Origin of the sequence: Lysinibacillus sp. NPDC093210 (assembly GCF_044753985.1) — a bacterium.
In the GTDB taxonomy this organism is placed as follows: domain Bacteria; phylum Bacillota; class Bacilli; order Bacillales_A; family Planococcaceae; genus Lysinibacillus.
Map to the genome: position 1 here is coordinate 147,608 of NZ_JBIVOE010000001.1, position 57,671 is coordinate 205,278.

General features: G+C 35.4%; 62 protein-coding genes (2 of these 62 running past the window's edge). 27 read left to right on the top strand and 35 right to left on the bottom strand.

Going from position 1 to position 57,671, the window contains the following annotated elements:
- The 3 genes in view from ACIP9C_RS00710 to ACIP9C_RS00720 are tightly spaced (at most 1 nt apart) and all read left to right on the top strand, a layout consistent with a single transcriptional unit that may run on beyond the window.
- Positions 1-838, top strand: the 3' portion of a protein-coding gene (locus ACIP9C_RS00710) for an aminotransferase A (protein ID WP_401007685.1). The gene continues 344 nt to the left of window position 1, outside the view; the window shows 838 of its 1,182 coding nt (coding positions 345-1,182); its start codon lies beyond the left edge, outside the window; it ends in the stop codon at positions 836-838.
- 1 nt (position 839) lies between these two features.
- Complete coding sequence (locus ACIP9C_RS00715; protein ID WP_401007688.1) at positions 840-1,037, top strand: DUF3311 domain-containing protein; 198 nt, start codon at positions 840-842, stop codon at positions 1,035-1,037.
- Positions 1,034-2,512, top strand: a complete 1,479-nt coding sequence (locus tag ACIP9C_RS00720; RefSeq protein ID WP_401007691.1) for a sodium:solute symporter family protein — start codon at positions 1,034-1,036, stop codon at positions 2,510-2,512. Before ACIP9C_RS00715 ends, ACIP9C_RS00720 begins: the two co-directional genes overlap by 4 nt.
- A 226-nt stretch (positions 2,513-2,738) precedes the next feature.
- On the opposite strand, the gene ACIP9C_RS00725 is transcribed toward ACIP9C_RS00720, so the two are convergent.
- On the bottom strand, positions 2,739-3,437 hold the full coding sequence (locus ACIP9C_RS00725; RefSeq protein WP_401007693.1) for a Type 1 glutamine amidotransferase-like domain-containing protein: 699 nt from the start codon (positions 3,435-3,437) through the stop codon (positions 2,739-2,741).
- 944 nt (positions 3,438-4,381) lie between these two features.
- On the opposite strand from ACIP9C_RS00725, the gene ACIP9C_RS00730 reads away from it, so the two are divergent.
- The 4 genes from ACIP9C_RS00730 to ACIP9C_RS00745 all read left to right on the top strand — a co-directional run bounded on the left by ACIP9C_RS00730 (position 4,382) and on the right by ACIP9C_RS00745 (position 8,094).
- On the top strand, positions 4,382-5,041 hold the full coding sequence (locus ACIP9C_RS00730; RefSeq protein ID WP_401007695.1) for an ArsR/SmtB family transcription factor: 660 nt from the start codon (positions 4,382-4,384) through the stop codon (positions 5,039-5,041).
- A 15-nt stretch (positions 5,042-5,056) separates the two neighbouring features.
- Complete coding sequence (locus ACIP9C_RS00735) at positions 5,057-5,377, top strand: DsrE/DsrF/TusD sulfur relay family protein (RefSeq protein ID WP_401007697.1); 321 nt, start codon at positions 5,057-5,059, stop codon at positions 5,375-5,377.
- A 41-nt stretch (positions 5,378-5,418) separates the two neighbouring features.
- Positions 5,419-6,681, top strand: coding sequence for an MFS transporter (locus ACIP9C_RS00740; protein ID WP_401007700.1), 1,263 nt, complete (start codon positions 5,419-5,421; stop codon positions 6,679-6,681).
- Between the two features lie 510 nt (positions 6,682-7,191).
- Complete coding sequence (locus ACIP9C_RS00745) at positions 7,192-8,094, top strand: cation diffusion facilitator family transporter (RefSeq protein WP_401007702.1); 903 nt, start codon at positions 7,192-7,194, stop codon at positions 8,092-8,094.
- 75 nt (positions 8,095-8,169) lie between these two features.
- On the opposite strand, the gene ACIP9C_RS00750 is transcribed toward ACIP9C_RS00745, so the two are convergent.
- Together ACIP9C_RS00750 and ACIP9C_RS00755 are read right to left on the bottom strand one after the other, a co-directional pair.
- Positions 8,170-8,619 carry a DUF1569 domain-containing protein gene (locus ACIP9C_RS00750; RefSeq protein ID WP_401007705.1) on the bottom strand — a complete coding sequence of 150 codons (450 nt, stop codon included), beginning with the start codon at positions 8,617-8,619 and terminating at the stop codon, positions 8,170-8,172.
- Positions 8,620-8,668: 49 nt separating this feature from the next.
- Positions 8,669-9,373 carry a CPBP family intramembrane glutamic endopeptidase gene (locus tag ACIP9C_RS00755; RefSeq protein WP_401007707.1) on the bottom strand — a complete coding sequence of 235 codons (705 nt, stop codon included), beginning with the start codon at positions 9,371-9,373 and terminating at the stop codon, positions 8,669-8,671.
- 88 nt (positions 9,374-9,461) lie between these two features.
- Here ACIP9C_RS00755 and ACIP9C_RS00760 point away from each other — a divergent pair, with 88 nt between their 5' ends.
- Complete coding sequence (locus ACIP9C_RS00760; protein ID WP_401007709.1) at positions 9,462-10,187, top strand: MerR family transcriptional regulator; 726 nt, start codon at positions 9,462-9,464, stop codon at positions 10,185-10,187.
- A 117-nt stretch (positions 10,188-10,304) separates the two neighbouring features.
- Here ACIP9C_RS00760 and ACIP9C_RS00765 read toward each other — a convergent pair whose 3' ends face one another.
- The 4 genes from ACIP9C_RS00765 to ACIP9C_RS00780 form a co-directional block, all read right to left on the bottom strand.
- On the bottom strand, positions 10,305-10,622 hold the full coding sequence (locus ACIP9C_RS00765; RefSeq protein ID WP_401007712.1) for a thioredoxin family protein: 318 nt from the start codon (positions 10,620-10,622) through the stop codon (positions 10,305-10,307).
- Positions 10,623-10,736: 114 nt separating this feature from the next.
- Entirely contained in the window at positions 10,737-11,360 is a 624-nt protein-coding gene (locus ACIP9C_RS00770; RefSeq protein WP_401007714.1) for an FMN-binding negative transcriptional regulator, read from the bottom strand.
- Positions 11,361-11,379: 19 nt separating this feature from the next.
- Positions 11,380-11,898, bottom strand: coding sequence for a spermidine/spermine N(1)-acetyltransferase (gene paiA / locus ACIP9C_RS00775; protein ID WP_401007717.1), 519 nt, complete (start codon positions 11,896-11,898; stop codon positions 11,380-11,382).
- Between the two features lie 25 nt (positions 11,899-11,923).
- Positions 11,924-12,376, bottom strand: a complete 453-nt coding sequence (locus tag ACIP9C_RS00780; protein ID WP_401007720.1) for a MarR family winged helix-turn-helix transcriptional regulator — start codon at positions 12,374-12,376, stop codon at positions 11,924-11,926.
- Between the two features lie 113 nt (positions 12,377-12,489).
- On the opposite strand from ACIP9C_RS00780, the gene ACIP9C_RS00785 reads away from it, so the two are divergent.
- From ACIP9C_RS00785 to ACIP9C_RS00795, 3 genes are all read left to right on the top strand, one after another.
- Positions 12,490-13,110, top strand: coding sequence for a YczE/YyaS/YitT family protein (locus ACIP9C_RS00785; RefSeq protein WP_401007722.1), 621 nt, complete (start codon positions 12,490-12,492; stop codon positions 13,108-13,110).
- Positions 13,111-13,260: 150 nt separating this feature from the next.
- Positions 13,261-14,403 carry a winged helix-turn-helix domain-containing protein gene (locus tag ACIP9C_RS00790; RefSeq protein ID WP_401007723.1) on the top strand — a complete coding sequence of 381 codons (1,143 nt, stop codon included), beginning with the start codon at positions 13,261-13,263 and terminating at the stop codon, positions 14,401-14,403.
- Between the two features lie 87 nt (positions 14,404-14,490).
- Complete coding sequence (locus ACIP9C_RS00795) at positions 14,491-15,756, top strand: MFS transporter (protein ID WP_401007725.1); 1,266 nt, start codon at positions 14,491-14,493, stop codon at positions 15,754-15,756.
- Between the two features lie 33 nt (positions 15,757-15,789).
- Here the strand turns inward: ACIP9C_RS00795 and ACIP9C_RS00800 are convergent, their stop codons facing one another.
- Entirely contained in the window at positions 15,790-16,002 is a 213-nt protein-coding gene (locus tag ACIP9C_RS00800) for a hypothetical protein (protein WP_401007728.1), read from the bottom strand.
- A 112-nt stretch (positions 16,003-16,114) separates the two neighbouring features.
- Positions 16,115-16,405: a hypothetical protein gene (locus ACIP9C_RS00805; protein ID WP_401007729.1), complete on the bottom strand. Its 291-nt coding sequence runs from the start codon at positions 16,403-16,405 to the stop codon at positions 16,115-16,117.
- 385 nt (positions 16,406-16,790) lie between these two features.
- Between ACIP9C_RS00805 and ACIP9C_RS00810 the strand changes: the two genes are divergently transcribed.
- Complete coding sequence (locus ACIP9C_RS00810; protein WP_172771918.1) at positions 16,791-17,219, top strand: DUF2621 domain-containing protein; 429 nt, start codon at positions 16,791-16,793, stop codon at positions 17,217-17,219.
- Between the two features lie 214 nt (positions 17,220-17,433).
- On the opposite strand, the gene ACIP9C_RS00815 is transcribed toward ACIP9C_RS00810, so the two are convergent.
- The 5 genes from ACIP9C_RS00815 to ACIP9C_RS00835 all read right to left on the bottom strand — a co-directional run bounded on the left by ACIP9C_RS00815 (position 17,434) and on the right by ACIP9C_RS00835 (position 21,432).
- Entirely contained in the window at positions 17,434-17,625 is a 192-nt protein-coding gene (locus ACIP9C_RS00815; protein ID WP_340824768.1) for a hypothetical protein, read from the bottom strand.
- Between the two features lie 142 nt (positions 17,626-17,767).
- Entirely contained in the window at positions 17,768-18,265 is a 498-nt protein-coding gene (locus ACIP9C_RS00820; protein ID WP_401007731.1) for a CcdC family protein, read from the bottom strand.
- A 24-nt stretch (positions 18,266-18,289) separates the two neighbouring features.
- Positions 18,290-18,676: a response regulator gene (locus tag ACIP9C_RS00825; RefSeq protein ID WP_401007733.1), complete on the bottom strand. Its 387-nt coding sequence runs from the start codon at positions 18,674-18,676 to the stop codon at positions 18,290-18,292.
- A gap of 33 nt (positions 18,677-18,709) precedes the next feature.
- Positions 18,710-19,420, bottom strand: a complete 711-nt coding sequence (locus tag ACIP9C_RS00830) for a cytochrome c biogenesis CcdA family protein (protein WP_340824771.1) — start codon at positions 19,418-19,420, stop codon at positions 18,710-18,712.
- Between the two features lie 332 nt (positions 19,421-19,752).
- The gene (locus ACIP9C_RS00835; RefSeq protein ID WP_401007736.1) at positions 19,753-21,432 is read right to left on the bottom strand and encodes an L-lactate permease; all 1,680 of its coding nucleotides are present in this window, start codon (positions 21,430-21,432) and stop codon (positions 19,753-19,755) included.
- A 451-nt stretch (positions 21,433-21,883) separates the two neighbouring features.
- Here ACIP9C_RS00835 and ACIP9C_RS00840 point away from each other — a divergent pair, with 451 nt between their 5' ends.
- From ACIP9C_RS00840 to ACIP9C_RS00855, 4 genes are all read left to right on the top strand, one after another.
- A complete protein-coding gene (locus tag ACIP9C_RS00840) occupies positions 21,884-22,603 on the top strand; it encodes a FadR/GntR family transcriptional regulator (RefSeq protein ID WP_401007738.1) in 720 nt (239 codons plus the stop codon).
- 180 nt (positions 22,604-22,783) lie between these two features.
- The gene (locus ACIP9C_RS00845) at positions 22,784-23,500 is read left to right on the top strand and encodes a (Fe-S)-binding protein (protein WP_401007739.1); all 717 of its coding nucleotides are present in this window, start codon (positions 22,784-22,786) and stop codon (positions 23,498-23,500) included.
- Positions 23,501-23,525: 25 nt separating this feature from the next.
- A complete protein-coding gene (locus ACIP9C_RS00850; protein ID WP_401007740.1) occupies positions 23,526-24,953 on the top strand; it encodes a LutB/LldF family L-lactate oxidation iron-sulfur protein in 1,428 nt (475 codons plus the stop codon).
- Entirely contained in the window at positions 24,953-25,669 is a 717-nt protein-coding gene (locus ACIP9C_RS00855) for a LutC/YkgG family protein (RefSeq protein WP_401007742.1), read from the top strand. The genes ACIP9C_RS00850 and ACIP9C_RS00855 overlap by 1 nt, the downstream gene beginning before the upstream one ends.
- A 215-nt stretch (positions 25,670-25,884) precedes the next feature.
- On the opposite strand, the gene ACIP9C_RS00860 is transcribed toward ACIP9C_RS00855, so the two are convergent.
- The gene (locus ACIP9C_RS00860; RefSeq protein ID WP_401007745.1) at positions 25,885-27,171 is read right to left on the bottom strand and encodes an MFS transporter; all 1,287 of its coding nucleotides are present in this window, start codon (positions 27,169-27,171) and stop codon (positions 25,885-25,887) included.
- Between the two features lie 218 nt (positions 27,172-27,389).
- On the opposite strand from ACIP9C_RS00860, the gene ACIP9C_RS00865 reads away from it, so the two are divergent.
- Positions 27,390-28,628 (top strand): helix-turn-helix domain-containing protein, encoded by a 1,239-nt coding sequence (locus ACIP9C_RS00865; protein ID WP_401007747.1) that lies wholly within the window; start codon positions 27,390-27,392, stop codon positions 28,626-28,628.
- Positions 28,629-28,876: 248 nt separating this feature from the next.
- Here ACIP9C_RS00865 and rarD read toward each other — a convergent pair whose 3' ends face one another.
- Complete coding sequence (gene rarD, locus ACIP9C_RS00870; protein ID WP_401007749.1) at positions 28,877-29,782, bottom strand: EamA family transporter RarD; 906 nt, start codon at positions 29,780-29,782, stop codon at positions 28,877-28,879.
- Positions 29,783-29,952: 170 nt separating this feature from the next.
- A complete protein-coding gene (locus ACIP9C_RS00875; protein WP_401007750.1) occupies positions 29,953-30,489 on the bottom strand; it encodes a hypothetical protein in 537 nt (178 codons plus the stop codon).
- 1,035 nt (positions 30,490-31,524) lie between these two features.
- On the opposite strand from ACIP9C_RS00875, the gene ACIP9C_RS00880 reads away from it, so the two are divergent.
- The 5 genes from ACIP9C_RS00880 (at position 31,525) to ACIP9C_RS00900 (ending at position 37,219) form a co-directional block, all read left to right on the top strand.
- Positions 31,525-32,172 (top strand): response regulator, encoded by a 648-nt coding sequence (locus tag ACIP9C_RS00880; protein WP_401007752.1) that lies wholly within the window; start codon positions 31,525-31,527, stop codon positions 32,170-32,172.
- Between the two features lie 237 nt (positions 32,173-32,409).
- A complete protein-coding gene (locus ACIP9C_RS00885) occupies positions 32,410-32,535 on the top strand; it encodes a lariocidin family lasso peptide (protein ID WP_255639718.1) in 126 nt (41 codons plus the stop codon).
- Between the two features lie 45 nt (positions 32,536-32,580).
- Positions 32,581-33,345: an asparagine synthase-related protein gene (locus tag ACIP9C_RS00890; RefSeq protein WP_401007755.1), complete on the top strand. Its 765-nt coding sequence runs from the start codon at positions 32,581-32,583 to the stop codon at positions 33,343-33,345.
- Positions 33,346-33,404: 59 nt separating this feature from the next.
- Complete coding sequence (locus ACIP9C_RS00895) at positions 33,405-35,420, top strand: ABC transporter ATP-binding protein (protein ID WP_401007757.1); 2,016 nt, start codon at positions 33,405-33,407, stop codon at positions 35,418-35,420.
- Positions 35,414-37,219: an ABC transporter ATP-binding protein gene (locus ACIP9C_RS00900; RefSeq protein ID WP_401007759.1), complete on the top strand. Its 1,806-nt coding sequence runs from the start codon at positions 35,414-35,416 to the stop codon at positions 37,217-37,219. Before ACIP9C_RS00895 ends, ACIP9C_RS00900 begins: the two co-directional genes overlap by 7 nt.
- Before the next feature lie 508 nt (positions 37,220-37,727).
- Here ACIP9C_RS00900 and ACIP9C_RS00905 read toward each other — a convergent pair.
- Complete coding sequence (locus ACIP9C_RS00905; protein ID WP_401007761.1) at positions 37,728-38,387, bottom strand: MBL fold metallo-hydrolase; 660 nt, start codon at positions 38,385-38,387, stop codon at positions 37,728-37,730.
- Positions 38,388-38,451: 64 nt separating this feature from the next.
- Positions 38,452-39,375, bottom strand: coding sequence for a DMT family transporter (locus ACIP9C_RS00910; RefSeq protein ID WP_401007763.1), 924 nt, complete (start codon positions 39,373-39,375; stop codon positions 38,452-38,454).
- Positions 39,376-39,488: 113 nt separating this feature from the next.
- On the opposite strand from ACIP9C_RS00910, the gene ACIP9C_RS00915 reads away from it, so the two are divergent.
- Complete coding sequence (locus ACIP9C_RS00915) at positions 39,489-40,907, top strand: aminotransferase-like domain-containing protein (RefSeq protein WP_401007764.1); 1,419 nt, start codon at positions 39,489-39,491, stop codon at positions 40,905-40,907.
- A 128-nt stretch (positions 40,908-41,035) separates the two neighbouring features.
- Here the strand turns inward: ACIP9C_RS00915 and ACIP9C_RS00920 are convergent, their stop codons facing one another.
- The 8 genes from ACIP9C_RS00920 to ACIP9C_RS00955 all read right to left on the bottom strand — a co-directional run bounded on the left by ACIP9C_RS00920 (position 41,036) and on the right by ACIP9C_RS00955 (position 47,392).
- The gene (locus tag ACIP9C_RS00920) at positions 41,036-41,173 is read right to left on the bottom strand and encodes a hypothetical protein (protein ID WP_401007765.1); all 138 of its coding nucleotides are present in this window, start codon (positions 41,171-41,173) and stop codon (positions 41,036-41,038) included.
- Between the two features lie 21 nt (positions 41,174-41,194).
- Positions 41,195-41,338 (bottom strand): hypothetical protein, encoded by a 144-nt coding sequence (locus ACIP9C_RS00925; protein ID WP_401007767.1) that lies wholly within the window; start codon positions 41,336-41,338, stop codon positions 41,195-41,197.
- 498 nt (positions 41,339-41,836) lie between these two features.
- A complete protein-coding gene (locus ACIP9C_RS00930; protein WP_401007768.1) occupies positions 41,837-43,018 on the bottom strand; it encodes a thiolase family protein in 1,182 nt (393 codons plus the stop codon).
- 17 nt (positions 43,019-43,035) lie between these two features.
- A complete protein-coding gene (locus ACIP9C_RS00935) occupies positions 43,036-43,782 on the bottom strand; it encodes a 3-hydroxybutyrate dehydrogenase (RefSeq protein ID WP_401007769.1) in 747 nt (248 codons plus the stop codon).
- Positions 43,775-44,731 (bottom strand): 3-hydroxyacyl-CoA dehydrogenase family protein, encoded by a 957-nt coding sequence (locus tag ACIP9C_RS00940; protein WP_401007771.1) that lies wholly within the window; start codon positions 44,729-44,731, stop codon positions 43,775-43,777. Before ACIP9C_RS00940 ends, ACIP9C_RS00935 begins: the two co-directional genes overlap by 8 nt.
- Positions 44,732-44,750: 19 nt before the next feature.
- Positions 44,751-46,061, bottom strand: coding sequence for a GntP family permease (locus tag ACIP9C_RS00945; protein ID WP_401007773.1), 1,311 nt, complete (start codon positions 46,059-46,061; stop codon positions 44,751-44,753).
- Between the two features lie 16 nt (positions 46,062-46,077).
- The gene (locus tag ACIP9C_RS00950; RefSeq protein WP_401007775.1) at positions 46,078-46,722 is read right to left on the bottom strand and encodes a 3-oxoacid CoA-transferase subunit B; all 645 of its coding nucleotides are present in this window, start codon (positions 46,720-46,722) and stop codon (positions 46,078-46,080) included.
- Positions 46,706-47,392 (bottom strand): CoA transferase subunit A, encoded by a 687-nt coding sequence (locus ACIP9C_RS00955; RefSeq protein WP_401007777.1) that lies wholly within the window; start codon positions 47,390-47,392, stop codon positions 46,706-46,708. Before ACIP9C_RS00955 ends, ACIP9C_RS00950 begins: the two co-directional genes overlap by 17 nt.
- A gap of 105 nt (positions 47,393-47,497) precedes the next feature.
- Here ACIP9C_RS00955 and ACIP9C_RS00960 point away from each other — a divergent pair, with 105 nt between their 5' ends.
- Positions 47,498-48,097: a TetR/AcrR family transcriptional regulator gene (locus tag ACIP9C_RS00960; RefSeq protein ID WP_401007779.1), complete on the top strand. Its 600-nt coding sequence runs from the start codon at positions 47,498-47,500 to the stop codon at positions 48,095-48,097.
- A 198-nt stretch (positions 48,098-48,295) separates the two neighbouring features.
- On the opposite strand, the gene ACIP9C_RS00965 is transcribed toward ACIP9C_RS00960, so the two are convergent.
- From ACIP9C_RS00965 to ACIP9C_RS00985, 5 genes are all read right to left on the bottom strand, one after another.
- Complete coding sequence (locus ACIP9C_RS00965) at positions 48,296-49,465, bottom strand: toxic anion resistance protein (RefSeq protein WP_401007781.1); 1,170 nt, start codon at positions 49,463-49,465, stop codon at positions 48,296-48,298.
- Positions 49,466-49,756: 291 nt separating this feature from the next.
- A complete protein-coding gene (locus tag ACIP9C_RS00970; RefSeq protein WP_401007783.1) occupies positions 49,757-50,998 on the bottom strand; it encodes an ABC transporter permease in 1,242 nt (413 codons plus the stop codon).
- On the bottom strand, positions 50,985-51,890 hold the full coding sequence (locus ACIP9C_RS00975; protein WP_401007785.1) for an ABC transporter ATP-binding protein: 906 nt from the start codon (positions 51,888-51,890) through the stop codon (positions 50,985-50,987). The genes ACIP9C_RS00970 and ACIP9C_RS00975 overlap by 14 nt, the downstream gene beginning before the upstream one ends.
- An 11-nt stretch (positions 51,891-51,901) precedes the next feature.
- Positions 51,902-52,432, bottom strand: coding sequence for a DUF2812 domain-containing protein (locus ACIP9C_RS00980; RefSeq protein ID WP_401007787.1), 531 nt, complete (start codon positions 52,430-52,432; stop codon positions 51,902-51,904).
- 28 nt (positions 52,433-52,460) lie between these two features.
- The gene (locus ACIP9C_RS00985; protein WP_401007789.1) at positions 52,461-52,781 is read right to left on the bottom strand and encodes a PadR family transcriptional regulator; all 321 of its coding nucleotides are present in this window, start codon (positions 52,779-52,781) and stop codon (positions 52,461-52,463) included.
- 180 nt (positions 52,782-52,961) lie between these two features.
- Here ACIP9C_RS00985 and ACIP9C_RS00990 point away from each other — a divergent pair, with 180 nt between their 5' ends.
- Together ACIP9C_RS00990 and ACIP9C_RS00995 are read left to right on the top strand one after the other, a co-directional pair.
- A complete protein-coding gene (locus ACIP9C_RS00990; protein ID WP_401007791.1) occupies positions 52,962-53,543 on the top strand; it encodes a TetR/AcrR family transcriptional regulator in 582 nt (193 codons plus the stop codon).
- A gap of 51 nt (positions 53,544-53,594) precedes the next feature.
- Positions 53,595-54,791 (top strand): YhgE/Pip domain-containing protein, encoded by a 1,197-nt coding sequence (locus tag ACIP9C_RS00995; protein ID WP_401007793.1) that lies wholly within the window; start codon positions 53,595-53,597, stop codon positions 54,789-54,791.
- 127 nt (positions 54,792-54,918) lie between these two features.
- Here ACIP9C_RS00995 and ACIP9C_RS01000 read toward each other — a convergent pair whose 3' ends face one another.
- Positions 54,919-55,524, bottom strand: a complete 606-nt coding sequence (locus ACIP9C_RS01000) for a TetR/AcrR family transcriptional regulator (RefSeq protein ID WP_401007794.1) — start codon at positions 55,522-55,524, stop codon at positions 54,919-54,921.
- Positions 55,525-55,753: 229 nt separating this feature from the next.
- On the opposite strand from ACIP9C_RS01000, the gene ACIP9C_RS01005 reads away from it, so the two are divergent.
- Positions 55,754-56,512, top strand: a complete 759-nt coding sequence (locus tag ACIP9C_RS01005) for an SDR family oxidoreductase (protein ID WP_401007796.1) — start codon at positions 55,754-55,756, stop codon at positions 56,510-56,512.
- 54 nt (positions 56,513-56,566) lie between these two features.
- Here ACIP9C_RS01005 and ACIP9C_RS01010 read toward each other — a convergent pair whose 3' ends face one another.
- Together ACIP9C_RS01010 and brnQ are read right to left on the bottom strand one after the other, a co-directional pair.
- A complete protein-coding gene (locus ACIP9C_RS01010; protein WP_401007798.1) occupies positions 56,567-57,199 on the bottom strand; it encodes a LysE family translocator in 633 nt (210 codons plus the stop codon).
- A 125-nt stretch (positions 57,200-57,324) separates the two neighbouring features.
- Positions 57,325-57,671 carry the 3' portion of a branched-chain amino acid transport system II carrier protein gene (brnQ, locus tag ACIP9C_RS01015; RefSeq protein WP_401007800.1) on the bottom strand. Its footprint extends 1,003 nt past the window's final position, so only the last 347 of its 1,350 coding nucleotides appear in the window; its start codon lies beyond the right edge, outside the window; the stop codon is at positions 57,325-57,327.

Consider the following 57,671-nt stretch of genomic DNA (forward strand, 5'->3'; position numbering starts at 1 on the left):
AGTCATTTTACCAGCACCTATTTACCCTGGTTATGAACCTCTTATTCGTTTGTGCTACGCAACACCTGTATTTGTGGATACACGTAAAAATAATTGTAAAATCTCTGCAAAATTAATCAAAGAAAGCTTAACAGAAAAAACAAAATGTGTCGTTTTACCATATCCATCAAACCCTACAGGTACTATGTTAGAGGCTCATGAGTTAGAAGAAATAGCAAACCTATTAAGAGGTAAAGATATTTTTATCATTTCAGATGAAATATACAGTGAACTAACATATGGATTGAAACATAAGTCAATCGCTTCTTTTCCAGCAATGAAAGAGCAATGCATCGTCATCAATGGTTTATCAAAGTCCCATGCGATGACAGGTTGGAGAATCGGTTACACATTAGCCCCTGCTTATATAACAGAAGAAATGTTTAAAGTTCATGCATTCAACTGTGTATGTGCAAATTCAATTAGTCAATACGCTGCCATTAACGCATTAGATCACGATTTACCAGAAGTCGAAGAAATGCGCCAACAATATGAAAAACGACGTAACTTTATTTTCCAACGTATTACGGACATTGGCTTAGAAGCAATTGAACCAGATGGTGCGTTTTATTTATTTGTTTCCATTGAAAAAACAGGCTTAAGTTCAAATGAATTTGTCCATCAGCTTGTGGAAAAAGAGAAAGTGGCAGTCATACCAGGCTATGGATTTTCTGAATATGGCGAAGGGTATATCCGTATTTCGTATGCATGTTCAATGCATGATTTAGAAGAAGGTTTGAAGCGGATACAACAGTTTGTGCATCCCCTATTAGAAAAAGCACTTGAGGAGGTTGATTAATTTGAAGCCATTGTATTATTTAGCGTTTATTCCAGTTCTAGGTTTTCTTGTTGGTGTACCTTTAACGAATCGTGTTGACCCTTATGTATTAGGGCTCCCTTTTTCAATGTTTTGGATTGTTCTTTGTGTCGTTCTAACTTCTTTCACTACTTGGATTATGTATAGGTTCGACCAGCATGATGAGGAGGGGGTAGAATGAATATTTCTATTACAATTATGATTTCCTTTGTCATTGTCTGTATGTATTGGGCAATTAAAGCTGGTAGAGGTAAAAATGAGAATATGGAAGAATGGGCGTTAGGTGGTCGAGGCATGGGTGCTATCGTTACTTTCTTCTTATTAGCAGGAGAATTTTTTACCGCATTCTCACTTACTGGATTAGTGGGACTAGCATATAATAGTGGCATTGCAACGCTTTACATTATGACTTATATTTCAATTGGTTGCGTACTAGGCTATTTCCTATTACCAAAAATCAGACGTTACAGTAAAGAACATAATTTAATCTCACAAGGTGGCTTTTTTGAAAAGAAATATACGAGTCCATTTTTAGGAAAACTCATTACGATTGTTGGTGTAGTTGCAATTATTCCTATGATTGTCATGGCATTAAAAGGGTTAGGGCTGATTGTGTCTGTTGCATCTTACGGGGTAATATCTTCTACAACAGCTATATGGGTTGGAAGCATAATCGTCGTCATCTATACATTAATTTCAGGGCTCCACGGTTCTTCTCGCGTTGCTTTGATAAAGGACATATTAACATTTGGCGTACTTTTATTTTTAGGTTTGTACTTACCATTCCATTATCATGATGGTGTTGGATCCATGATAAAAAATATTTCTGAAGTGAAGCCTCAAGTATTGTTCTTTCCAGATGCGGGACTAAGTCTAGTGTGGTTTATTTCTACGATCATATTAATGGGGTTAGGAGTATATATTTGGCCTCATACGTTTCTATCAGCATATGCAGCAAAAAGTGACAAGGCACTTCGGAAAAATACGATTTTGATGCCACTGTATTCATTAATGCAGCTATTTTCATGCTTTATCGGATTAGCTGCGATATTAACAATCCCTAACTTATCTGGCGCGGAAAGTGATTTGGCCTTAATTCAATTAGTATTTCAAACATTTGATCCATGGTTTGTAGGATTAATCGGAGCCGCTGGATTACTGGCATCGTTAGTACCATGTTCCGTTATGCTTATTACAATTGGTTCAATGATAACTTCTAATATTTATGTTCAAGTGAAACCAAATACTTCCGCTCGTAAGCAAATGAACATTGCACGATCTTTCGCAATTATTGCTGCGATTATTAGTCTATACTTATCATTAAACTCAAGTGGAGCACTCGTATTGCTACAATTAATTAGCTATAACTTTATCATACAGCTTTTCCCTGCTCTAATTTTTAGTTTATTGAAGAAAAACTTTGTGACAAAACAAGGTGCAATTGCTGGTATTGTCGTTGGTATTTCAATCGCTTTATTTTCAGCAGGGACAGGCACAACGATGGCAACTTTATTCCCGAATTTACCTTCATTTATTTTAGACATTAACAATGGTTTATATATGTTAATCATCAATGCAATCGTAACAATAGTTGTCAGTCTTCTCCCTCAAAAATCAACATTAGAAAGAAACAGTTTAGAACGAGGGATTATCTGATTTAAAGTGCCATTTAAAGTGCCTGGCACTCAAACAATTTCCCCACTAAGATTCCTGCTCAAAACGTAAGCCGCAACTAACCGTGCATTAGCGATGGTTGTAGCTTACGTTGTACTTGGTGCCTGGCACTCAAACAATTTTAAAATCAAACTAAAATTAACAGGACGTACTATAAAAATAACCTTTCACAATCATGCAATTATTTTCACTAAAGTATCTAGTTAGCTTAAATAGGACCTAAATAATTTGTTTCAAGTTCAATCTCAATAATTTCCGTATCGTTATAAACTTTATATGCCTTAGCGTTTGGTCTTGAGCTCACAATATGACTGATTTCTTGGTCAATGAAATGAATAGCAACACCGTCATCAGCTGCATAACCAGGTTTAATGCTATTAGCAGCAATAAGCTTTTGATACGAAGGCCTTCTATCAGCTTCTCCATCGTAGTGAGGACAATTACTACCTTTTAGGAACCCTAAACACTTTAATGGCTCTAGTCCATCTCCATAAGAATCCGTAATCCCTTCCTCGAACCAACAAATGGAACCCGCACTAATACCAGCTAGTACTATGCCTCTTTCCCAGGCTTTCTTTAGAATGCTATCCAGACCCCACTCTTTCCATAGAACTAATAAATTCTTTGTATTACCACCACCAACATAAATGATGTCTTTCTCCAGTAAGAAACTTTCTAAATCTCTTGTAGGTGGGTTAAATAATGATAAATGTGATGGTTGACAGTTCTGCTTTTCAAAGAAATGATAAAATCGAGAAATATAATTATCTGAATCCCCACTTGCTGTTGCAATAAAACAAATTTTCGGATTTGAATTGTCAGATTGATGAAGGATATATTTATCCAACAAAGGATTTTCAGGCTCCATCGAAAACCCACCGCCACCAAGTGCAATGATTTGCTTCATTTTTCTACTTCCTTTCAACTTAAGTTTGAGTTTAATAGCTCTTTATATTTAATAATACCTCAAACCATATTTATTTAGATAGTTTTACCATTTACCATCTCTATAGATAATAGAAATGCTTAAAGAAATTTGCAAAAGCAAGCGGAGTAACCTTTGAAGCAACTTCATTTTTATCAGATTACCCCAATATATTAATTATCAAGTAAAACGTTTTCAATAAAATTTCTCCGTTTATTTTGTATACTTTTTCAATACAATTTTCTAAATTAGAAATAATGTTGGTCGTTACATAAGCACTTTGACGCGCAAGTTTTGCATATATTAAAGAATCAGTAAGGAGCGGCGAATTTTAAACAATTTGTAATTGTAATAACGATTATTAATTGTTTAGTTATCTTTTTCCTTATAGGAAATATTGGATATGTAAAATATAAACTTTACGCTATTAAAAAAGGTACTTATGAATATTTAAGAAATGAAAAGAACTATGATAAGAATCAAATATTATTAATCGAATCAAAACTAGGAATAGGAATAATTTTTCAGGCATCGGTTGTTTTTGAAGATGAAAAAGACATTGTTTACGACTATGGAATGGTACTTGGGAAAATAAAGCAAATAAACCCTAGCGAAGCTGAAACAGATTACAATTATAAACACAAGGAATAAAAATAATGAAACCAGGTAGCTCCTTTAAAATGCGCTCCTGGTTAGTTGTAATGGCTATAGAGCTATTCCCATTTATTACAAAAAATAGCCTAGACTCAATATTAAACGTGTACCTGGGCATTTTTTGTTTCATTTTCCCAGGTCTTCCCTACCATAATGATACAAACTAATAGTGAAGTGTAAAGATTTTCACTTTAAAGACTTGACTCTAAATTAGAATAAATTTATAATTCAACTATTCAATAAATCACTTGAATAGATTGGAGGACGACTGAATGTTTGATGAACGGCAATTAAAAAATCAATTGTATCAAGAATTTTCAAGAATCGGTAAGTGTGTTTCAAGCCCGAAAAGATTAGAAATACTTGATCTTTTACAGCAAGGTCCTAAGTCTGTTGAAGTTTTATCAAAAACAACTGGGATGTCCATTGCAAATGTTTCTCAGCATTTGCAAGTACTTTACGGAGCTAGATTAGTAAAATTCCATAAGGATGGTAATTATGTTATCTATCAGTTAGCAAGCTTAGAAATATCGTTCTTCTTAAATTCTTTACTGCAATTATCTGAAAAACAATATGTTGAAGTTCAACAAATTAAAGAAGAATTCCTCAATAATAAAATTGGATTGGAAGGTATTTCTTTACTTGAACTAAAGGAAAAAATGGACTCTGGTCAAGTTGTTCTTTTAGATGTTCGTCCAAAGGAAGAATATGAAGCTGCACATATTCCTGGAGCAATATCAATTCCTATTGAAGAATTAGAAGAACATCTTTCATCCCTACCAGTAAATTGTGATGTAGTTGCTTATTGTAGAGGTCCTTATTGTTTAATGTCTGTGAAAGCCGTTGAACTATTAAATTCTAAAGGCATTCATGCAATGCGATTAGAAGAAAGCGTTCAAGATTGGAGAAATATAGAAGGTCAATTAAATTAGCTTGGAGGATGATTCATGAATCTAGGTATTATTTTAGAAACAAAAGAACCCGAAAAAGCTTGGAATGCTTTTCGCTTTGCCAATCAAGCTTTGGTAAGAGAACATAAGGTAAAAATGTTCCTCATGGGTGAGGCCGTTGAATGTGAGAATATCAATAATCCACAATTTAACATAGTAGAGGAAATGAGAAAATTTATTACTACATCGGGTATTCTCCTCGCATGTGGCACATGTCTTACATCAAGAATAATGGATAACTATACAAGTTGTAATATTTCTACAATGAATGATTGTGTAGAGCTTGTTGAATGGGCTGATAAAGTTGTGACTTTTTAATTAAGTCAATCAAATAGCTAGAAAGATGGTGTTACATATAATTGGCTAGTGCGAATAATTCAATCGGGCGTTATGTAAATTCTCCCGAAAAACTGAAAAAAATGTATAAAAGAGTTTTAATTGTTGTGAGCATATCACAAATTTTTGGGGGAGCAGGTCTTGCAGCCGGTATTACTGTAGGAGCACTGTTAGCGCAACAGATGCTTGGGACGGACGCATTTGCTGGATTACCCTCTGCCCTATTCACATTAGGTTCTGCGATAGCCGCATTTATAGTTGGTAAACTTTCTCAACGTTACGGACGTCGCATTGGTTTAACTACAGGTTTTATTACTGGTGGGCTTGGAGCGATTGGCGTTGTTATTGCAGCTTTACTCAATAGTGTTTTCTTATTGTTCGCTTCTCTACTTATATACGGTGCCGGAACAGCCACAAATTTACAGGCTCGATATGCAGGGACCGACTTAGCAAATAAAAAACAACGAGCAAAGGCTATTAGTACTACGATGGTTATGACGACATTCGGTGCAGTAGCAGGACCAAATTTAGTTAATGTTATGGGGAAATTTGCGCTTTCTATCGGTATCCCTTCATTAGCTGGCCCATTTATCTTATCTGCAGTAGCATTTATAATGGCAGGATCGGTTCTTTTCATCATGCTTCGTCCGGATCCTTTACTGCTAGCAAAGTCAATAGAAGCTCATACACAACAAGACGCCGAAGGAGTTATCAATCATTCTAGTCCTTTAATGAATAAAAATGGTATTATTGTAGGCGCAGTTGTCATGGTCCTCACACAAATAGTTATGGTAGCTATTATGACAATGACGCCAATTCATATGCAACATCATGGACATAGTTTAAGTGCTGTAGGGATTGTGATTGGTTTTCATGTTGGTTCAATGTATCTCCCTTCCCTTGTAACTGGAATTCTTGTAGACAAAATTGGTAGAACAGCTATGAGTATTGCTGCAGGTGTTACTTTACTGTTTGCAGGTTTAGTCGCTGCATATGCACCAAGTGATTCAATGTTTATGCTCATATTGGCCCTTTCTTTATTAGGGTTAGGATGGAATTTTGGCTTAATCAGTGGAACCGCCCAAATTGTTGATTCTACAGAACCATCAACACGTGCTAAAATTCAAGGAACGATTGACGTTTTTATTGCGTTAGCTGGTGCTACAGGCGGAGCTCTTTCAGGGGTAATTGTAGCTAATTCAAGTTACGCAGTATTATCTTTAACTGGTGGACTTTTATCATTATTACTAATACCTGTTATAATATGGTATCGGAAAGCGAAATAATAATTCATTTATTTTAAGTATCGACCAGGTTCTCAAGTATAATGAGGCCTGGCTTTTTTGATCTTACTACCGTCACAAAGAGTATTACAAAATGAAAATACTGCTAATCGCCAAGTCTTTTTAGCAATTAGCATTTGTTTTACTTAAGAAAATAAGGAATGACCTTTTATTTCCTTATATAATTCTAGTTCAATGGTTTACTTTGTAGAAACTTTCACATTATCCGCTTCCCCCATTGAATATGTATCACACCCGAAAAAGCAATCTGTATTTATTAAAATTAATTTAGCCTGTTTAAAGACAGGATTATTGAAAAAGAAATGAGACAAACCATTATTGAACCAACGAATAGAATGTGTTACACTCAGTGGACGCCTATATAGGAGTGAAAAAAATGATTCAAATTTCAAGTTCACGAAAACTATATTTTTTTAAACAAAACCTTTGACTTAAAACTAGTCAAAGGTTTTTGTTGCTTGTAGGAAAGAATTTTATTGGAGGTATACTTTTATGAATCAAAGCACAAATTCCAATGCTTCAATTGTTGCTGGATGGATTAGTTTAATAAGTAACATCGTATTAACAATTATAAAAATTGTAGTTGGTACTCTCTTCCATAGTCCAGTTCTTCTAGCAGATGGTTATCATAATGCCGGAGATGTTATTGCAAGTGGTGCCGCTTTAACATCGATGCGTATTTCTAAACGCCCTGCCGACGAAGATCATCCGTACGGACATGGGAAGGCTGAAGTAATCAGTTCCGCTATTGTAGGGATCATTTTAATAATAGCAGCATTGTATATTGCTTATGAATCAATCAAAGCATTCTTTCATGAACCAGAAAAAGCAAGTCTAATTGCGTTTATTACTGCAATCATTTCACTCGTTTGGAAGCTCATTTTATACGTATATACGATTAAAATTGGTAAAAGAACAAATAGTAAAGGCTTAATTGCCACTGCATATGATCATCTTGCTGATGTGTATGCTTCAATAGCTGCTGTATTGGGAATTGGGCTTGCGCTCGTCGGGGAATTTACTAATATTCATATCCTTACATATGGGGATCCAATTGCTGGTATCATTGTGACAATATTAGTTTTCAAACTTGCTTATGGGATGTTAATAGAAGCTATAGACACACTTATGGAGAAAAGTGTAAGTCGCGATACACTGGATCATTTCGAAACATTAATTCTAACGATTCCCGAAGTAAAACGTATAGATCGTCTACGAGCTAGAGAGCACGGCCATTATGTATTGGTGGATCTTCGTGTAAGTGTACCTGGTGGTTTAACAGTTCAAGAAGGACATGATATTATCCGTAAAATAAAGAAAACGATAATGGAAAAGCATCCTAATGTAGAAGAAGTTCTAATTCACTTAAATCCTTGGTACGAGGATGATAAATAGGTCAAAATAGCAAAAACCTCCTAACTCATTTATTAGTTAGGAGGCTTTTTATTGAGCTGCAAAACTTTACATTAATTACACTTCAAACTGTTTTAAATGATGGTCAAGGTGCTTGTATATTCCTTTCCCCCATTGTTCTGAAGTGAGTTTTCCAAAAAAGGGATGAGGAAGTGTTGTACACTTCTCTGGTCCGTTCTGTTGGAAGGTCATCATTTTTTGTTTAAGCTTTTCTTTTTCTGTAGCAAATTCTCTAGCATCTGCAATTAAAATGGTTGGAATAGTAGACATATTGCGAGGTAGTGTCTTTTCATTGTAAATCATTGGTTTTGCAAATCTCCCTACGATTACTCCTAACCAACTCCTTGTTGGAAATGCATTTCCCATTGCAATGTCTTGGAAAGCTGAGCAATGCGCAAGCATTTGAGCAACATCCATTTTTCCCCATTTAGGTTGTGAATTAGGACTTAATTTATCTATCCGCTGTAAAATTTCTGCTGTATATGTAGGATTAAAAATATTTTTCATGATTGCAGATCCCCTACCTTTTTCATTTCGTCTTATCGTTGAATAATTTTCAACCCAAACTTGTCAGCAAAACCATAATTCCATTCGTAATTCCGTGAATACATATTGGTGCCCAAATCGAATTAGTGCGTTCATATGCTAATGCAAAAACGATACCACTAAAGAAATTTACTGGCATTACATTATATGTCGGTATATGAACAATTGTAAAGATGAGCGAGCTAATTAAGATGGCACCAGTAAATCCTACGCGTGTACGAAACCAACGATATAAAAAACCGCGATAAAAAATTTCCTCGTATATTGGTGAGATAACAGCCGCAGAGATAAAGGCTATGAAAACCGTAAAAAAAGTTACGCTTTGCTGCATTGCTTCTGTTTTGCTGTTCTCTACGGAGATTCCTATGAAACTAGTAAGCACGACAATTATCACGGCACCAACTAACAACATAATAGAATAGATCATAATGAGTTTCCAATCCTTCAGAGCGAATGATTTTAACCCTACTTCACGCCAAGAAAGTTTTTTAGGACGTAGGGCTATAAAATAAACACCGAAAAGAAGCGTAATCGCAATTGTTAACCCTGTTAACGTTCCAGCATATAGTTCATTATTAAACAAGTGAAAATAAATCGGTTTTACAACAAATTTAATACATCCTATGACAAACACAAATTCAAGTAATATTAAAAAGATGAATTCTTTCCATCCCCAACAGTCTTGTTCTTTCCAGTTCATTTGCTTTATTTCCATTCATTATCCCTCTTCCTCTTTATGGTATAATTCAAGTGTATTAGATGACGTTACGTCACCTGCAACCTTTTTTTCCGGAGGAAATGAAATGAAACAATGGACTACTGGCGAGGTTTCGAAACAAAGGAATATTTCTAATCGTACACTTCGTTATTATGATCAGGTTAATCTCCTTACACCTAGTTTTAAAGATGATAATGGCCGACGGTACTATTCAGAAAAGGATTTGTTTAGATTAGAGAAAATCATCATTCTAAAATCACTGTCACTTCCACTCGATACTATACGTGATTTATTAGATAAACTCTCCTATAAACAAATTTTAATTTCGCATCATAATTACTTACAAGAACAACTGTCCAAACTACAAACAAGCATTTCTAATACGACTTCATTAATTAATATGATTGATTTGGACGAGTCTTTATCGTGGGAGCATGTAACTGAACTTGTTGAAAATTCACAAAACATACCCAAAAAGTGGATCGATTATTTCCAAGATGATGAACAATCATTTTTACAAGAAATAATCCCCAACCTCGGTAACAATGATAAAACAACACAGCAATATATTGCATTACTACGACGAATTGAATGGTGCATAGAGCACAATATTAAAGCCGAATCAGACGAAGGTTTTCAAATAGGTTCTAAATTAATAGAACTATCAAATGACACTTTTCAAGGAGATACAGAATTGATAGAGAAGTTTTGGGAAGTCAGAAAATTACCCGTTGAGGAAACTGGGCTATATCCGATTTCCGAAGAGGTGCTGGACTATGTGGAACGTTGTATTACATATGTAACAACTTGAAATAGTATAAAAATACGAATAAAGCTATAGGAGAAAGTTTCGCCTCCTATAGCTTTTGCAAATAAATATAAATAATATACTTACAGAAATTCACATATCGAGAATTCCCTTCTTACATTATAATGCTAATCCATCAATAAAACGTTCAATCTCTTCCTGTGTTTTACGATCCTTGCTAACAAATCGCCCAACTTCATTGCCTTTATCGAAAGCTAAAAAACTTGGAATTCCAAATACATCTAATTCAACACATAGATCGATGAAATCATCACGGTCAATCTTTACAAAACTATATTGACTATAGTTTTCTTCAATTGTAGGCATGATAGGATCGATGAATCGACAATCTCCACACCAATCTGCTGAAAAAACAAATATTGTACGTTCTCCTTTTTTTAGTTCTTCAAATTGCTCAATCGATTGTAAATTTTCCACTTATAAATCTCCTTTATAACTACTATTTTTTCTAATAATAACATATTTCCATTAACGGGTATTTTTAAAACAATTAATGCGGACAATTTATGAACACTACTTCTAGATATACGTCTATATTTGCTTTTTACATCTCTTTTCCATTAATTGTGCCATTTGTTTCGAATTTGGAGTTTCTTCATTTTTTAATTGATGAATGATGTTTTCATAATCAACTTCATTACGGTTCTGACTTAATTTATAGGCAGCCTGAACTTCGCCAATCTTTATTTTAAATCCAACAATACCTTTCATTTCCTTTTCTAAGAGCTCAGGTGAAAGGTTATCCCACAAAATAGGTTTCTCTCTATCCTTCTCATATTTTTCTAACAGCATTGTTAAATCTCCGATTAATTCTTCTTCTTCTAAAATATTTGCCTTCCCATAGATGTGAACAGCTTGATAATTCCACGTTGGAACATTTTCATGTGAATACCAGGATGAAGAAATATACGCATTCGGGCCCTGAAACATAACGAGCACATCTTCACTAGATTCTAATGTTCTCCACTGTGGGTTTCCATATGCCATATGCCCAGTAAGATAATAATCACCGTCCTTTTTATTGAACATTAAAGGTAAGTGAGTCGCAATTGGTTTTCCTTGTTTTGTTGTTACGAGTGTAGCAAAAGCGTTCATTTGAATAAATTCTTCAATTTCATTAACATCCGAGACTTTATAGTATTTAGGAATATACATATATGTCCTCCTTAATCACTTAGATTAGTGTTTTAGTCATGATAATATCAATTTGTTCTTCATCACCCATATAAAATGAGTGTGCTCCTGTTTGAACAAAGCCTAAATTTTTATAAAAACTTATCGCATTTTCATTCTTTTCCCAAACACCTAGCCAGATGTTGTTTTTGCGTTGTTCTTTAGCAATTTCTATCGCTTTATCTATTAAGTATTTACCGAGCCCTTTTCTTTGAAACTTGTTTCTTATATAAATTCTCTCAATTTCTAGGTACTCATCCCCCATTTTTTCTGATTGGGCATCATTTACATTGACCTTTAAATATCCCGCAACTTCTTCATCGAACCAAATGAAATAAAATTGTGAAGAGCTATTGGCTAGTTCCTTCTCTAGTTGTTTAGAGGTAAATGCGCTATCCAAATAGGCTTTCATATTTTCAGGCGAATTTTGATTGCTAAATGTATCATTGAACGTTTCAATGCTTATTTCTCGGAGTACTTGTAAGTCTTCCTTATTGCACTTTGTTATTTTTACAGTCATTTAAATACAGCCCCTTTATTTAAATTCAATAATCTCTCTTATTTCCCTTTTTCACAAATTCCCAGTCTACTTCTATATTTTTTCGAACTCTTTGAAGAAGATGAAAAATCGTTTCTGCTTCACTTTCGGAAAACCCTGCTAATGCGACACTATTGGAATAATCATTTTCCCTTTTGATAATTGGAAAAATCATTTTTCCTTTTTCTGTTGGAAATAGTTTTTTTATTTTTTTGTTATGGTCATCCTCTTTCTTTTCAATAAAGCCATTCATCTCAAGTTTTTTTATAGCCCGAGCTGCTGTTGTTCGATCTACTTTAATCATCTCTGCTAGCTTCTCTTGTATGATACCTGGATTTTCACAAATTCGTACAAGATATAAATACTGCCCTTTTGTAAGGTCATATTCTTTAAATTCTATATTACTTATAGAATCTAACGCTCTTGAAATCATGCCAATTTCACGAAGAATTTCCTCCATAAATTAACTCCTCCGTTTTTTATTGCAAATGCAACAAAAAGAATATATATTGAATCTAACCTAACTTTGTTGCAAATGCAACAAAAAACCGATGGTAGAGAGGTCGAAAAAAAGTGAAATATAGCTTATATGTATTAGGAATTTTACTATTAACCCTTGGTATTTCTTTCACTATTCAATCAAATCTTGGAACTTCTCCTTTTGATGCGCTTTTGGTAGGACTATCTATCAATGTAGGACTAACAGTAGGGAGCTGGGAAGTAATTATAGCTTTAATATTGATCGGTTGTAATGCAATATTAGCAAAACAAAGACCTGAGTTTTTAGGATTAATAACTGCGTTTATTACGGGTATCGGGATTGATATGTGGTTATTTTTATTACACAATTTATTAACACCCGAACTGTGGTTTAGCAAAACCATTTGCTTTGGAATTGGGTTGATTATTATTGGCTTAGGAACTGCCACCTATTTACAAACAAATTTTGCCCCGATTCCTGTTGATCGATTAACATTAGTCGTACAACAATTAACAGGGAAAAATATATTATTTGCGAGAACATCCATTTATCTGTTGTTTTTACTCTTAGCAATGCTTTTTAATGGACCAATTGGTATTGGCACTCTATTAACCGTTAGCTTAGGAGGGCTCATACTTAATTTCTTTATGCCAATTACTAAAAGATTAATAGATGGCATTTTAACTCCTGTTACTACAGTGAAAAAAGGTTAGTATTAAAATTTCTGCTTTAACATGCTCGCCATCATGAATGTTGTCATGGCAAGCATCGTATGTTCATTCTATTGGAATAGTAATAAGGCTTTAAATAACCTATCTGTTAAAATGAACTATAAAAATATCCCATTTAGTTGAGGTGAAGGAATGGAAAAGATTCAGTTTTCCAAAACCGATTATAACGTAACTTATCGTGCCGAAAAAATTGTATTTTTACCGAGAGAATATCATCTATTCAAATATTTATATCAACATCCTTCACGTATTTTTTCAAGGGAGGAATTGTTGAACGCTGTTTGGCCAATGGAAAATCCAGTCGATAGAACTGTAGATGACCATATTTATCGGGTTAGGAAGAAAATTCATCCCCTTTCAGCCGTCGTTGAAATTGAAACAATTAGAGGTCAAGGATACCTTTTGTCAATGAAAGAGGTACAGCAAAGTCCATTATTAAAGGACGACGAAGTATCTACTCAAGTTAAAAGTCTTTTTCACAAATATCATCGCTACGGGCAGGGAGATGCCCTAAAACTTTTAGCAGAAAATCAGAATGTGTTTGGCTTTCAAATCGATTTGCCTAACCTTCTGTATCTCCATTTCATGAAAGGCGATTTCAGTTGGTTTCTTGATGCGCAAGAAATCACCTTTTGGGAAAAATGCTTTTATCTATTGCATATCTACTCATTAATTGAACCAGATAAGAAGAAATGCTTTGATTACTTTACTTGTGCTTTATCTGCAGAGAAAATACCTGAATATCATCGTTTAGAAATAAAGTTGTTAAACCGTCTATCATTATTGATATTTACTAAACAACTAGATAAAGCCACTACCCTTCTTAATCAATCTAAAAATGAGATATATGAGAAAAACTTGGAAGGTTTCATCCCCTTAATCTTGCTTTGCGAACTATGGCTTACCTTACTTCACAAGGATATTCTAGAGATAGAGGAAAGAATGGAAGAAACAGAAAATAAGCTCGCAAGTTTTCCTTATCTAAGAGAAAATGCGAATTTATCAATTATTAAAGGATGCTACTGGCTTCTTAAAAACAATGAATCGAAAGCGAAAGATTATTTTGATGAAGGGTTTCAGCTACTTTTGGAGGCTAAATTCATACCTGGGGTGTTCATGAACATCAATATGATTTTATTTTGCGTAGACGATTTTGGTGTGAGTGGTACACTTCAAACTGATTATAAAGAATTAAAAGAGCAGTATATATCCAAGTACAAATTAAATGAAATACATAGCAAAATCGAACATCAGTTACAATACAACTTAAAATAATTGTGAAAAATTTCATTTCCTCTGATATTCCTCTGATAATTGCTCGTTATGCTCGTGAGTAGAGACACAAGCGTGGAGGGATTATTTATGAATAAGGAAATATCAATATGGCGCAATAGCAATTTTATTAAATTTTTTTCTGCTAATACTTTAGCCAATTTAGGAAACTGGTTTGATTTTGTTGGGGTCCTTATTTTATTTAGGTATACATGGAAGGCTGATCCGATGCTGATTGCTCTAATTCCTATTATGTATGCCATTCCTAGTATACTTTTAGGGCAATTTGCGGGCGTATTTGCAGACCGAAGAAATAAACGAAAAATCCTTATCTATTCGGACTGGTTTCGTGCAGCTTTCACTTTGTTGCTCGTCTTTACGCCTACACCTTGGCTAGCTTTGCCCATTCTATTTTTACGAAATACTGCTGGGGTATTAAGCCTCCCTGCACAGCAAGGATTAATGAGAAGTATTGTGGACGAAAAAAATATTATGCAAGCCATCACTATTAATGGCAGTCTGTTTCAGTTAGTAAAGGTTATTGGCCCACTTATAGGGGGGTCAGTAGCAGGAATATTTTCTCCAAATGCCTCCATTGCACTTAATGCGATAGCTTTCACTATTTCTGGCATTCTGCTTACACAAATTAAGGTACAAGAAATCGAATCAAATGTAAAAATAGAAGATTCCCAATATGGATTTCTACATTCTTGGCAAGAAGGTTGGCATATTGTATTAAAAAGCAAAGTCCTGTTAGCGAGCATAATTTTCGGGATATTCAGCACCTTAACAATACAAATGATTGACGCACAAATTGTTACTTTGTTTAGTGAGGTGTTCCCCAACAAGCCAGCGTTTACTGGCTGGGCAATTTCTGCTATCGGAATTGGTTCACTTCTTGTGGTCATCCTTCTAACCAAATTTAAAAAAATCTCTAAATTTGGTTGGTTTTTCGGTATCGGAAGTCTTCTAATTGGTGCAATGACTGGAGGGTTTGGATTCCTATTGCAATACAATTTCATAGCACTTGCTATTATTCTTTCGATTGTTGGTGGAATCGGCAACGGGTTAACGTTTACAGCCATAAATTATCTCATTCAAACGGAACCCCCTAAGGAAGCGATAGGAAGGGTTACCGGTATAATCGACTCCTTGATGAGTATTCTTTTTATTGCTGGCCCTCTTCTTGGCGGACTACTCATTACACAACTAGGGATATTAACCACATTTAAAACAATTGGACTTGGACTATCCATTATTGGCATGACAGGTATATTCCTGCAACGTCTTATCTGGAAGCAGCCCAAACTGACAAACGTACAAATGAATGTTAATGGGGGAAATGAATCTTGTTGAAGGTGGGAAGGATAACCCCTTCCTACTCCAATATTATTTTATCATTCTATTATTCTGCTGCCTTTTTTTAAATCGATGATATTGCCATACTTGTAATAAACAAAAACCGATGAATGTACCCAATGGTCCAGAATAAGTTACTGGTCCTCTAATTAATATAAAACTCAAAATAAAACTAGCTGCATATAAAATAGAAAAAATAATAATTGACCATTTGTATTTTGTAAAATAAGCTTTAAAATTCATTGTTCTCTCCTATCCGTACCGTACTCTCGGAAATCTACCTTTCGTTAAATTAATTATTTAAGTATTTATCTTTGCTACCCTTCTAAGAAAAATCAAAAAATTTACTGAATGGTTATTTTATAATCAATTCAAAAAAGATTAAACCAAAGAACATACCCACTATCCATAACGCAATGTAAAGTAATTTCACTTTCATACTTTGTATATTAAAGACCCTGCCGGAATAACGATAAATCCAATACATAATAGGTAATATAAAAAGAAAACAAACCATATATTCTATTGAAAAACTAAATTGAAAATCTATATTCCTTTCAGAAATAAAAAATGTTAGGCCTCCTAAAACAAAACCAATTGTATAACTACTTAATAATAAATGAGTTATCGTTCTATTTTTTTCCATTCCCTACTCCACCCATATTTATTTTCATCTCCTGCAATAGAATTCCAGACTATAATCTCTACTTCCTCTATGTATAAATAGATTTCATCCACGCTTTCCATTAGGTTAATCGCAATTAAAAACTATATCACACTTTTAGTAAAAATATGATAATAAGAAATAAAAATAAATCAAAATGATTATCACATACAAAGATAATTTACAAATCACTGCCACATTCTCATTTATTTTCCGCATATTATTTCTAAAATAAATTTAAATAAAACAAAAACTACAACGAATTCATTAAATACATCAAACTAATTGTAAAAACAGGCACAATAAGGATGAATTTTTTTGTTGAAGCTTTTATAATAGAGTGAGTGAAGACAAAGAGGTGAACGATTTGTTAGATGGTTGGTTTTTATGGTTTATTTTATTTTGGGTAGTCGTCCTTATCTCGCTAATGGCAATTGGCGGATTTTTCATGTTCCGCAAATTTTTAAAGGCATTACCAAAACAGGATGGGAAATCGGATTTAGATTGGCAGGAATTTTATTTAGATAAAACGATTCATCTATGGGGACAACCTGAGAAGGAACTTCTTTATGAGCTCGTGAGCCCAGTACCTGAGTTATTTAGACAAGTTGCGAAAGAAAAAATCGCGGGTAAAATTGGGGAACTTGCTTTAGAAGAGAAAGCTAAAGCTATTGACAATGACTTAATCATTCGTGGCTATATTCAAGCTACACCTAAACGTGATCATAAGTTTTTACGCAAAAAATTAGATCAACTGCAAATTGATGTTTCCCCGTACGAGCATCTATTTGAATAAAAGAGAAAAAGTGTTAGATTGACTTCAATCAATCTAACACTTTTTTGCTATGGCGTTGATGTCCGCTAGGGCGGAAGCTTTCCACGTGCACATAGGAGTCACCGCCTTCGCTATCATCAACTAGTCTTCTCTGCTAATTTCCCGCTTATAATACTTTAAAGCAATGTCCCTGCTTTTTAATAAAGCGAACCTGAGTCAAATTATAAATATTGTATTATTTAAATAAATGATCTAACGCTTGATAATCTTGTTGGTAGCGTCCACCATCTGCTACTTCTGCATGATATAGCGCCTTTAATGCGTAATTTTTTTGCAAATCCATGTCTGCCATCAGCTCTTTTAGTCGATCATGTAATTCACGGTTTTCTTTTACTAGCTGCTGCATCTGTGGTTTAAAATATTTCATGTAACAAACTCCTCATTTTTTAACATGCTTCCTAGTATACCACGATTACTGTTGGCTTGTAGCAAAAGCACAACTTATTTCTTCGAAGTCGCTTTGACATAAAAAAACTACAACAGCACAAGTGCAAGTGTAGTTTTTCTCATTACATATTTTTGAGCGGAATTGTTTTTTTGATTTTTTTAAATTGAATAAGCATAGCAATTCGCCATGGGACTAGCATAGCAAATGCTAATATCCAAAACATGCCTGCTAACTCGCCGACATCTATTGAGCTACTTAATATCATTTTCGCCACAACACGGAATATTAACAGTCCAACTAAAATAAATACAAACGCTTTGGAACGTTTTAAATAAATATCCTGACCTTTTACTTCAAATTTAGAAGTAGCAATTAAAATTGTCGAGAACACTACGCCTACAGCAGCTGCTTCTAAAATTTGCATAGGTGGCACTCGAAATTGTGCAAATAAAAACATTAACGCACCTGAAGACATTGCAATCGGTGGAATAATAATTTTCTTCTCATTTGTAGGTTTTTTGGAAGCTCGCACACGTACTACCATAACGAAGCTACCCATTATAATGGCCATTATAGTCGAACCTATAACATAATAGTGAGAAGGGATATTGCTTAACATAAAAAATCCTCCTCTGATGTTAAATTAGCAATTTTGACCAACTAATTGGTCTGCTATAGCCCTTAATCTTTCCGGTTCGAAAGGCTTCGTTATAAAATCTTTCGCACCACTTTCAAGCGCTTCTACAATTAATTTCTGTTGACCTAAAGCAGTAATCATAACAATCTTTGCATTAGGAAATTCTGGGACGATTCTTTTTACAGCCGCAATACCTGTCATTACGGGCATGGTTACATCCATCGTTACAAGATCAGGTTGTAACTCTCGATACAGCTCTACAGCTTCCTTACCATTCACTGCATTGCCGACTACCTCGTAACCCCATTCATTAAACATATTACTGATTGTAACACGCATAAATAGCGTATCATCCACTACTAAAACTGTAGGCACGTATTCATCTCCCTCCACGTTAAAGTACGGTATGCCCTTAAGTTTAGCAGATTAGAAGCCAATAAATCCACCGAAAATAGGCTGTAATAGTCGTGTGATGTACGTTAAACCGTCGAAGAATAACAATATCCCTACAGCGATCATAATATAGCCGCCGACTTTTACGATTTTTTGACTATGGTTGCGAATCCAATTCATACGTGAAATAAAGAATGATAGCACAAAGAATGGTATCGCAAATCCTAAATAGTAAGCAAACATATAGCTAAACCCTGAAGAAGGATTTGCTCCAGCTAATGTAATGATGGACATTAAGATAGGTCCTGTACAAGGTGTCCACCCTGCTGCAAATGCAATACCGATTAAAATCGAACCTAAATAACCGGATGGCCGATTTTTAAATTGGAATTTCCGATCTTTCATTAAAAAATCAATTTGAAGTAATCCTACAATCATTAACCCAAAGATAACAATTAAAATAGCGCCGATTTGACGTAACAATGTTTGATAATTGAGGAAAAACTCTCTTGCTAAAGATGCGCCAAGGCCAATCATTATAAAAATAATTGAAAACCCTAGTAAAAAGAATAGCGTATGCAAAATAGCACGCTTTTGCATCATGCCTCGTTCAGATTTTAGCTCATCTAATGTCATTCCCGTTATGTATGATAAAAATGCAGGATACAGTGGGAGCGTACACGGTGAAATGAAGCTTAAAAAGCCTGCGCCAAACGCTAAAAATACGTTAATATCAGTTTCCATATTTTTTCATTCTCTCCTTACAGTTACTGCCTCCATCGTACCAAAAAACAATGGAAATTGCGCTCTTTTAGCTTGTGAACGTTTCATGACGAAAAACTACAAAAAACGGGAAATATCGATATGTTTACAAATGTACTTCTGAATTATGCTCTCAGAGCGTTTTTCTGTCAATGAAATTCACTATTATATTAGAAGTTAAAACAGTGTATTTATTACGAGTGAACGCTTTGCAGCAGTGCTCTACTCTACCCACCGCTCTACAAAACAAGCCCATGAAAAAAGACATTGAGAAATCCATTCTCAATGCCTTTCATTAAAACTATTCAATCCCCTTAAGGAATCATCCAAGCTAGGACATTACTTTGTAAGAATGTTAGTATACAAATAAATAACAGCAGCATAACACTATACTTTACCGCAAAACGTAGTAACTCCGATTCTCTACCGACAAGTCCAACCGCTGCTGCTGCTACTGCGATCGACTGTGGCGAAATCATTTTCCCTGTCACGCCCCCTGAGGCATTAGCAGCTAACGCTAGCACTGGTTCCATGCCAACAGATTCAGCTGTAACTTGCTGTAACTTGGCAAATAATACATTGGATGATGTATCAGATCCCGTAATAAAAACACCTAGCCAACCTAGTACAGGTGCGAAAAATGGGAACAGTGCGCCTGTTTTAGCTAACACCAATGCAAGTGTTGTCATCATCCCAGCAGTATTTGTGACATAAGCATATGCTACAACACTACAAATCGTCATAAGTGGAAACTTAATTTCATTTAACGTTTCAAAAAAAGTTTTACCCCATTCGTGCCAAGAAACGTTAAAAATAAATTTAGAAACGATTGCAGCTAATAATATCGCTGTGCCCGCTGCACCTAACAATTCTAGTTTATAAAATGCTGCTATTGGTTCCTCTGTAGTGCCATTTAATACTTGATTATGTAAAAGCGGTACTTCTGTTGTAAATGTCAAGGCTTGTCCTACTCCATTGATACCTTTTAAAATGACATTTGTACCTTCATAATTTCCAGTTAAAGCACTTTTGACTATCGGTATTCCCCAACAAGAAATAAAAGCAGTCAAAATGATAAATGGTGACCAAGACTTTAATATTGTGCCTCCACTATATGACTCTTTTGTTGCCGTTGCATCAGCGATTGCTTCACGTTCTGAAGCAAAGCGATAAATCGTTTTAGGTTGCCAAAATTTCATAAAAATAGCTAGTGCAAAGAGCGATACTAGTGCAGATAAAACATCGGGTAATTCAGGACCCAAAAAATTCGAGCTCAAAAATTGCGTCACCGCAAATGAAATACCTGACACTAAAATGGCTGGCATTACTTCCCAAGCTTTTTTAAAGCCAGTCATTATTAACACTAAAAAGAATGGAATAAATACTGCTAAAAAGGGTAATTGACGTCCTACCATTTTTGAAATTTCAAATGCTGCGATGCCTGTTGGTCCTTCCATTGCAGTAATCGGAACACCAATGGCACCGAATGCAACTGGTGCAGTATTGGCAATTAAACAAAGTCCTGCAGCATACAACGGGTTAAAACCAAGCCCTACTAATAACGCAGCAGAAATAGCAACCGGTGCCCCAAAACCGGCAGCTCCTTCTAAGAAGGCTCCAAATGAAAACGCTACGAGTAATGCTTGAATACGTCGGTCTTCCGTAATGGATAAGACAGATTGACGAATTATATTAAAATTCCCTGTTTTTACGGTGATATTGTATAAGAAAACAGATGTTATGATAATCCACCCGATTGGTAATAGTCCATAGACAGCCCCCTGTGTAGCGGACATTATCGCTGTCCCTACTGGCAATTTAAAAGCAATAGTAGCCAAAATTAAAGAAACAAGCAAAGTCGTTACACCTGCCATATAGCCTTTCATTTTTTTAATTGCTAACGCCCAGAAAAAATAAAGAATAGGAATAACTGCGACAATTGCAGACCAAGTCAAACTTCCCCCAACAGCTGTAAAATTTTGTGTAAATGTCAAATTACATACCCCCAAATAAAAATTTCTCGCAAATGAATGACTGTAAGCAACAACAAACCACATTTTTATTCGTTGCCTGAGTTGCAGACCAATTAGCTACATGCTCATACCTACGCATTGTCAAAACCTTTGTAGAAACTTCAAATGAAGTTATCCCTTTAGCAAACACCTACAAATTAGTACAAAACTATTCGTTTAACTTTCCTAAGCCCTCCTAACATTAATAGATTAGGTCATCTGATGACTATATGATAAAATTATATTAACTATTTTTTAAAAATTCAATATTTTTTCATAATTCTTTTATGCTTATTGAATTAGACATTATGCAAAGCTTTCATGAATGGGCAATCTAAACTAATCACTTTAAACAGTGAGTAAAAATCTATTCATCATGTATAATAAAATTGTAATGTAGAGCAATCGATCGAGATGAATGAGGTGTAGCTCCTTGGAATTAAAGAAAATTAAACAAAAAAAAATATATGAGGAAGTATCTGAAATGCTCTATGAAAAAATTCGAGCTGGTGAACTGAAGCCCGGAGATCGTCTTGATTCAGTAGAGCAACTTGCTGAGCAATTACAAGTTAGTAGATCTGCCATAAGAGAGGCATTATCCGCCCTAAAAGCAATGGGCTTAATCGAAATTAAACAAGGATCTGGGACTTTTGTAAAAAGCACTTCTTCCCAAAAGCTTGATTTCCCATTTTCAACACTAACTTTAACAAATAAAAAAGATATCTCTCATTTATTAAAAGTACGGAAAATTATTGAAGTGGGTGCTGCGGCAAGCGCTGCCATCCATCGTACAGAAGAAGATTTACAAACAATGCTTCGTATTTTAGATGACATGAAACTTGCACAAGGTGATGGTGAGCTAGGTGAAAAAGCAGACTTTCAATTTCACGCAGCAATTTCAGAAGCCTCTCAAAATCCCCTACTGGCAACAATTTTAGACCAAGTATCTGGTTTAATGATTGATACGATGAAAGAAACACGCCGTATTTGGATGTATTCGAAAAAGACAACAAGTGAAAAATTATATGATGAGCATATGCAAATCTTTCTAGCTATTAAGCAACAAAACGAAGAGCTAGCGAAGCATGCGATGTCCTCTCATTTAAGCAACGTCGAGGAAGTTTTAATGCAATACTTCGAAACGAGTCATTAAGTAAATGTAGCTGCCTTTGTAACATGGGCAGCTACTATTTTTTTGAAAATTTGCAATTAACACTTTCAACAATCCAGAAGGTTGTAGTATTATTAAACCAATCTATTTACATATCAAGTCATCTGATGACCAGTTGATTAATCGTTTGAATAGGAAATTATCACATAAGGAGTGATGTGCATGAAAGTAACACTGTTTGCGACTTGTTTAGTCGATATGTTTCAAGGTGATGTAGGAAAAGCTGTCGTTGAAGTATTAGAGAGACTCGGCTGTGACATCGACTTTCCAGAAAATCAAATTTGCTGTGGACAGCCTGCCTACAATAGCGGTTACGTCCAAGAATCCAAAAATGCTATGAAAAAAATGATTACAGCTTTTGAACATGCAGAGTATGTCGTCTCCCCTTCTGGCTCTTGTGCCTATATGTTTAAAGAATATCCTGAAGTATTTAAAGGAGATCCTATATGGGAACATAAAGCGCAGGCTTTAGCAGAAAAAACATACGAATTTACTGAATTTATTGTGAATGTTTTACAAGTTGAAGATGTAGGTGCCCATTTAGAGGGTAAGGCAACGTTTCACACTTCTTGCCATATGACCAGACTGCTTGGTGTGAAAGAAGCACCTATCAAATTATTAGGGCATGTTAAAGGTTTACAATACGTGGAGCTCCCTGGAAAAGAACGCTGTTGTGGTTTTGGTGGCACATTTTCAGTAAAAATGGGGAATATTTCTGGAGAAATGGTTAGTGAAAAAGTACAAAATGTGGAAGAAACAGAAGCAGATATTTTAATTGGTGCGGACGCTGGCTGTTTAATCAATATCGGCGGTCGAATTGATCGACAAGGGAAACCAATTAAAGTCATGCATATTGCGGAAGTGCTAAACTGCCGTTAAATTGCATTTAGAGGAGGATAATCGAATGGCAATGAAAACAAGCGATAATAGGTTTAACCAGCGAGTAACGAAAGAGCTAGAAAATACTTTTATGCGTGGGGCAGTATCAAGCGCTCAAGAACGCTTTCAAACACGTCGTTTACAACAAGCAGATGAGCTTGGGCACTGGGAAGAATGGCGTTCCCATGGTGAGGAAATTCGACAACATGTACTTGCCAATTTAGATTATTACTTATATCAGCTTAGTGAAAATGTTGCAAAACGTGGTGGACATGTGTATTTCGCTAAAACTGCTGAAGAAGCAACTACTTATATCCAACAGATTGCAATAGAGAAACAAGCAAAGAAAATTGTTAAATCTAAATCAATGGTAACGGAAGAAATTAATTTAAACCCTGCTCTCGAACAACTAGGCTGTGAAGTTATTGAAACAGACCTTGGTGAATATATTTTGCAGGTTGGTGATCATGAACCACCCTCTCATATCGTCGTGCCAGCATTGCATAAAAATAAAGAACAAATTCGTGATATTTTTAAAGAAAAACAAGGCTATGACAAAACAGAAAAACCGGAAGAACTGGCACTTTATGTTCGTGAAAAACTACGAAACGAGTACTTAACAGCAGATATCGGTATTACAGGCTGTAACTTTGCTATCGCAGAAAGCGGCTCAATTACGCTCGTTACAAATGAAGGTAATGCTGACTTAGTAACTGCTTTACCTAAAACACAAATTACAGTGATGGGAATGGAACGTATTGTTCCTACATTCGAGGAAATGGAAGTACTTGTCAGTTTGTTAACAAGAAGTGCAGTTGGGCAAAAGCTGACAAGTTATATTACAACGTTAACAGGTATAAGAGATGAGGACGATACAGACGGGCCTGAGGAATTCCATTTAGTTATCGTCGACAATGGCCGTTCGAATATTTTAGGTGGTGAATTCCAGCCTATATTGCAATGCATTCGCTGTGCAGCATGTATCAACGCATGCCCTGTATACCGTCATGTTGGTGGCCATACGTATGGTTCGATTTACTCTGGGCCAGTCGGTGTTGTACTATCACCACTTTTGGGAGGGTATGATGATTTTAAAGAGTTACCATATGCTTCTACTTTATGCGGTGCTTGCACAGATGCTTGCCCTGTCAAAATCCCATTGCATCAACTGATACATCGGCACCGTCAGGTCATCGTTGAAAATGAAGGGAAGGCTCCAGTTTCTGAAAAACTTCTCATGAAAGCGTTCGGCTTAGGTGCTTCCTCCCCTACTTTATATAAAATGGCGACGAAAATGGCATCACCAGCGATGTCACCATTTACAAAGGATAATAAAATTTCAAGCGGTCCTGGGCCATTAAAAGCATGGACCGAAGCGCGGGATTTCCCTGCACCGAATAAGGAAAACTTCCGAAGCTGGTTTAACAATCGTACTAAAGGAGGGTCTGAATAATGGCAGGAAGCATTCTAAATAGAGATGCATTTTTATCTAATATCGCCAATCAACTCGGACGAGCACCAAAAACAGAATTAACTAAGCCGATTTGGCAATATCAGCCACAGGACCGCGTCTTAAAAGATGCTACAAAGGAAGAATTAGTAGCCGTCTTAGCGGAGCAATGTAAAAATATTAATACAAATATGCTTATAACCAATACCGCTAAACTTGCAGCTGATTTACAAGCAGTCGTTGATAACTACGGTGGTCGCTCTGTCATCACATGGCAAGACGAACGCTTTGAACACTTTGGATTATCACATATGATGCATACTCAATGGCCACAAACAAATATTCAACTTTATGTATGGAATGAGACACAGTCAAAGGAAAACATTCGACAAGCAGAAAAAGCAAACATCGGTATAACAATTAGTGAGATGACATTAGCCGAATCTGGTACCGCCGTGCTATTTAGCGATAAGCATAAAGGGAGATCGGTTAGCTTTTTACCCGAAAAGTCGATTATTTTAATTCCTAAAAGTACAATTGTTCCACGAATTACCCAAGCAGCTCGATGGATTAGCAAAAAAGTTCAAAATGGTGAACATATTGCTTCCTGTATTAATTTTATTACGGGTCCAAGTAATTCCGCAGATATCGAAATGATTCCTGTCGTTGGTGTCCACGGCCCTATTAAAGCAACATATATCGTTATTGAGGATCAATAATCGTAGCACAGGCATGCATCTGAAACTATGCATGCCTGTTGTTATGGTGAAATTTGTATTATTGTAAGGTACAACAAGCATTAACGCTGGGAAAACCTCTCGCTACGCTCATAAAACCCTTATAATGGCCAGTAAATCCATACCTATCGCCAGGTAAACCTTCGTTATCGTCAGTAAACCCCCGTTACCGCTGATAGAATACATCTTTTGGGTAATTAATTTGCTACTCTCTCTGTCATCGTCGTTTCATCGTAAAATTCTGGGTGAGCTTCTTTTAAGACAGCTGTGCGTAGTAATACAAGCGTCATTACAACTATAATCGCACTTGTGACAAGTAAAATACCGGTTGCTGGTAATATATCGTACAAAATGCCATAAACGAGCATACCAATTGGCATCATAGACATAGCCATAGTTTCCATGAGTCCAAATACACGTCCTCGGTATTCCTCAGATATAAGCTTTTGCATAAATACACCTAGAGGCATATTCACGCCCATTTCAAAAATTGCAAAAATGAAGTAGAGCACAATATAAAAGACAACAATCATCGAATATGAAAAATTCGTAACTAAAGGGATAACCGCAAATGTTAAGCTACTTGAAAGCAATAATAAACTAAATTTAGAAAAACGAAGTGGCACTTTAATTTCGCCACGTGTTGCAAAATAGATGGAAGCTACTAGCATGCCAAGTGCACCTGCCGCTTCAACAAAACCAAAATGTGTAGGTTCGACCTTGAGTAATTCGATTATCACGTACGTTCCACCGACTACGATTGCTGAGAAAAATAAATTAATCCACAATGATAGCCACATCACAACTTTAATAACTTTGTGTTGCTTAATGTAGCTAAAGCCACTAACAAGCCCTTTCCATATCTTTTCAGTTTTAACATCGTCCCCTCTTGTACTGTACAAATTAAAATTCATCGTTGCCTCTAAGCAAAAAGCAATCGCATAGGCGATCATATGCACAATTAAAAAAACTTCCATTGAGAAAAATCCGTACATCATCCCACCGATAACCGGTCCTCCAACTGCTGCAACAGACATTGACATTTGGTTAAATGACATTGCGCGCTGTAAACGTTCTGGATTTACGAGTGTAGCAATAGCTGAGCTAAAGGTTACACCTGAAAATGCAGAACAGAGTGTATAAAAAACTGTTGTCACATAAATCGCATTAACCGACATACCAAACGTCTCTGTATAAAGCAGTAACCCAGCCATCGTCAAAATCGTTCCAGCCTGTGCTAATAAAATCGTTCGTTTTTTAGAATAATTATCTGCTACATAACCCGCTAATGGTGCAACGAGTGCTCGAGGCAATATGGAACAAATCATGTTTGTGGCAAAGCTTGTGGCAGAACCAGTCATCGCTAAAATATACAAACTAATACCAAAGGACAACACATGTGATCCTAACATTGCAATCATTTTACTTGCCGTAAAGGTCCACAAATGATAGGTCGCCTTTTTATATTTTGCTGCTTCATCCATCGAAAAAAACCCCTCCATATTTTAGTTAAATTTAAAAGTTTAATTTTATTAAACAAAATATACCACATCATTTGCTTTTCTTGCAACAAAAAGTTTAATATAATTAAACAAGCTAAATTTTCGGGATTTTTCCTAGCACTCTCAGTTGTTTTGGGTAAATGTATAGACTTTGCGAAGAATAGTTATTATTGTTAATAGTGTAGAAAGGAGGCGAGGCAGTGGACTCTTTAGGCATGAGGATTCGCAAATTACGAAAAGAACGAAAATTAACATTAGAGGCACTTGCTGCCGATCGTCTAACAAAAGGTATGCTAAGTCAAATAGAAAATGATAAAGCGAAACCTTCTATGGAAAGCTTAGATTATATTGCGGAACGTCTTGGTGTGAAAGCAAGCGAATTGCTCGAACAAGTGACATCATCTGATATCCGTCAACTTTTGGAGCAAGTAGAAATTATGTTTGCCGAGGTAAAGTTTGGCGATGTGGACAACCATCAGCAAATCGTTGATATCATTCACCCATACATAGACGATTTACCTCTTAGCTATGAAGCTGGGCGTTTATTATATATTTATGCGAATGCGCAATATGTGGCAGGTTTAACGACATGGGAACCACCGCTTCAACAAGCACGCCGAATATTTAAAGAAATCAATTTGTGGAGTCATTGGTTCAAAACCTACATGCTCCAGCTTGGCATTTTATCAGAAAATCGCTTATATGACGAAGCTTATCGATGTATTTTACAAGTGAAAGAGGAAGTTGCCCGCGAAAACTATCAGCTAGATTCACGTGATACGGGGAAATTGGCTTATTATATTAGTATTTTTCAGCTAGCCATTGGTGAGCATGAGGCGGGTAAAAAATTAATTAACGAAACGATTGAACATGCCCATCAAAACCAATTGTTTTATCATATCGATGATTTATACCGCATTGGTTCCTATTGCGCCATGATTGATGGTGATTTCGAGCAGGCTGACCAAATGATGATGAAATTGGAGCAGTATCGTATTTTTGTTGAACAAGATGATGTCGACGCCTTTATATACGTCTTAAAAGCCCATTATTATAACAATTATACACATGAGTATGAAAAGGCATTAGTTGAAATTGAACATTTTAATGCGCTTACAGATTCAACAAAACTAAATAATAACTTTTATTATGCTGAAAAGGGAAAATCATTGTATTTACTTGGTCGTTATTCAGAATCACTTGCAGCATTTAATTACTTTACAGAAATACCCATTTTAGTTTCACACCCTTATGATTTGCTAAGTATGAATGAATGTTTCTCCTATAAAGCGCTATGCTACGCACAGTTTGGCGAGCTAACAACGGCTTACGAAATTGCCAAAAAAGCATATATTGATTCGAAAGATTTAATCGACCTACCTTATAAGCAAAAAATTGAGGAAACGTATTTTACGATTAAAGCACAAATCGATTCTTAAAGGAACCGTAGAAGCTGTTGATTTCCGCCACGTGCGGATGTTTTCCGCGGGCACAACGTAAGCCGCCCCCTCGCTAACGCACGGTTTGTTGCGTCTGACATTCTATGCGTTCCCTGCTGGAGTCACAGCCTTACGCTCCAATCAACTGAAAGAATTTTTATTTTTTGACCAAGGACAAAAACATCTAACTGCTTGATGCTTGTCTACATGCTGAAAGGACTTGTAGAAAACTCTACAAGTCCTTTTCGTTACGCAGATTTATGATGTGCTTTTCTAATTTCTATAATTTTTGAACCTGAGAACAATAATAAGGCTACCCATATAATACTGAATGCCAGTAGTTCAACTTGACTGAATGGTTCTTTATAAAGTACCACGCCCAAAATTAAAACAATAGTTGGCGCTACATATTGTATAAAGCCTAATAGGTAAAGTGGAATATTTTGAGCACCTTTAGCAAATAAAACTAAAGGCACAGCTGTCACAATACCGCTTACAATCATTAATACATCTGTGTGGGTATTCACATGTAAGAAAGATGCTTGGCTTGTTGAAAATAAATAGACGTAATAGCCTAACGCAAATGGAAGAATAAACATGGTTTCAATGGCTAAACCCCTTGTTGCATCAAGGGTAATTTTCTTTTTTAGTACCCCATAAATAGCGAAAGTTAGGGCAATTAAAATTGCCACCCAAGGTACTGTACCATAATTTACAGTGAGTATGATAACCGCAATAAACGCAATGGCTGTAGCAACCCATTGTGCGCGACTCAATGTCTCTTTAAAGAAGACAACACCAAAAATGACCGACAATAGTGGATTAATATAATAGCCAAGGCTTGTCTCAATCAAATGTTCATGAGTTACAGCCCAAATATATAAATACCAATTCATTGAAATGACAAAAGAAGCACAAGCTAACTGCCAAAAAATCTTCTGGTGTGTCCATAAATATTTTAAATCAGCTAATAAATCTTTGCGCATACCGAAAATAACGACGGCTAGTACTGTAAAGACGAAGGACCATATTACACGCCCTAATAAAATTTCCATACTTGGCACATGCTCAAGTAGTTTCCAGTAAAGTGGGAAGGCCCCCCAAATGGCATAGGCAAAAAACGCTGCCAATACCCCTTTTTTTTCATTTGACATTGTCTTTAATTCTCCTACTCTTCTTAAATCAATTATGACACTCTCGTAATTTCACAAGTTCGACGCTTATTCATAATGTGAAAGAATAGACTAATTATAGGACTTTGACTGGCAACTGTAAATGCACAATTTTACTATGAACATATTGTTTATTGCTAAAACACCTGACATTACGCTTTATTTTCGCTTTCCAGCTCAGAAATATATTTTCGCACCATACTATAACTAATATCCGGATTAATTTGACGCTTAATGCGAATATGAATTTCTTTTATGCCTACCCCCTGCTCCCGCATATCTCGAATCATCGATTTTAAAGGACCTGAGAGAGATTCCCTAGACAGAGCCGTGTATTTACTAAGCTCAATCAGCAAGTCGGTATTTTGTCGGCGGAGCTCCTTCAGCTCGTCGACGGCACAATTATACTCCGTTAGCTTTTTTTGTAACACTGCATTTTGTTGTATCAATTTTTGCATGTCCTCAGTAAGCTTAGTATTTTGTTTTTTTAAATTTTTCCGCTCTTGCTCCAATACAAGTTGCTTCTCATCTAAATCAATATGCATGGCATTAAACAATTGTTCAATATGCATTAATTCTTTATAGCGACTTTGCGTTAACATCATAAGTGTTTCTGTCGTCTTGACAGCAAGTGTGCCATCTTGCATTTTTTCACATGATAATGCAGATAAATCCATTTTGTTCGTCATTTTTTTCTCACTCCATTACTAAATTGTTCGTGTAATGGGATTGCTTTGTTTAACATCCTTCAGCTTCCTTTTATATGATAATCATTCTCATTTATCTTATCATAATGAGAAAAGTCATTTTTGTCAAAATAAAAAAGCTCCCTTTTAAATGCAAGGAGCTCTAGCTTAAAACAAACCCTATTTTCACCTAAATATTTGAAAACAAAGATATTAAGATACAAGCATATTTTACCAATTACAGCTACCTAAATTTCTTGGCTACCTAATCAACATATATTTTTGCAATATACGGACTATGAAAATCAAAATATTTCATGTTGTTTTATACCATTTTAATTACCAATCACTAATTTAGTATGATTTACCTTCAGTAGTTCAGAGTTTTTTCATTTTATTTGTTGAACAAAAACATTCGCGCTACCACAACAGGCATCAAATTTTTTCTTTCATCATAAATAATCCACTATAATGTATAGCCGCTTTTCTAAATCAATCATTTGTAAACCAATATCATCGTCTTAATAGTTTATTTCAATATACTCAGCTAATTCACTGCATATTGACTGATGTTGCTTGTGAATTTTTTACCGAATTATTTAATTCTACTAGTGACCTGAAAATTAGGGTTGTTGTGTCAATATAATCTTTCTTCACTAGTAGAGTTTAAAAGACTTGTATACTTCCCTTTATTAGATTGTAATATAAGGCTATGGTATCTATTTTTATTTCAACGGGAACTTCAGTACAATTTATTGATATTAAACTTACATATAATAAACTTGTTTCACCTTTTAACGACAATGGTAATCCCATTTCCTCCATGGTACCAATTCATTATCATTATTTTTTATATCAATAACAGCAACTACTTTTAATATCTTCTTTGATTCCCTGTCAGACATATTATTACATAATAATCGTCGAATTCCAAAAAACAAAAAATTTATATATATACTCCACAAGAAGGATAATTACGATATTTTATACAATATATTACACATAATTTTCAATAGTTTTTCTTAAGGAGGGCTAACGTTGATTAAAATTTTAGTTGTAGATGATCATAACTTAGTTGGTGAGGGCACAAAATTATTACTAGAGCAAGAAAAGGATTTTAATGTTACTTTTATTAATTCTAGTAAAAAAGCGCTAGAAATTTTATTAACACATACATTTGATGTATTTATATTTGATTTAAACATGCCAGAATTAAACGGCCAAGAACTTGCAAAAGAAGTTTCGAAAATCTCCCCTACATCTAGCATTATTATTTATACTGGGTATGATATTGAACCACACTTCAATATGTTAGTCTCTTCAGGTGTTTCAAGTTTTGTCGATAAAGTTGCATCAAAAGAAACACTTATTGCGGCAATCAGAACAAGTTTAGAAGGTAACTCAATGATGCCAATAAATTTACTACAGCAATTAAAAATCCCAGATAATAGTTTAAATATTTTAGAGGGTTACCACCTATTAAAAAAATATAATCTTAGCAAAAATGAAGTTGAAACTCTTAAGCTTGTTATGGCAGAAAAGACAAATAAAGAGATAGCAGCAGAATTATTTATTAGCCTTCGAACTGTAGAATACCGATTAACAAATATTTTCAAGAAATTAAATGTTAATTCAAGAATCAAGGCAATCAAAAAAATAGAGGAAATAGCAAAGCTAACAAAATAGAAAAAAACCTTACAAAACCGTAAATCAATTCTGGTAACACCGAAATTAATTTGCGGTTTTTTTGAGGTTTCTTTACGGTATATAAAGTTAATTTCATAAGTTAATCTATAAATAGACCTCCAAACAGAGGTAACATATGACAGGTGAAATTATGGAAACCTCGTAGGTTGCTAACTTACAATTGGTTAATTATTTTTCCTATCATAAAACTATAAAAAATGAAAGGAGTGAGAGATTATGAATAAGTTACAATCTGCTCAAGTTAAAAACTATGGTGATTTCTTAGCAGTTACTCTTTCTAAGAAAAGCAAGCCAGGTGATGGTAAATTTGGACGCGGGAGAAAAGGAGGAAAAAAAGGTTAATAAACAGTGTAATTCTGAAAATGGACTGGAGGAAGCCTTAAACATATGGTAAAGCTCGGATTCCAATACGGTATTTCCCCGTTTATTCCTTATTTAGGTGAAAAATTCTACTATGATTTATTATGGTCTGATACAGAATTTGAGTTACCAGAATTTTTTACAGTTGAACATATGAAACGTGAGAAGCAAATTATTAAAGAAGACTATTTAAATTATCGAAAAAGTAAGGCTCTCAGGTATTGGGGTAAAAGATATCATTATGATTTTCTTTGGCCTCGAGCAAGATATATGGATTCTGTTGGTATAACACTACCAACCTATCATCCATTTTTAGATAGACGAATTATTGAATTTTCTTTCTCAGTTCCTCCTGAACAGCATTTCGACATCATACAAGGGAAAATAGAAAAGTATGCTGGGTCGAAAATGCTATTACGTAAAGCATATATTGATATTTTGCCTTCATACATGTACAATCGCATATCAAAAACGACATATGCACATATGGCAAGAAAAAGTTTTTTTAATGAACGTAAACAAATTCTGCAGTTATTTGATAAAAGGAAAAATTCACAAGTAGTTGAACTCGGTATTATTAAAAGAGATGTATTTTGGAAACATTTACTTGCTATGGCTATTCGTTCGGAAGATCCAAATAATGATTTAGGCATGGGCTATCAATATATGAGAGCCGTTATCGATTTAGAGATTTGGCTACAAGAGATGAAAAAAGGAAAAGAATATGTGCTCGAACGCTCCCGTCCTAATAAACCCCGTCTATTAGGTGAAATCGAGACTTTAAATTTGTGAGAGGAAAAGTGTTTTTTACTCACTTAGTTAGATAATATACTCCAATAAAGGTGAAAAACATGGTACATAAACAGAAATATCGATGCGAAGATAATCAGAATTATCTAAAAAGTGCCGGAGAAACATTTATACTACTTCTTAATATGGTTTGGAAATCCGGACCTCTTCTAACACTCTGCATAGTTATTTTTATTGTAGTGGATGCCATCATCCCTATCATTCAATTATATTTTTCAAAAAAAATAATCGATGGTATTGTTGAACCAAATGAATTATCACATACAGAGTTGTGGGCTATTGCTTATGCCGTCAGTTTACTAATTCTAAGTATAGTAAAATCTTTAGAATCATGGGTAAAAACCTTACTAGCCGAACGCTCCATGATTACCGTTAATAGTTTTTTACTTGATGCTTTTGATCGTATTCCAGGGATGCGTTTCTTCGAAGACCGCCAGTATAGAGATCGGCTTGAAACATTACGGGACCACGCTACTTGGTTACCTTTCCAATTAATTAGTATTAGTGCAAATTTCATTACTGCAATACTTTCGTCGATTGGAATCATTTTAGTTATCGTCTATTTTTCACCAGTGCTAGCTTTACTACTTATTCTGTCCACTGGTCCGTTTGCTATTGTACAAAATCGTTACAACGAGATGGAATGGGAATATGCTAAAGAGTATGCACTGTTAAGAAGGAAAATGGATTATACCCGAAGTTTATTACTTGGCAGACGTTCGGCAAAGGAAGTCCGCTTATTTGGTTTAGGTAATTTCTTTAAAAACATGTATATATCAACTTTTGAACATCTATATAGTGTCTTTAGTAGAATTCAGATAAAAGGTTCTTATAGCACTGTGTTAACAAGTTTTTTATCAGGGGTCGGAACTGGCATTGGATACTTTTGGATATTAATGAAGACCGGTTCCGGCATTATATCAATTGGCGATTTTGCTCTGTACTTAGGGGCGGTATTTCAATTATCTGTTGCTATGAGGGATATTGCTAAAGAAGGCGCGGATACGATTGATTTATGGAGAATGGGAAAAGATTTTATTCTTTTTATGAAAGCTGAAAAGGATATCGAACTTTCTTCTAAACCAGTACCTATTGCTAGTGAAGGTGCCCTATCAATTGAATTCAGAGATGTTTGTTTTCGCTATCCATATCAAGAATCAGCTCAGGTTGACGGACACTATCATCCATCTGTGGAAGACTTAGAAGAAACAGAAGACGAAGATTTCTATGATGAACCTGTTTGGGATGACAACTTAAAGGAATATGAATATGAAAAGAATATTCAAAAGAATATATTAGACACCGATAAAGAATCTTTCAAGGTTGAGAAGAATTCTGGTTATGTTTTAGATCATATTAATTTCTCAGTCTCTCCAGGAGAAAAAGTCGCAATTGTAGGTGCTAACGGTTCTGGAAAAACAACACTTATCAAATTACTTTGCCGATTTTATGAATTTAATCAAGGTGAAATTAAGGTAAACGGAATTGATATTCGCAATCTCGATTTAGACGAACTAAGAAAGCAAATCTCAGTGGTATTCCAAGAGTTTGGGCGATATGAAATGTCAATAAGGGAAAACATTGCTCTTGGTGATTTAAACGCCCTGCATAATGAAGATAAAATCAAATATGCAGTACACTCAGCAAAATTGGAAACAACTATTGCTGAATTAACCGAAAACCTTGATACAATGGTTGGTCCAGAATGGGGAGGTATTGACTTTTCAGGAGGACAATGGCAAAGAATTGCCTTAGCTAGAGCGCTTATGAGACAGGCTGGATTAGTAATTTTGGACGAACCATCTGCTGCTTTGGATATAAGAGCAGAATATGATATATTCCAACAGTTTAAGAAGCTTACACACGAAAAAACAGTTATAATGATTTCACATCGCTTCAGTACTGTGAGGATGGCTGACCGTATACTTGTACTGAAGAATGGAAAGATAGTGGAAGAAGGAAGCCATGAAAATCTTCTCAAAAAGAATGGGGAATATGCAAAAATGTTCCGCCTACAAGCTAAATCTTTTCAAGGGAAGGATGAGTCCCTTTGCTAAAAATTAAACGGACTGTTTTAAAATTAAACGAAACTACTTCTGTAATTTTATATGGTTTAAACTTATTCTGGCAATGTGACAAACTTAAAACATGCGCCCTATTCTTCATGATATTATTAGAATCTTTGCTTGGTCCAATACTTATTTTGTTAAGTGCTAAGATTATTGATGAAATTACACTTACTCCCTTTAATTTATTCTCTTGGAGCACGTTAACATGGATGGCTCTAATGTATATTGCCTTTACATTAATAATAGACGCTCTTCAACCATTAGTTGAGTTGCAAAAGAGGCTGTTTACCTTTAAACTTCAAACTCATATTGATAGATTACTCATCACTAAGGCTATTTCCATTCCAGATATCGCTCCTTTTGAACAAGCATCTTACCATACCAAAACTCAAATTATCCGTTATAATGAGTATTTTGTTAATATGTGGATTACCATTGTATCTCAATTTTTAAGTGGTGTTGCTTTGATTATTGCTGGAAGTACATTAATCGGAATGTTTGCACCGTGGGCACCGATTTTATTACTTTTCTTATCTATTCCTAAAATGTATTTAGAAGCAAAAATTAATAATTTGACTTTTGAGGGACGTGAAGAGATTCAAGAGCTAAGGCGACGTGCAGAATATTATCTATGTACGCCTCTTATGCCTGAAACTGCAGGCGAGATGAAATTATTTAATCTTGTCCCCTTCTTCAAGTCCCGTTATAGTCGTACTGCCAAACATTTATTACAAACTATTTCAAACGATCAAAAAAAGCTGACTCTGCATCAATTTTTTTGGTCCCTTCTACAGTCTCTGGTTGCTGGTGGTATTTTAATTTATATTGTGAGGCAAGCTCTTCAAGGTCAGTTATCCTCTGGAGATATACTACTTTTTATTGGAGCAATCATTCAATTCAATGAAGGTACAACTGAATTATTTGCAGTATTTGCAATTGGACCTAGAGAAACTAGACATTTAAGAAAGATAGTTTCTTTCTTAACAAGCGAAAACAATATAAAATCTGGAAATACTTTGCTTGGTGATTCTATGAACAAAGGATATGAACTTAATAAAATAACATTTAGCTATAATGGTAAACAGGAAGTATTAAAGATTGAGGATTTACAAATTCCAAAAGGTAAAATAACAGTATTAGTTGGTGAAAATGGATCGGGTAAAAGTACTATTATTAAGTTGCTTCTACGATATTTCGATCCAAATGAAGGAATAATATACTTCAATACCTTACCATTAAGTTGTTATGATATTGAGAATTTTAGGTTAAATTCAACAGCAGTCTTTCAAGATTTTCTACGATATGAAATGGACTTGAAGTCAAATATTGGAGTAGGCAAAATTTTTAAGTTTAATGACTTAGTGAGTATTGAAAAGGCTGCTTCTCTTGGAGGTGCTAATCAATTTTTGCATAAGCTCGAACATAAGTATGAAACTGAACTTGGAAGGCTATTTGGAGGAAGAAATCTATCAGGGGGCGAATGGCAGCGTGTTGCACTATCTCGTGCTTTTATGAGAGATAATTCAGCAAATCTACTAATTTTTGATGAGCCTACATCTGCATTAGATGTTTTTATTGAAGAAGAGATATTCGAAACATTACGTAAATTAACTTATGGAAAAACTGTAGTTATTGTTTCACATCGATTAAGCACCGCCCGCTTTGCTGATAACATTATCTTTTTAGAAAAAGGAAAGGTAATAGAGACCGGTACTCATGATGAATTAATAAAAAAACAGGCACACTATGCCGAGTTGTACAAGTTACAAGCTCAAAAATATCAATAATAGGATAGTAAAATTGAAAATGAGATGAAGGTTTTTAGTAAAAAAGATATTGAAACGAAGAAGCATTTGAACTATTCCTTTCACTGAACAAGACTACAATCCCCACTTCACCACAGGTTGCCAAATTGGCTTTAATCAGGTTCGAGCAGATTATACAGCGATGAGTGAATTGCCAAAAGAAGCAAGAGAACAAGCAGCACGATATTTAGGTTTTTAGAAATGATTACTCCTTCCTAAAAACCTAAATTTATCCTTCGAACAAATTTAAAAATAAAAATGTGATTCATTTACACAAAATATTAAGACTCGCCTCAATCGTGTAACTAAAAAGAAATTTATAAGATAATACTCTATTAGCAAATATCAACATACATTTGCTGGAGAAATAAGTTTCACTACTAACCGATTTGAGCAAATAATCGAACAATTATAGATTCCTCTTATATTTGAAACATCACTCACCTTTTTTGTTTTATTTCGTTTGTATAAGAAGGCACTTTTACATTTTTCAATAAAGGTTGTTCTGAATTTGCTCATTAATATTTTCCTTACTCAATCCTCCGTGGTAACAAACTACGGAATCAATGTCTAAGTTTATATATTTCTTTAAAGATTGTTGTGCAACCTTTATATCCAATGTCGTTGGAACATGAATTCCCTCCAGTTTGCCGTTTACACTATACATCGAATCCCCAGCAACAAGCGTTTTACTTTGTTTCAAATATAAGCTGATATGGCCAGGTGTATGCCCTGGCGTGTGGACAATATAAATTCCTCCGCAATAAGGCAATTCTTGACCATCTTTTAAAGTGTCATTCACTATTCCCTTAGGTGGTCTTTCTATGTGTCCATCTTTCAAAAGAGGTAAATCTCCCTGAATATAAGGCTTATCTAGTGCATGCGCATAAACCTTAATATTACTTCCACAAGCCTGCAATATTTCAGGGAGGCTGCCAATATGATCTATATCCTGATGTGTTAAAATGACAACTTTTAGTTTATCGAACGACACCCCTATCTTCTCCATTGCTACGCGCAAATCTTCAATTTGTCCAGGGAATCCAGTGTCGATTAAAACAGCCATGCCCTGATCCCATAAAATTGTTGGATAAATGATGATTCCATTAAATTCAAGTTCTAGAATTTCAACACCCTTTGAAACTTCCATAAACTTAGTTCTCCTTTATCTTTGTATTTAAAAATAAGATTGCAATAATTCTTAAACAACCAAGTTAATTTTGAATATCCTTAAGAACAGTCCCTTTACGCCAAAGCAAATCCCGCAATGTTTCAAAATTGACTAAAACCGTTCCTACAATAATCGTCACAGTACCTATGACTGTTAGCCAAGAAATATATTCATGATAAAAAAGTACACCTAATATAACAGCAATTAATGGTGAGATATATAGCCATGTAGAAGGAAAAATAGGATTTGTCCGTGAGACAAGCCAATAATACATGCTATGACCAATCATTGAGCCAACAATCGTTAAATAAAGAAGAGAGCCCATTGAAGCTGAGCTTACAAGATAATCAAGCTGAATGTTCTCGGTAAAAAGGGATAAAACGATTAATAAAATCCCACCATGCATCATTTGCGCTGCATTTAAAGCAATCGGTGATGTCGTATCATATTTTTGAACAACATTCTTCGTATAAATCGTTCCCACTGCATAAAAAACTTCTCCAACTATAATGGCAAAACAACCGACCATCCAGAAAGAACTTATTTCAATTGAAAAACTAGGTAAAATTAAAAACGTGACACCAATGACTCCGACAACACAGCCAATGAATGAGTTGCGATTTCCTTTTTGCTTTAGTATGAATGACTGAATAATGATAATCATCATCGGACCTGTAGCAGACAAAACTGCTGCAATGCCTGATGTCACATATTGTTCTGCCCAGTATAATGCGGCAAACGTGCCAAAGGTTAAACCCACCCCTGTAAAAAACATCTCTTTCCGAAAGAATATCCCTATTGTCGTTTTTCTTCGCCAAACCATAAAACTAAATAGCAGCAAGCCAGCAATGAAAAAACGAAGTCCAGCTGATAAAAATGGAGGAACGCCTGCATCCACCCCAATTTTAATCGCTAAAAATGTCGTTCCAAAAATCAAACACATAAAGAAATAATTAATCAAAACCATAGCAAACTCCTCCTCTGTTTCTATCATAAAAGATAGCGGATAGAACAGATTGAAAAAGATAGACCAGAATCGATTAGGTCATGGTACAATCGTTTTGAATAGGAGGAATCGATGTGAGCAAAGCGTTACAAAATGAAGATTATCTATTTAAAAAAGTATATGATTATGTACTGCACCGAATAGAACGTAATGAATGGAAAGAGCATGAAAAGATTCCTTCCGTCCGACAATTAGCATTAGAAATGAATATTCATCGATTAACTGTATTAAAGGCTTATCGTTTACTAAAACAACACGACAAAGTTTATGTAAAAGATAAAGTAGGTTATTTTGTCCAATCTGATTTAACAAAAAATTCCGAACTCTCATATCAGGACAATCCAATTATTTCTGCATATGTACAAAAAAATCATTTATCTGAAATCCATCAATCACCTGTTTCCTATAACTTTTCTCAGGCATTAATTGATCCAAATCTTTTGCCTAATCATTACTTTTCAGATTACGTGAAGAAAGTGTTTGACCTTTATCCCAAAGTACTTGCAACCTACTCCACTGTACAAGGTGATTTAGAGCTACGTGAAGCACTCACACACTATTTCATTAACCAGTATAAAACTCATTTCAAAGCAGATGATCTGTTAATTACTTCTGGCTCACAGCAAGCGATTCACATAATCGCTCAAACGTTTATTAAGCCAAGAGACGTCGTTTTATTTGAACGGCCAAGCTATAGTGCGGCGATTGATATTTTTAGAGCACAAGGAGCACACATTGTAACGGTTGACATCCATCCAGAGGGGTACGATTTAAATCAGGTTGAATACTTTATGAAACAATACAAACCACGCCTATTTTATGTCAACCCAACATTCCATAACCCAACTGGTTATACTGTTTCAGTCGAGCAACGTAAAAGATTAATAGAATTAGCAGAACAATATCGATGTCTATTAATTGAGGACGATGCCTATCACGACATTTACTTTGACTATGCTCCACCACCACCCCTTTACACATTTGATACAGCGGGAACTGTCATTTATATCCGAAGCTTTTGCAAATACATTTCACCAGGTTTGAGAATTGCGACCGTTATTTGTCAACCATCATTAATGAACTTACTATTAACAGAAAAATCGTTAGCTGATAATGGCTCTCCGCTTCTCAATCAAAAAATTTTTCTCCATTACTTTTCATCACTAAGGCTACAACAGCACTTGGAGAAAATTCGGATCGCCCTACAAATAAGAAAAGAAATTATGGAGGAAGAGCTAGCAGTAACAGGTTGGCAATGGGTCAGTCCAAATGGTGGTCTAAATTTATGGGTGCAGCTCCCTGATCTACTTTCAACTGAATTATTATTATCGAAAAGTATCGAACAATCTATATCCTTTGTGCCAGGTCAAATATGCAATCCACTAAAACAACAATCTTCTTGGATACGTTTAAGTTATTCTTATGTAAATGAAAAGCAAATAAGAGAAGGGATAAAAAAGTTGGTTGCGGTGGCGCAATCTCTTGCTACATGATGGTTCTTGGAAACGAGGTACTCCGTGCTCACATTACATTTTTATCACTTTGACTTTCGGTAAGAAGTTTTTTTGCTGAAATAAAAAAGCTCAAATAACTAGTAAGTTATTTGAGCTTATTCTATCTATCATTCTACATCTTGTCTTAACGATTGAATTTCCTCAAACGCCAAGCTTGTTAACTCCATAATCTCTTTATTGCTATTTCCTTTTACTATCATCTTTCTCGCAATGGTTTTTATACCTTCTTGTATGCCTTCTTGCATTTCTTTTTCAAACCCTTCTTGTTATGCATGGTATTTTGCATCTTCTAATGTTGCCTCTTCGTCAATCATAAATTTGACTCGTGATTCGTACGCTATAATGGATTCTGGATCTGAACTTAGTTCTTCCCACGCTTGAAACGCTGCACGTAAGTTTCTGTCTTTCATCGCTTATTCCTCCAATACTTTATAGTTATCTATATTCTGCTTCTAATACGGTTTTAATTAGTCTATTTGGTTTTCTTTCACTACACAAACGTTATTATGAAGGCTGGCAGGAATGATTGTCCTATCTCCTCATTTAGTAAAAAATTGCTCACATCACTGATTGCTTTGTTCAAAATCTTCACCTTCTGTTATGTGATAATCATTCTCATTTATTTTTATCGTATTGAGGAAATTCATTTTGTCAAAATAAAAAAGCACCCTGTTTATATGAAAGGTGCACTAACTTAAATACAACACTAAATTTCAGCAAAGACTATATTGGAAATTCACTGTAAACGCGATGCTATTATCGAAAATATCCACAAAAAAATCATCTTATCTCTTATAATACTAAGAGGTGAGATGATTTTTAATCAAACTTTCCTTTATAAAAAAATCTTTTTACTTCTATTAATACGCACTATAAGTTTTTGGTGTTAGAACCCCGAAATTGACCTACTACACTGTTGGATTTTCTAGTAAAATAGCAATACCTTGTCCGCCACCAATGCATAAGCTTGCTACGCCGTATCTAACACCTCGTTTTTGCATTTCTAATGCAAGCGAATAAGTAATACGTGCACCACTTGCACCGACGGGATGCCCAAGCGCTACTGCTCCACCATTGACATTAACTTTTTCTTGATCAATTCCTAATTCCTTTAAAACTGCTAATGACTGTGCAGCGAATGCTTCATTTAGTTCAAACAATCCGATATCCTCTAATGTTAAATCTACTTTTTTCAATAATTTACGAATCGCCGGAGCTGGGCCAATTCCCATAATTGTTGGATCGACACCTGCTGTTGCTGAAGTGACAATTTTTGCTAATGGCTTTAACTGATGCTCCTGTAAGTAAGCTTCCGATACAAGAACGATTGCTGCGGCACCGTCATTAATACCACTTGCGTTCCCCGCCGATACCGAGCCATCTTTTTTAAATGCCGGTTTTAGTTTTGCTAAGGCTTCCATCGAAATTTCTTCGCGTATATGTTCATCCTCAGTTATCTCAATGATACCTTTACGTGTCTTTACTAATACTGGTGCAATCTCCTCTGCAAAACGACCTGAACGACGAGCTTCCGCTGCACGTTTATGTGAGTTGTAGGAAAACTCATCCTGTTCTTCTCGTGATAATTCATATTTCTCCGCTAAGTTTTCAGCCGTCATCCCCATACCACATCCTGCAACCTCATCGTATAAAGTCGCCCACAACATATCTTCTACGATCGGTGCTTTATTGGGCGATCCAAAGCGTGTACCTCGTAATACTTGAGGTGCTTGGCTCATATTTTCTGTACCTCCAGCAATTGCTGCTTGAATATTTCCAAGTTCAATTTCCTGTGCTGCAGAAACAATTGCTTGTAAGCCCGACCCACATAAACGGTTAACCGTAAGCGCAGTACTGTCCTCCGATAAACCACTTTTTAATCCAATGTGTCGCGCTAAATATGCCGAGGAACTTGTTGTTTGAATGATATTACCAAACACTATTTCTTCAATCTGATTTGCCTTCAGCCCTGAACGTTGTAATGCTTCTTTTACAACGACAACACCTAGTTCGATATCAGTTGTATTAGCAAAGGCGCCTCCAAAAGAACCAAATGCTGTTCTACTACCATTTACAATATATGCTGACATGGTTAATCCCCCTTTTTTTACATACCACCCGAAACATTAAGTGCTTCACCAGTTATAGCCGTTGCATGTTTTGAAGATATGAAGTATACACTATCTGCAATTTCTTCAGCTGTAATAAAACGTTGCATTGCTTGCTTCGGATACACAATTTCGTTTAACGCCTCTGCTTCAGTCATCCCTCTACTTTCTTCAAGATCTTTTAATTGTTTCACAAGTAAAGGTGTTTTCACTGGTCCTGGTAGAATAGCATTTACCGTAATCCCATGCGCAGCACCTTCAAGTGATGCTACACGTGTTAAACCAATTACGCCATGCTTCGCTGCAACATATGCCACTTTTTCGGGTGTTGCCAGCTCACCATGAACCGAAGAAATATTAACTATACGACCATGTTTTTGCTTTTTCATATACGGGAATACATATTTCGTCATTAAGAACGGTCCTTTTAGCATGACACTTTGAAGTAAATCCCACTTATCTTCTGGAAAATCTTCAATTCTAGCGCGGTATTGTAAGCCCGCATTATTCACTAGCACATGGAGTTCGTGATTTTCACAAATACGATTTATTACTTGCTGAACTGAATTTGTATTTGAAACATCTAACTCAACTGCTTTAACCTTCCCTGGATATAAGTCTGCCACTGCCTGTGCAGCTTCTAACTTTACATCGGCAGCGAATACGTAATCCCCTTCAGTTACAAACTTTTCCACCATTGCTGATCCTAGACCTCCACCTGCACCTGTCACTAAAATATTACGCATGTTCAATCCCCCTTTGAATAGTAGTAAATGTTTTTAGCTGTTGAATTAATGAACGATCACGCTCTATTACGTATTCATCTAAACCTTTCCCAGGATATACAAAGAAACCTTTAGAAGATTTGACACCTAGATAGCCCTGTTCAGTTTTATCTTTAATCACACTATACGAGCGAACTTTTGATTCAATTGCTGGCTGTAATTGATCCAATACTATGCCCCAAACATCCAATCCACCAAAATCGATGATCTTCAATAAACCACTAGACGCAAATCGGAAACCTGGACCTGCGAATATTGCTTTTTCTAGATCCTGTTCTGACACAACACCATCTTCTAACAATGCTAATGCTTCGCGTGCTAATGCTACTTGAATACGATTTGCTACTAAGCCTGGTACTTCAACACGAACGTTAATTGTCACCTTGCCCACTTTTTTCATCAATGCGTCAACTTCATCGTATGTCTCTTGCTTTGTATCAGGACCTTTAAGCAGCTCCACAAGCGGTACAATATGTGCAGGGTTAAAAAAATGTGTAAGCATCACTTTATCTTTTCGCTTCTCTACATAACGAACGATTTCTGAAAGTTTTAAGCTAGAAGTATTTGATGTTATAATTGTGTAATCAGCGCAAATCTCATCAAGCCGCTTAAAAATTTTCTGCTTGATCTCAAGATTTTCTGTGGCAGATTCTATGACCAAATCACAATCTGCAAGCTCTTCTATTTTTGTAGTAAATGTTAAACGATCAATAATGGTTTTATCCGAATCTTCGAATACAGTCCCCTCCTCCCTAAAAATTGTAAGATAAGTATTTAGTTTTTCACTAGCTAATCGTAGAGATTCTTCGCTAATATCTTGTAAAACAACAGGTATTCCATTCGTGATAAATTGAAAAGCAATACCAAACCCCATTGTTCCGGATCCTATAACCCCAATTTTTTGAATCATCTTCCTTCCCCCTTAAGTATTAATATAATAAAATTGCTGCTATTAGCATTGGAATACTTGCAATTAATGGTGCAATAACCGAAACCACAAAGATATGTTTATAAGCATCCTTATGGGTTAACTTTGAAGCTACTAAAATTGTAATAACAGCCCCATTATGTGGTAGCGAGTCTAGTCCGCCCGAAGCAATTGCTGCTACTCTATGCATAGCATCAGGATTTAACCCCATTTTCAAGTAAGTCGATGATAGCGCTTCCATTGCAATTCCTAGCCCACCACTTGAAGATCCAGTGATTCCAGCAAGTGCCGTTGTTGCTAGGAAAAGTGAAATAAGCGGACTACCTGGAATTTGTGCCATCGCTTCATTAAAAATACTGAAACCAGTAGTAATTGCTATGACCGAACCATAACCAACGTCAGCACTCGTATTAATAATTGGTAGTACCGCTGATACAGCACCTTCGTTAAGTGTATTTTTTTTGACTTTAATGTATTTCCAGAATAAGACGGTTGTTAATAATACAACACCCATTAGTGTGTAAATGATTTCAACCTTGAAAATATTCAGAGCGATTAACAAGGCAATTGGCGGAATTAAACTCAAAAATGCATTTGGTAATGTACGCCCCTCGTAAATATCTTTAATACCGTCTTTGCCATTATTATCAGGGTTTGTCATACCTGCATAGGTTTCCTTGCGTTGTTCTGAACGCTTTAACGCAAATTTCATATACCATAGGTTTATCGCAATAACGAAAACAGCTGCGATAATCCCTAATAATGGAGCTGCTGTAACCGTTGTACCAAGGTAGTTTGTCGGGATAATGTTCTGTACAGAAGGTGTTCCTGGTAACATCGTCATTGTAAAGGTACCAATCCCTGTAAAAAACGCTGCCATAAATAGATGCCACGGAATATCTAACTCTTTAAATAAGGGCTTCGCTATTGGTAATACTGCGAAAATAACTACAAATAAACTTATACCACCATACGTTAAGAACGCACAGATAACCATAATTGCTACTAACACTTTATATTTACTATCTTTTCCGATAATTCGAAGTAATAGATTGGCGATTTGACGAGCCGCTCCACTATCATCCATTAGCTTACCGAACATTGCTGCAAACAAAAAAATTAGAAAATAATTTCGAACGTAATTGATAAACCCAGTCATATACGTTTCTTGGAACGTTTCTAAAATCGGAAACCCATTTGTCACCATAACGAATAAACTTACAACTGGAGCAATAATGATAATACTAAATCCTCTTAGTGCTAATACGATTAATAAAATTAATGAAATTGTAATCGTAATTAAACTCCACATAGGCTTCCTCCTTCAATTAGATACTAATTTTTCGTTTTAATGGTAATCCAATGCGTGATTCTAATTCTTCAAATGTTAAATCCCCATAAATATCCTGTATGAAAATCTCACCATTTTGGAATAAAAAGTTCGCATACTCCGTTACAAGTTGGTTAACACGCCGTTCACCGCTAGAATCCAGCGTTAATGTTTCTACTAGTTTAGAAGAGCCATTTTTGGTGAAAAGGGTACTTGCTACAATTACTTTCTTCGCACCAGCGACTAAATCCATTGCGCCACCGACACCTAAAATGGGTTGATTCGGTACAGACCAATTCGCAATCTCTCCATAACGGTCAATCTCAAGTGCTCCTAGAACAGCTACATCCACATGTTTACCCCGTATCATCGCAAATGAGAAAGCGCTATCAAAGAATGCTGCTTCTGGCGTTATTGTGACAGGAGCTTTCCCCGCATCTATTAAATCTATATCTTGCTCATTTTCTTTAGGCGGTGGACCCATGCCGATTAAACCGTTTTCAGTTTGGAAATATATCTTTTTATCATCAATATATTTTGAAACAAGCGTTGGAATTCCCACGCCTAGGTTGACTACATCGCCATCTTTTAGCTCACGTGCAATATGCATCGCAATTATTTCTCGACTACTTAGCTTCAACATAGGTCCCCCCTTGTTTGATGTATTTACTTTCAATAACGTAATCTACAAAAATATGGGGTGTTATAATTTCTTCAGGATTTAGCTCCCCTATTTCAACGATTTCATCGACTTCCACAATGACTATTTCTGCAGCAGTTGCCATTATTGGATTGAAGTTTCTTGCAGTTGTGTGATAAACCAGATTGCCTGCTTTATCGGCTTTCGCAGCTTTAATGAGGGCAATATCCCCTTTGATTGCCTTCTCAAATAAATAACGAACACCATCAATCTCTCGAACTTCCTTTCCTTCAGCTAGTCTTGTTCCAACACCAGTTGGCGTGTAAAAACCACCGATGCCAGCACCTCCACTACGAATTGCCTCTGCTAAAGTACCTTGGGGCATTAACTCAATTTTCAAATGCCCCATTGACCAAGCCTTTATAGCTTCTTTGTTAATCGTGAAAAATGAACCAATTGCTTTATCGATTTTTCCTGCGTCGAACACTTTATAAAGACCTTTCCCCTCATCCCCAAGATTATTGCTAACAACTTCATAATTTCCTGCCTCAAACTTCGCAACAGCATCTAATAATGTTAACGGTGTACCTGAAATGCCAAAACCCCCGACTAATAGACGCATAGAATCCTTAAACAAAAATTCTAGCTCTTCAGCTTTTCTCAGTTTCTCCACTTTTACTATCACTCCTTATTAGACTAGACTATAGTCTGATGATATAATGGGAATAAGTAATAGTCAAACATTTTAGAAAATTCTTTCTTTAAGGAGCGAGAAATAATGGATTTAGAGAATAAAACAACAAAAGGTATTCAAACACAACTTCACATCATGAGCGTAGCCCTTGAATTATTTAAAAGGCTTGGCTACGATAATGTTTCCGTGGATCGAATTGTAAAGGAAAGTAAAACATCAAAGGGGTCCTTCTATCAACATTTCCCATCTAAATCAAGTATTTTCATGATGCGTTTTATGGAAATGGACAAAAGTTATGTACATATCTATGAGGAATTAAAGCTACAATATACTTTAGCAATAGAACGATTGGAAGCCTTCTGTCTAGCGGTATTCCGTTGTATAGAGAAAGAGATGGGAAAGGATTTAATGCGCGTTATTTACTCCGCAGCAATCATAAGTAATGAGCATACTTTCTTCACAAATGAAAATCGTAAACTGTATGTAATTCTTTACCAAATAATTGAAGAGGGAAAAGAAGATAATTCAATTCGACACATCGATTCTACGGAAAAATTTTTTCAGATGATTGTGCAAAGTTTGATGGGAGCCATATATTATTGGGGGTTGCAGTTAGATGATGTTAAATTGGAGAATTTAGGAAAACCACTAATAAAACAACTTATAACAAGTCTACGAAACTAGATAAATCCTATAATTTGGATTCCATTAGTCTTTGAAATTATAGTGTTTTTAATCGTTATTATTGTTCAACTTTCTTTGAAACAGAGAAAAATCGTTGATTTAAATTACCCATAGTACATTTAACTCCACTTTTAGTAAAGAAAAAAGACAGGAAACATACTCTATTTTAAGAGTTTGTCTTCTGTCCTATGTTTATCATTACATTTTTTTTAATTTTTCATATTCAAGCTGCAATTTTTCGATACGTTTGCGGCCTTCCTCGCGATTTCTCGCAGTTTCTGCTTGAATTTGCTTTGTTTCTTGAATACCAGCCATAATTGTTTGCCATGTTGTTTCAATTGTTTCAATTTTAATACTTGGGCTACCAGCAGCGCGTGCAATATTGACACTATTTTTGCTAATGTTTTCTGCATTACGCACAAGCATTTCATTTGTGCGTCGATCCAGTTCACTCATTGAATCTGAGATAAGCTTTTGTCGTTTTAACGTTACGGCATGGATTAAACCTTGTTTAAAAATTGGAATAGTCGTTACAAATGCTGAGTTAATTTTTCCGATTAGATGGTTATTACCTTGCTGCATTAATCGAATTTGTGGTGCAGATTGGAACGATACTTGCTGTGCCATTTCTAAATCATAACGTCGTTGCTCGAGTAATTCTACTGCGCGTTGCATCGTTTCGAATTCCATTGCGGCTAGTTGGTCACCTGTTTGCGCTTTTTGCTCTAACATTGGTAACGCAGCACGAACTTCATCTGCCTTTACTTCAATCGCCGCAATAAATTTACTTAATGTTTGGAAATAATCTAAGTTTTGGTCGTATAAGTTTTCCAAGTCGATAGTGTTACGTTTCATTTCAACTTCATACTTTTGAATTTCACGGTAAATCACATCAACTTCTTTATTCATGCTGTCATATTTAGATAAAAATCTTTCTAATTGTTCTTTTCCTTTGCTGAACAGCTTTGTAAGGAAGCCAGATTTTTTCTGTTCTGCAAAATCTTGCGGATCGAATTTATCCATCACTTTATTTAAGTTATTTAACAATACACTGGATTCTTCCAGCTTACTAGCTCTCATAGTTGCCAGCATTTTATCTGAAAATGTAGAAATGCCATTCGCCGTTTCTTTTCCTAGCTCTAACATAGCGATTTGGTCTTTTACATCAATTTTTTGAGCAAGTGCATGAACCTCTGGATCCTTCTTTAAAACAAGCTGGTTTTGAGCAATTTGTGATAGCTCTTGCTCAGAAATCAATGTTGGTGTTTGCACTGGTTCAGCTTGCATTAATGGGTTAGGTTGTAGTTGTGGTTTTTCAGTTGCGAATGGATCTTTTGATTTAAATAGGTCATTGTTCATTTCAGACATAAGTAATACCCCCTGCGATTAATCTCTTCTATTACATACGATTAGTAGATGAAAAAGTTTCATCTGTTTTAGCCATACACGTTCGATTTAATTAAAGTTTCGGTCTAATGGGAAGTTTGATTGCGCGGTATTTAGCTTCATTCCCAAAGCATTCCATCATTCCTTCTCCTCAAATTATAGCCTGTTTGAACTGAAAATTCGACTGAATCTTCAATTCGCCTTACATCTTTTCTAAAAATTTGTATTATTTATTTAAAAAAGCAGCTACATGTAAATAGCTGCTTTCCATCATTATGTTGTTACTTTTAATACCGTTTTAAACTTTTGAATTACACCGCCTGTACTATATGTTAAGACGCTACGTTTGTAGAACGATAAGCTAAATAAATATGCAACAATAATTGTCACAACTAAAATGCCAAGTGATAGTAAAGGCTCAATCATACCTATATCTGTCGCTCCAATACGCATTGGCATCACCATACCCGATGTGAATGGAATATAAGAGAAAACTTTAATAATAATTGTATCGGGATTACCAATTCCCGAAAGCATTACATAAAAGCCGATTAAGGTAATCATCATTGCTGGCATTAGCACTTGACCGGCTTCCTCTACTTTAGACACTAATGAGCCAAATAATGCGCCAACGATCAAGTATAAAACAATTGTTAACAGTAAAAACAGAATTGCATACAGCACATATCCAAGCGATAATTCTTTAACAATACTTGCTGCCATTTCCCAAATAACGCCATCTTTCGCGAACTTTGCATAGATAAGAAAGACAACTGCAATAATCGCCATTTGTGTCATTGCTAGGAGCAGAACACCTGCAATTTTTGCTTTAAAATGCGTGGCAGGTTTCACACTTACTAATAGCATTTCCATAGCGCGTGAGCCCTTTTCAGAAGCAATTTCAGTTGTAATCATCGATAAGAATGTGGAAATAAAGAAATAAATTAAAATGCCGACAGCATAGGATACCCATAGCCCTGATTGTTTTTCTTCCTCACTTTTTCCACCAGTACTTTCTTCATTTAAATTTTTATTTGAAATAATCGTTTTGGCAGCCATAATTTGAGCTGCCTGCTCTGACGATAGGGATAGTTTTTGTACTGCGTAATGCTGTCCAGCATATTGCAATAAAGAAGATATCGTCGATTGATCATTTAATTTCAATGGCTTAAACGTTGAAATTTCTGCATGCAATTGACCGTTCTGATCACTCACTTCAACAATAGCATCAAGTTCACCGTCTTTTACTTTTTGCTCTAACTTCTCTAAATTTGTCTCATCTTGAATAAACGCCATATCACTATTTGATACAAATATTCCGCTTAAATCTGCGGTCGTATCATTAACAATAGCGATTTGCTGTGCCTCATCGTTCCCTGTGAAAAGCTCCTTAATATCTGACCAAAAAATCGCAACAGACATTGCAAGCACGTATAGAAGTGTCATTAAAATAAATGATTTTGATTTCAATTTTGATTTATATAATTGCTTCATTAACAAACTAAACTTCGACAACGCTGCCACCTACCTTATCTTTAAAAATTTCATCCAGTGTTAAATAGTCTAAACTAAATTTTTCGATGTACTTACCAGCAGATAAACGTTGGAAAATACTTTCTGCATAATGCTCATCCTCAAGCATTAACACCGTTTGCTCTTTTTCCACACGTATGTCTTTAACACCTTCAAGCTGAAGTAACTCTGTAGTAGAGTAATCAGTTCGTACAGACAGCTTCGTTTTGCCATACTGTTTCTTTAAATCTAATAAACTGCCGGAAAAAAGTGATACTCCCCGTTTTAAAAGACATAAGTGATCACAAAGTTCTTCGACATTATCCATTTGGTGACTTGAAAATAAAATCGTTGTTCCTTGTTCTTTTAGCAGTAAAATGGCATCTTTCAGTAAGTCTTTATTCACTGGGTCAAGACCACTAAAAGGCTCATCTAAAATTAAAAATTGTGGTTTATGAATAAAGCTTGCAATTAACTGTACCTTTTGTTGATTTCCTTTAGACAACGTCTCCGCTTTATCTTTACGTTTTTCTTCTAAATCAAAACGGCTAATCCAAAAATCAATATCCTTCTTGAGTTCTGCTTTTTTCATGCCTCGTAGCTCTCCGAAAAAGTAGAGCTGCTCCTCCACCTTCATTGTAGGGAAAATTCCACGTTCCTCTGGTAAATAACCAAGAACGTCACGGTTTATTGAATTCACAGGCTTTCCATTCCATGATATCGTGCCTGCTGTAGTTTCCTGCAAGTCTAAGATCATACGGAATGTCGTTGTCTTTCCTGCACCATTTTGACCAATTAGTCCAAAAATCTCACCTTTTTCTATCGTAAAATTTAAATTATCAACCGCTGTGAAATCTTTGTATTTTTTTGTGACCTGCTGTAATTGTAATGTCATAATTATCCTCCTTACCTCTCAAATATATGTAAATCATGTTCTAGATGCTTTTTGCGTCTTTGAATTTTTCTAATTGGTACATACATTAAAACCCCTAAAAACACATTTAGAAAACCAAGATTAATAGACATAAACGTTGCTGGCGATGTTGTTAGCCCCGTGAATATATTGAAACATCCTATTAAAACACTTAGAATGGCAATTGGGATAAACAGCCTACTAATTGATTTTAAATATTTTATTTTAGAAGGTGCATCTGAGTATAATTCAAATTCTCCTTCTGCTGCTTCTTTACGATAATATGCCCAAACACCAAATTTAGAAACGCATTCAATATTTAATGACTCTAAAAATTCGCAATAATCTTTCTTTTCACCCACTACCAATTCATTACGATAAATATATTTTCCAGGTTCACCTTGTTCAAATACAAAGAAGCTGATTATATTTTTTCGTAAATGCCACCCTTGCTCGGCCATTTCATTGACCCATACCTCTTCTTTTTCATAGTCCAGAAAAAAGCGAAATTTAATTTTTTTCATATCAACACCTCTTATATAAAAATGCGTTTTATGCTTTCCCATTTGTTATACGGATACCATTATCAAAAAGTTCCCTTAATCGTAAAATTTCATATTCTATTACTTTTTTCCCACTTTCCGTAATTATATATTCCTTTTTACGTCCATCACCATCTAATGCTTCTATCCATTGACGTTCCAACAATGTTTTAATAGCGCCATATATCGTGCCTGCCCCAAGACGTACACGACCTTTACTCATTTCCTCGACCAATTGCATAATGCCATAGCCATGTCGAGCTTCAAATAATGCTAATAAAATATAATAAACACCCTCTGTTAAAGGCGGATATTCCTGTGTCTGTGTCATAAAAAATACCTCCCTCTATATCGCCAAACAATATATCGACTGACGATATAAATAAAATATATCAGCGCCCGATATAGTTGTCAATGTTAAAACTGGCGAATGATTCATTTTGAGCTATTGCTAATACAAATCACTCATGTTAACATGTAAGTAATCACTTGCATTGGAGGATGTATTTTATTGACAACGAAAGATACAGCAGATCGAATTATTGAAGCAGCCATACAGCTAATTAGTGAAAAGGGCTACACCGCAGCGACAACGAAGGCAATTGCCGATTTAGCACAGGTCAATGAAGTAACGATTTTTCGCCACTTTAGCAATAAACAAGGGATTTTAAAGACCATTGTGGACAGATTTTCCTACAACCCTATTTTGCAAAAAATGATCCGTGAAGAGGTTTCATGGGATTTAGAAACAGATTTAAAACATTTTTCAATGAAGTATTTTGAATATATGATGTCCATAAAGGACCTTGTTATGATTGGCTTTAAGGAATCAATGCAATTTCCAGAAATCAGTAATGAAATAGCGAATGTCCCCCTGCTCTTCAAAAATGAGTTAATTCATTATTTTGAGGAGATGCACCATAAAGGGAAAATCCGTGAAGTTAACTATGAAGCTGCTGCACTATCTCTTATTGCCCTTAATTTCGGTCACTTTATTTCACGCGCTCGATTAGGTACGACCGTTTCTACCCTTCCAACTGAAGAACTGATTAACACAAGTGTTGCAATTTTTTCTAGGGGATTAATTTCCTAGAAAAAATTTTTTCAAGTATGCAAGTAAGTACTTACTTATAGGAGGTTTATTATGAAAGGATTACAAGCGTTATTTAAAATTCGCGAAACTTATATTGGTATTGCCGCTACAATTGCATTTCAATTAATATTTTTTTCTATCTGGATGACTGCATACGACGGCATAAATGATAGAACAGATAACTTAACAATTGGCTTGATCAGTGAAGATTCAGCCTTTGGTCAAGAAGTGATTAGCGGATTAAAGGAATCATTGCCTTTTGCTACGAAAGAATTCACCTCAATTAAAATGGCAGAAAAAGATTTGGATCTGCGTCATATAAATATGATTATTCACATACCGGCTGATTTTTCTGTCCTATTACAGACTGGTGAAGAAGCTAAAATTATTTATTCCATAAATCAAGCGAACGCAAGCCTTGCTAAAACATTGATGGAGAGCGTAGCAAAACAAGCTACAGAGGAAGTCAATCATAGTCTGTATCCAGTACAGCAAGGAGAGATTATAAAGGCATTTTCACAGCAGTTTTCACAGCTTCCTTTAGAACAAAATACAGCACTTAAAGTTCAAGATACTGTTGCTTCAACCATTATGGGTGTAAAAGACCGAACAGTTGAATCTACTATTATTAAAACGAATGACGTCAAAGGTTTTGCAGCAAATTTTGTACCGTTAATGGTTATTATTTCATCATTTGTCGGTGCAATGGTGATGATTATGCAACATCAGCAGGCAGCTGAAATCGTCCAGCATACTGTTTCGAAATGGTCTTTATTTTTTGCTAGACAGCTTGTAAATATTGCTGTTGCTTTTATTCTTCCATTACTGACAATAGGATTGATGCATTTATTTACAATTTCAAGTACGGAAAGCTTTTTCACTATTTATCTATTCCAAGCTTTTATGTTTTGGGCTTTTCTATGTTTAGCACAGGTCTTTGTCATCGTATTTGGTAATCTCGGCATGGTCTTTAATATTTGCGCACTTTCCTTACAGCTTGTCACATCTGGCGTACTCGTACCGAATGCTATGCTTTCAGACTTTTACCATCGCCTCGCTTCCCTTTTGCCAGCAACTTACGGGGCTGACGGCTATTATACAATTATATTTGGAGGTAGCTCTGAAAGTCTAAATCATAATAGTAGTTCGTTAGCTATAATCATTGCTGTCACACTCGTGGTTGCTACCGTTGCGGTTGCCCTAAAAAGACCTAAAATAGAACAAGAATTAAGCGTGACTACACCTTAATAATAAAATACAAAGGCTATGCAAAAGAGAAAAAGAGTTAGATTGACTGCCATCAATCTAACTCTTTTTACTGTGGTTCAAGTACTTCTGGTATACCAGCGTTGGGCATGAGTTTATCGGCGACTTCTCAGTGTTTATCGGCAATTCTCCTAGGTTTACCGGCATTGTCGTAACTTTCTTCAAGACGTAAAATGGCCGCAAGCTGCTGATTTAGTTCATTAGCACTTTCGGCAAAATCATGACGATACCACTCAATAATCATGCCGATAATTGCATTTGCTTGATAGGCACTATAAAAGTCAGTTGTTATTTTGCCTATTTTATTTTGTGCTAAGTCTCTTTTTAATAGCGATTGAATTTCATTAAATAACATATAATAATAGGTTAGCGGTACATTTTTTGAAAAGACAATTCGATAAAAGAGTTTAAACCGTTCTATATGATGAAAAATACGAATCGTACTTGGATCTAACTCATTTTTAATAATGATCGATGCAGCGCGATATGGTTCCTCATAGGAATTATATAAATCCTCCACAATTTCCTGAAAGTATTCCTCAAACAGCTTCTCTTTTTGTTCATAATGTAAATAAAATGTGCCTCTATTCACTTTTGCTACACGGCATATTTCCGCAATCGAGATATTTTCTAGCGGTTTGTCGCTTAACAAAGTAAGCAATGCATTATGTAACGCCTGCTTTGTTTTTACTACCCGCAAATCGTTAACAGTCAAAATTTTCACCTCCATATTAAACAAATATTTTAAATGTGTTGATTACTGAACAGTTCTACGAATTCTGCATATTGAAATCGCTTACATGAGTATTATAATATTTTAATGAACACATGTTCAATACATAACCAGAAGTAGTAAATGCGAGTGCATATTTGTTTCTGGTTAAGCTTAAGGACAAAATAACTTTGTCCTCAGGGAATTTTGATCTAATAGGAGGTCTTTTGACATGAGATTAGAAGGTAAAGTAGCAATCATTACAGGTGCAGCTTCAGGTATGGGAAAAGCAATTGCAGAAGGTTATGCAAAAGAAGGTGCTAAAGTTGTTGTTTCAGATTTAAATTTAGACGGTGCACAGGCTGTTGCTGATGGTATTCAAGCAAATGGCGGCACAGCTATTGCTATACAAACAAATGTCGCTTCAACTGAGGACATGCAACGCTTATTCGATGAAACAAAAAATGCTTATAGTAAATTAGATATTTTAGTTAACAATGCGGGCATTATGGATGGTATGGAGCCTGTCGGTGAGATTTCTGACGAGCGGTGGGATAAAGTATTTGCCGTAAATACAACTGCTGTTATGCGTTCAATGCGCATGGCAACAAAAATTTTCCTCGAGCAAGGACATGGTGTTTTTGTTAATAATATTTCTGCTGGTGGATTATACGGTGCACGTGCTGGTGCTGCCTATACTGCATCTAAACATGCTGTAGTTGGTTTAACAAAAAATACAGCATTTATGTATGCCAACCAAAACATTCGTTGTAATGGTATTGCACCAGGTGCTGTTATGACAAATATCGCTGCAACAATGACCAATATGAGCGAAGTTGGTGCAGCTCGTCAATCACTAGGACTAGCAATCAATCCACGTGCTGGGCAACCCGAAGAAATTGCACAACTTGCTATTTTCCTAGGCTCCGATGAAGCAAGCTTTGTGAATGGACAAATCATTGCCGTTGATGGTGGATGGACTGCTTACTAAGCCTTTTTAAAATGCATGCAAAGGAATTTGACCTTTGCGTGCATTTTTCAAGCTCTATACTTTTTCAGTCGCTATACGTATGCCAATTCCTACTAACATAACACCTGTAATTTTATTAAATATTGCCTGCACCGTCTGTTTCATAAACCATTTTCGAATGACATTCATAACGAGTATCACAATGCCCAACCAAACAATTGATAACGCGATTAAAATGCCTGCTAATACGATTAATTGAGAGTTAATATTAAAATTCGGCTGAATAAATTGAGGCATTAAAGTTACATATAATAGCAATGTTTTTGGGTTTAATAGATCAGTCGTAATGCCTTGGGTCATACAGCTAAGCGATACATTTTTTTCTGCTTCTACCTGTAAAGGTAGCTCTTCTTGTAATATCATATTTTGTGCCCTTGCACGCCAAGATTGGATACCTAAATAGATTAAATACGCGGCACCTGCATATTTTATCGCTAAAAATACGACCATTGATTTTGAGATAATCGTAGCAAGCCCAAGAACAGCAAGGGTTGTCCAAACTACAAGAGCAAGAATAATCCCCACCATTGTAAAAAAGCCTGCTTTCTTTCCATGGATGATTGTATTTTTTAACACTAGAAGCGAATCCACTCCAGGCACCATAACAATCATCAATGCCACTGCTGTAAACATCCAAATCTCATGCATATGTTCACTCCTTCAACCAATACTAAGTATCATTATAAATTAAATTGAATAAATTTTCTGCATATAATATTTTTATATATAAAAAGCACACACATTAATTATTTATGTGTGTGCTTTCTCATATGTTAGTTAATTGTTGATACTTTTCTTGAAGGCATTGCTAATCCAATAATAACACCAATTACAGCCGGTAATACCCATCCTAACCCGATATCATATAAAGGTAAAACATTTGAATACAACTCTGCTACTGAATCCAAAAGGCTTAATTTTGCTCCTGGAATGCTATTAACGAGTGCATTGTAGCCATCGATTAGGCTTACGAAAAATGTTAAGAACATCGCAGATGCATAAACTGCTTGCTTATTGTTAAATAGCGAAGAGCTTAAAGCAAGTAAAATTAGGACAATTGCAAGTGGATATAAGAACATCAGCACTGGAATCGCAAATTGAATAATATTATTTAAACCAA

What these genes read in the sequence shown, in the direction of transcription:
- ACIP9C_RS00965 (WP_401007781.1), bottom strand. Translation starts at nt 49,465, where the DNA reads ATGTCTGAAATGAACAATGACCTATTTAAATCAAAAGATCCATTCGCA.
- ACIP9C_RS00805 (WP_401007729.1), bottom strand. Translation starts at nt 16,405, where the DNA reads ATGGAAAAAAATAGAACGATAACTCATTTATTATTAAGTAGTTATACA.
- ACIP9C_RS00940 (WP_401007771.1), bottom strand. Translation starts at nt 44,731, where the DNA reads ATGATTCAAAAAATTGGGGTTATAGGATCCGGAACAATGGGGTTTGGT.
- ACIP9C_RS00760 (WP_401007709.1), top strand. Translation starts at nt 9,462, where the DNA reads ATGAAACAATGGACTACTGGCGAGGTTTCGAAACAAAGGAATATTTCT.
- paiA (WP_401007717.1), bottom strand. Translation starts at nt 11,898, where the DNA reads ATGACTGTAAAAATAACAAAGTGCAATAAGGAAGACTTACAAGTACTC.
- ACIP9C_RS00780 (WP_401007720.1), bottom strand. Translation starts at nt 12,376, where the DNA reads ATGGAGGAAATTCTTCGTGAAATTGGCATGATTTCAAGAGCGTTAGAT.
- ACIP9C_RS00800 (WP_401007728.1), bottom strand. Translation starts at nt 16,002, where the DNA reads ATGAATTTTAAAGCTTATTTTACAAAATACAAATGGTCAATTATTATT.
- ACIP9C_RS00795 (WP_401007725.1), top strand. Translation starts at nt 14,491, where the DNA reads ATGAATAAGGAAATATCAATATGGCGCAATAGCAATTTTATTAAATTT.
- ACIP9C_RS00980 (WP_401007787.1), bottom strand. Translation starts at nt 52,432, where the DNA reads ATGAAAAAAATTAAATTTCGCTTTTTTCTGGACTATGAAAAAGAAGAG.
- ACIP9C_RS00830 (WP_340824771.1), bottom strand. Translation starts at nt 19,420, where the DNA reads ATGGAAACTGATATTAACGTATTTTTAGCGTTTGGCGCAGGCTTTTTA.
- ACIP9C_RS00875 (WP_401007750.1), bottom strand. Translation starts at nt 30,489, where the DNA reads ATGACGAACAAAATGGATTTATCTGCATTATCATGTGAAAAAATGCAA.
- ACIP9C_RS00995 (WP_401007793.1), top strand. Translation starts at nt 53,595, where the DNA reads ATGAAAGGATTACAAGCGTTATTTAAAATTCGCGAAACTTATATTGGT.
- ACIP9C_RS00960 (WP_401007779.1), top strand. Translation starts at nt 47,498, where the DNA reads ATGGATTTAGAGAATAAAACAACAAAAGGTATTCAAACACAACTTCAC.
- ACIP9C_RS00930 (WP_401007768.1), bottom strand. Translation starts at nt 43,018, where the DNA reads ATGTCAGCATATATTGTAAATGGTAGTAGAACAGCATTTGGTTCTTTT.
- ACIP9C_RS00975 (WP_401007785.1), bottom strand. Translation starts at nt 51,890, where the DNA reads ATGACATTACAATTACAGCAGGTCACAAAAAAATACAAAGATTTCACA.
- ACIP9C_RS00860 (WP_401007745.1), bottom strand. Translation starts at nt 27,171, where the DNA reads ATGGATGAAGCAGCAAAATATAAAAAGGCGACCTATCATTTGTGGACC.
- ACIP9C_RS00730 (WP_401007695.1), top strand. Translation starts at nt 4,382, where the DNA reads ATGTTTGATGAACGGCAATTAAAAAATCAATTGTATCAAGAATTTTCA.
- ACIP9C_RS00750 (WP_401007705.1), bottom strand. Translation starts at nt 8,619, where the DNA reads ATGAAAAATATTTTTAATCCTACATATACAGCAGAAATTTTACAGCGG.
- ACIP9C_RS00745 (WP_401007702.1), top strand. Translation starts at nt 7,192, where the DNA reads ATGAATCAAAGCACAAATTCCAATGCTTCAATTGTTGCTGGATGGATT.
- ACIP9C_RS00885 (WP_255639718.1), top strand. Translation starts at nt 32,410, where the DNA reads ATGAATAAGTTACAATCTGCTCAAGTTAAAAACTATGGTGATTTCTTA.
- ACIP9C_RS00935 (WP_401007769.1), bottom strand. Translation starts at nt 43,782, where the DNA reads ATGCGTAATATTTTAGTGACAGGTGCAGGTGGAGGTCTAGGATCAGCA.
- ACIP9C_RS00950 (WP_401007775.1), bottom strand. Translation starts at nt 46,722, where the DNA reads ATGTTGAAGCTAAGTAGTCGAGAAATAATTGCGATGCATATTGCACGT.
- ACIP9C_RS00770 (WP_401007714.1), bottom strand. Translation starts at nt 11,360, where the DNA reads ATGTATATTCCTAAATACTATAAAGTCTCGGATGTTAATGAAATTGAA.
- ACIP9C_RS00890 (WP_401007755.1), top strand. Translation starts at nt 32,581, where the DNA reads ATGGTAAAGCTCGGATTCCAATACGGTATTTCCCCGTTTATTCCTTAT.
- ACIP9C_RS00855 (WP_401007742.1), top strand. Translation starts at nt 24,953, where the DNA reads ATGGCAGGAAGCATTCTAAATAGAGATGCATTTTTATCTAATATCGCC.
- ACIP9C_RS00790 (WP_401007723.1), top strand. Translation starts at nt 13,261, where the DNA reads ATGGAAAAGATTCAGTTTTCCAAAACCGATTATAACGTAACTTATCGT.
- ACIP9C_RS00920 (WP_401007765.1), bottom strand. Translation starts at nt 41,173, where the DNA reads ATGCAAGAAGGCATACAAGAAGGTATAAAAACCATTGCGAGAAAGATG.
- ACIP9C_RS00905 (WP_401007761.1), bottom strand. Translation starts at nt 38,387, where the DNA reads ATGGAAGTTTCAAAGGGTGTTGAAATTCTAGAACTTGAATTTAATGGA.
- rarD (WP_401007749.1), bottom strand. Translation starts at nt 29,782, where the DNA reads ATGTCAAATGAAAAAAAAGGGGTATTGGCAGCGTTTTTTGCCTATGCC.
- ACIP9C_RS01005 (WP_401007796.1), top strand. Translation starts at nt 55,754, where the DNA reads ATGAGATTAGAAGGTAAAGTAGCAATCATTACAGGTGCAGCTTCAGGT.
- ACIP9C_RS00725 (WP_401007693.1), bottom strand. Translation starts at nt 3,437, where the DNA reads ATGAAGCAAATCATTGCACTTGGTGGCGGTGGGTTTTCGATGGAGCCT.
- ACIP9C_RS00985 (WP_401007789.1), bottom strand. Translation starts at nt 52,781, where the DNA reads ATGACACAGACACAGGAATATCCGCCTTTAACAGAGGGTGTTTATTAT.
- ACIP9C_RS00910 (WP_401007763.1), bottom strand. Translation starts at nt 39,375, where the DNA reads ATGGTTTTGATTAATTATTTCTTTATGTGTTTGATTTTTGGAACGACA.
- ACIP9C_RS00815 (WP_340824768.1), bottom strand. Translation starts at nt 17,625, where the DNA reads ATGAAATATTTTAAACCACAGATGCAGCAGCTAGTAAAAGAAAACCGT.
- ACIP9C_RS00925 (WP_401007767.1), bottom strand. Translation starts at nt 41,338, where the DNA reads ATGAAAGACAGAAACTTACGTGCAGCGTTTCAAGCGTGGGAAGAACTA.
- ACIP9C_RS00895 (WP_401007757.1), top strand. Translation starts at nt 33,405, where the DNA reads ATGGTACATAAACAGAAATATCGATGCGAAGATAATCAGAATTATCTA.
- ACIP9C_RS00755 (WP_401007707.1), bottom strand. Translation starts at nt 9,373, where the DNA reads ATGGAAATAAAGCAAATGAACTGGAAAGAACAAGACTGTTGGGGATGG.
- ACIP9C_RS00720 (WP_401007691.1), top strand. Translation starts at nt 1,034, where the DNA reads ATGAATATTTCTATTACAATTATGATTTCCTTTGTCATTGTCTGTATG.
- ACIP9C_RS00820 (WP_401007731.1), bottom strand. Translation starts at nt 18,265, where the DNA reads ATGTTAAGCAATATCCCTTCTCACTATTATGTTATAGGTTCGACTATA.
- ACIP9C_RS00850 (WP_401007740.1), top strand. Translation starts at nt 23,526, where the DNA reads ATGGCAATGAAAACAAGCGATAATAGGTTTAACCAGCGAGTAACGAAA.
- ACIP9C_RS00945 (WP_401007773.1), bottom strand. Translation starts at nt 46,061, where the DNA reads ATGTGGAGTTTAATTACGATTACAATTTCATTAATTTTATTAATCGTA.
- ACIP9C_RS00735 (WP_401007697.1), top strand. Translation starts at nt 5,057, where the DNA reads ATGAATCTAGGTATTATTTTAGAAACAAAAGAACCCGAAAAAGCTTGG.
- ACIP9C_RS01010 (WP_401007798.1), bottom strand. Translation starts at nt 57,199, where the DNA reads ATGCATGAGATTTGGATGTTTACAGCAGTGGCATTGATGATTGTTATG.
- ACIP9C_RS00845 (WP_401007739.1), top strand. Translation starts at nt 22,784, where the DNA reads ATGAAAGTAACACTGTTTGCGACTTGTTTAGTCGATATGTTTCAAGGT.